Raw genomic sequence first — 57,671 nt, 5'->3', positions numbered from 1 at the left:
TTATGCATAGTAGTAGAACTTGTATCGATATTTTTTATAGCTAGTCCGGTGGATTCCATTTGTTTTCCATTTTTATTCCAATAAATGTAATTTAAAATACTTTTTTCTATTACGTAATCATATACTAAAATAGGCTGGTCTTGAACCAGTACTTGACCATTTTGAATGTCGTTTTTTGATGTAAGTAAAGCAATTAGAAGAAAAAAACTAATAAAAACAATTGAAGATTTCCGATGTATGTAATTAAAGTTTTTTGAAACTAAAAAAATAAAAAGTATCAATAATAAAAACAATCTAGGAAAAGAAAAAGGAATCGGTAATTCCAAGAAATAATGTATCGGTGTATTCGATATTAAAAAAAATAAAAATATCACGAACAACAACTTAAAGTTAGGATTTATTTCTTTTACATAGTATATAAATAGAAAGATTAACAAGATTGAAGTGTATGTGCTGCCATATGGTGATAATAAAATACTCAAGAATATCCAAAAAGAAAATGTATTTAATTCTGAAGTTTCATTTTTTGTAAAAAAATAGCTAATTACTATAAGAATTAATTTAGACAATAATAATGATATAGAAAATATAGTTGTATTAGATAAAAATAATTTCTTAAGAAACATAAATATGGATTGATATCCCAATACTACATCTCTTGAAATTTCTCCATTACTGGATTTTATTAGTACAGATTTTAAATAAAATTCCCATACTTCTGAACCGTTTATTATCAGTGAAATGCTAAGTAAGAAAATACAAGTAGAAAATAAATATATCAGAGCTCTATATTGTTTTTTAAATAATAAAAAAAACAAAAGTATTATAGGGAATATTTTTAGCATTATCGCTATTCCCCAGAAGACCCCCATTTTTATATATGATTTTCTCTTAAATGCTAAAAAACCTTCAGATAAAAGAAAAAACAATAATAGATAGATTTGACCAAAGAGAAAGTTGTTTCGAAAAGGAATCAAAAAAACAATCGGAATTAAAAATAGAAATATATGTTTTATGGCATATATTTTAAATAGCTTTTGTAAGCTGTACAGAAATAATAATAGGCTAATGAGGTTAAATATGATTTTCGCAATTTTTAGAGATACAAACGTAAATGGCATGAAAAATGTAGCTAAAAAAGGAGGGTTAGGAGCATAGCTGCAAAAAATATTTTTATATCCTAATGTTGCGATTTCTTGATTGAATTTATGAGGGAAATATAATAAGCTAGAGAAATTACCTTCTTTTAAAAATGTAGCTCCAAAATAATAATTTGCAAAATCATGGGGTTCAAAATGGACTGCATTAAAAATAAAAACAAGACCAATTAAGGTTATAAATAAATAACCTAAATGTTTTATTGAAATAGCATTAGGCCATATCATAGCTCTTTAAAAAAATTAAATTGTATACCTAATTTATTTAGGAAGAATTTAAAAAAAACGGTTAAGACTGCATATCCGAAATTTTCATCATGCTCAATAATTTGTTTTATACCTATTTTTTTTGCTACGGACACGGTTTTATCACTACTATAATCATCTGTTAAGATAATTTCATCCACAATATGATGTGGGATTTCCAAGTAAGTTTTTTCAAGTGTTCGTTCTGCATTATAAGCAGGAAGTATCACTACTGTTTTTTTAGAATTTAGCATGTCATTTTAAGTAGTTAACTTCATTATTAGATTTTTCTCTAACACTTTCGGGTACATTCATAACCTTCCATGGAGCTAGGTTATCAACATCTTTTCGATAGTATAAGTCTCCAAGAAAATCAAATTCATGATGACGATGTGTATCTAGGTGTTTTAATTTTTTTTGAACTTCTTGTAAAGAAAAGCCCCATTCATTAGCTAAATGTTCAGCAGAAGGTTCCATAAATGCTATGTAGGATATTTCCATTTCTGTATGTAGTCTTTTATTCCTAATTTGTTTGTCTTTCCAGTGCTTATCTTGATAAGATCTTAATTGTTTATTATAATAATCCAAAGTATCCTGTAGTTTTTGGTAAGAGAGATACTTTTTATGATCATTCTGTTTTCTAAACATTGGTTGAATTCCTGTTTCGTGACACCATATACATTTTGCAGGTTTTCCCGCATTAGTAACTTCCTTGTTAGCGGCATCTTTTAGATTTCCGTTTTGATCATAAATGCCAAACTTCAATTGACCATTATCCATAACTTCTACAGTTTCATATTCGTGTATTTTCTTGGAAATGGAATCGACTTCTGTTGATATATAGACCTGTTTTTTTGGAGTATTATTTTTTGAAAAAGAAATAATTCTATCTACGAGGGATATGCTAGAATTATCAATATATCCATTAATAGTATCAAAAGTATATAAAGAATTATAATCTTCTAATTTTTTAGGGATATCAACGATTTTGTAGTAATGATTGGAACTACCAATAGTTAATGTAATATATCTGCCAATATCTATGGCATTGTTTTTTTGATACTCTTCGGTTTTTTTTAGTTTAGCATTGAGTTTTTTGAGATACTTTAAAGCATTTTTATCAAACCTAAGTTGATGTATGTTTAATGCAATGGTGTTATTATTTTTAATTATGAGTCCAGTCGTCGTTGTATCCGAAGCTAAATCAGATCCTAAAAAGGACAAGCACCATTTTAAAGCTATGATATTTTTGGTAAGAGTATCTGTTGGGTAAGATTTATTCCATTTTAAATTAATTTCGTTATCTTTTTTTAAAACTGAAAAGGATAAAAATGAAGACAATAATATTGTTGCTATTAAAATAATAGAAATAAAATATTTATTTTTTTGATATTTCATAGATATAATAACTTTCTTTTGATACTATGTTTTTATTGAAACTTTTAAGGAATTGATACTCCATAGAATCATTAATATTTTTAACATTCTCTAGGTTTAAGGGTTCTAGAGATATAAAAATGACACTTTGCTCTTCGTTTTTTACTGTGTTTTCTATAGTGTTAATCAGTTTTATTTCCGAATTTGAAATTAAAGAATTTTGTCTATTCCAAATACAATAGCTCTGAAAATTGTTAGCGTTTGTAAAAAACACTGGTTTCTCTAAATAGCTACTTAATGGAGTGCCTCCACACCACTTAGTTATAATGACCTTTCCGATAAGGTTCGATTTTTTTAAATACGTAATAGTTTGTTTTGAGCCAGAGAATGGGAGAAAGAAATCAAAACTGTAGGCGGTTACTCCCGAAATCATTTGTATTCCCAAAATACTATAAAGAAGTCCTTTTTTTATCCTTTGAAGAGTTGGTCGAGAGAATGAAGAATTTAAAAGGTTTTTTTTAAAAGAATGATAATGTTCCATCCATAAGGCTGTAATTATAATAAGGAAATTCATTCCAAAATATCTAGGAGCAGATAATTGTGTAACAAAAAAGAATCCCCCAGTACCTAAAATTCCTAAATAAACATATAAAAGAATGAACTTGTTTTTAAAAAATAAAAAGCAAGGAATAGATAAACTTAATATTCCGAGAACAGCGGCAAAAGATTTGTTTAAGTTTACGATTAAATGTGAGTTCCAAAAATGAATAGTTCGAAAATCTGAGATTACGAATACACCTTTAAAAAAGGTAATGAAACTTTTAGAAATTCTTTGTAGTAATGAAAAATTTTCTGCTCTTTCGAAAAAAGAAGTGTCTGAAGGCGGAATTATCTGTAAAACTGAAAGTAAAGTACCTATTACAAAAATAGTAATTCCAATACTGATTTTTGAGTTCAGGAACCTTCCTTTTTCTTGAATACATTCTATTAGAGTAACAAAAATTAAACATGAGGTAATTACAATAAAAATAGCGTGAGTATTATTAGCAATTGCAAGAAGTATAGCAAAAAGCACAAATCGTTCCTTACGAGATTTATATACACTACAAGCAAGGAATAAAAATAATACTCCAATTGCATAGTTTCTGCTTACTAGGTTATACTCGAAAAACATAAAATACCCAAAAATGAACATGATTTTGAACAAACGAGAAAAAGGAGCATTTTTAAAGAAAATGAATACAACTGTTGAAGAAATGATGATATGTAGAAATTGCATCCAAAATGGATCTAAGGAAATCCTACTAATATAAAAGAGTATAATATTCCATAAAATTGGATGTCCCTCATATCTGGTGTTAGTTATTAAATTAGAGATAGATATGCTGTCTCTTGCTAACAACCAGTGATGCGCTTCATCCAGCCATAATTCGTGGTTTAATATTCCGATAAAACTAGCGGCAAAGAATATACCCGTAAAAATAACATAATCGTTGGAAATTAAACTTAATATATTTCTTAACAATTTGATTTTACTCATCGAACTTATCTTAACTTATAATATTTCATCAATAGCAAAGCGGCGATCGATTTCACTTTTAATTTTAATTTTTCTGTTATGTTATTTCTGTTTTTAAAGTAATTTACTTCGTTAACTATTCTTCTTACGGCAAAATCGTAGAATTTACGATGATAGGTTCTTTTAAAATCAATGTCTCTATCTGTTGAGGTATGCCAATCCGGTTGTATGGTAATATTATTTTCAATTTCATTATATAGAGAAGTACCTTTAATAGGATACGCAACGGTGATTGTAAAATGAGTAGGATTTGCCACTTTTAGATGATGTATGGTTTCTGCAATATCTTTTTCATCTTCACCAGGATATCCAACCATAATAAAAGTTCCGGTTTCGATACCTAGTTGATTTGTTTTCTGAATAGCTTCTCTAACTGTTTCTACCTTAACTCTTCGATCCATTGCATCCACTATTTTTTGTGAACCACTTTCTGCACCGATCCATATTCGATAACAACCAGCCTCTTTTAATTGTTGCAAAACTTCATCGTTTAATCGTTCTGCTCTTGTAATACATTCAAAAGGGATCACGGCATCTTGTTGTATCACTTCTTTATGAAATTCTGCTAACCATTTATGACTTACCGTAAACACATCATCTACAAACCAAATAGTATCAGGGTTATATTCTCTTTTAAGCATTGCTAATTCTTGAGCTACAAGGTTGGCAGGCCTTCTTCTATAGCTCTGTCCATAAACTGCTGTACTACACCATTTACAGGTGTAAGGGCAACCACGCTGCGTACTAATGGTCATAGAGCTTTGACCATGATTGTTTTTCCAAGTATCAAGATATTTTTGCATATCGATAGCTTCTCTATTAGGAAGTGGAAGCACAGATAGGTCTTTCATTTTTATTCTGGCAGTAGTTTTTACTACTTTGTCATTATCTAAATATGCAATTCCAGAAACCGCGCATATATCAGTTTTGATTTTAATTGCTTGATGGAGTTCATATAAAGTTTCTTCTCCTTCGCCAATTACGATATATTGAGCGCCAGATCTTAAGTAATTTTCAATATTATAGGTTACATCAGGACCACCTAGTACTATTTTGGGAAAACCATAAGTAGCTTCTGTTTTAAGAATTTTAATAAGTTTAATGACTTCTACTTTAGTCATTAGATTCGTATATATAGCTACTACATCTGGTTTTTTGGATGCTATAAAACTTAATTGTTCGTTTTTAGAGCTAAAGGTGGTGTCAAAAACATAATTTTCTAATCCGTGTTCATTTAGATATCCTGAAATATAAAGTTGTCCTAAAGGAGGGTAGGGCTTCATAATCCTTTGCTCTTTAGGATCAGTACTGAGATAATATGCATGGGTAAGAACAATGCTCATTTTTTAAATAGAGAGATTAGATAGTGATCACTATATTTTGATAGAAATGAAAAACGATTAAACAATGTATCGAGTTTTTTTAAAATTTCTAAAAGTCCTAATTTATTTTTAAAAAATGGCTCTAAATAGGAGGGGGGAATACAAAATCCAATAGGACTTACTTTATCTACAGCGAATACGTTTTTAGCTATTTTTTTTATGTTTTTAGGATCATAATACCAAGTAGTGACATCAGTTCCATCTACATTAGCGATTACGACATTATTAGTATTTCTTCTGAAGGCTTTTTTTAAATCTCCTTTTATTATGAAATAACTATTTTCCATAATACAGTGCTTAGGCATAATAACTCCGATGATTTGGCCGTTTGGTTTTAACTTTTTATACGCTGTGATAAAAAACTGAGTTAATTGATTATGAGAAAGACAATTTAATCCTCCAAAATCCGAAAATATCAAATCAAAAGAACTTTCAGGACTAAAAGCTTCTAATTTATTTATGTCTAATTGCTGGAATTCTATGTCATTATTTTTATTCTGTTGTTTTGATCGAGCAATCGAAATCATTTCTGATGATATATCGGTTGCGATAACATGATGACCTCGGTCAGCTAACCATATGGCATCATGACCTGTACCACAATTAATTTCTAAAATATCTAATTTTTGATTGTTCGGAAGTGTTTTTATTAAATGATCGTATACCAAGTTTCTTTGGAGTTTACCAATTTTGCTATGAGTAAAACTAGTATCATAGGTTATTGCCGCTATGTCAAAATTTTCATTCATTAAGATGCTCCATTCTTTTTAAAATTTGTGCATCTACATATGCACTTGGGAAATAGTATAATAAATAAGATATTCTTTTTAGTGCATTCTTAGAAACTTTGGAGGGTTTCTTGAGCGTATCCTTTAAGAATTGTAATCCCTGACTTTTTCTATATTCTTTATGTACATAACGATGTAGTTTTTTGTAATATTTAGAATTATAGGTACTCTTAAACATCATAGCTAAATCATCCGAGTCTGTCCAATTTGCTTTAAATCGGAGATCATCTTTGACTTTGTCATAGAATTTAGTGCCAGGAAGCGGGTAAGATACAGATATACCTAGATCATCAGGTACTAACTCTTTTATCATTTTTATAGTTTTTGAAATATCTTTTTTAGTCTCACCCAGATAACCAAATTGAATAAAAAATGCTACTCGTATATTTTTTTCTTTTAATAATAATGTTGCATTGTATATTTCTTCTACTTTGGTTCCTTTATCCATAGCATCAAGTATGGATTGAGAACCACTTTCTGCTCCAACCCAAACTTCTTGTAATCCAGATTCTGCAAGTGCATTGATGGTGTCTTCTTTTAATAATAAATCAACTCTACTTTGTATATAATATTTTAATGTAGTATTTGTGCTTTTTAGTTCTAGATTAAAATCCTGTACCCATCCTGGAGTTAAACCAAAAATATCGTCGCACATCCAAAAGCGTTCAACACTAAAGGTTTTCTGTAAATACTGTATATGTTTTACAATATATGCTGGAGAATGTGTATTATATCGATTCCCATAGATTGGTTTTGCACACCAATTACATTTAAACGGGCAACCTCTGGTAGTAGCAAGATTTAGAGTAAACTCTTTTCCGCCATTGGTCCATACTTTTTTATAAGAATTAATGTTTACAAGATCCCAAGCAGGCATTGGTAATTCATCTAGATTTTTTAAAACCTCTCGTTTAGGATTGGTAATCGTTTTTTCCTCTTTTACATAAACAACTCCTTTTATTTTTTCGACAGATTGTTTATTTTTTAGTGCGGATATCAGTTCTAACAGCGTGATTTCTCCTTCTCCTTGAATAATATAATCTGCACCATTGTATAAATATTTTGGATAATGATCTGTAGCGTCAGAACTATTAATTATTATAATACAATTGTGGCTTTTTCCAATTCTCATCATCTCAAAAGCGGCTTCGCGCATAGTGGTGAGACACATTTTGGTCAAATAATTAAAACCATCATCATATAATACTAGAAATTTTGGTTTCTTTTCGATGATCTCTTTTTCAATATCATATGGGTTATCTCTTAGATTGGTGTCAAAAAGATCAACTGTAAAACCCTTTTTCCTCATTAAAGAGGCTGCATAGATGGTTCCTAACGGAGGATAAGGAGTTTGATTCTTCCATTGTTTAGAGTCTAAAGGGTAGTAATAAGAATGTGAAAATAAAATATCAAGCATGCTCTTTTTCTAATTCTATATTATACTTTGATTGAAATTCATTGTATCTTTTATTTAGCTTGTCAATAACCTTTTTTTGGAAATTTCTGGGGTGATGTTTAGATACACCATCTGTCGATTTCATTGCGATATCAAAATCATTTTTAGGTAAAGTTTTAAATTTAGTATTCCATTTTTTAACTGTCATCTTTAAAAAAAGATCCTCTAAACCATTTCCAATTTTAGTATTTAATATTAATTCTACAAAATTTGTTATCAGAGGCTTGTTTTTTAAACTCTTAATAGAAGATTTGCCTATTTCTAGATTGGGTAAAAAGTTAGAAACCCATTGATTTTGATTATAAAAATTAGTAAAATCACCAGAAACCGGAATTAGTGTCAATAATTCAGTTGCTGTAAATATGTTCTTTTCAGATATTTCCAATGAATTTTCTGCTATAAAGTAATTGACGCAAAAGAACTTTCTCGAATTGAATAAGAATATTTTTTTGTAGATCATTAATAAAGTTCTGGCTACCCATAAGCGTTCTGATTTTGTAATTACAAAAAAATCAACATCACCATCTTTATCGTGATAATTTTTTGACAAAGCTCCAGAAATACCAACAGCTTTTACATAGGGAAACTTAGCAATTAAAACACCTTTTTTTATTGCTTTTTCCATGACCGATTTGGCCATTTTATTACCTTCTATACGTCTAGAAACTGATTGCGAGTTTCCGTCAAGAAAATAATAACTGTTATCATAAGAAATAACTCCTTTTTTTTTGAGATATTCTAATTCACTTTTGATCTCACTTTCATCGGAGGCTGCCGAAAATAAATAAATCTCTTCGGCCGAAAGAGGATATTTAAAAATAGAAAAATATAACAAGGTTTTAAGAGACTTCACTTAGAGTTGAGTTTTAATTAGAACATCATACTAAAAAAATAATATTATGTTTATTTAACTAATAATTATTGTGCTGGAATCTAAATATATTGATTTTATAGATAATTACATGGGTGTTGATTGGATATACAGTTAATACTTAGATAAATTTTGAATGAATTAACATTCTGGGTTTATTACCACTAATAAACTTGGTTATACTTATATATTCAACTAAAACCTATTAAAGAGGAAAAATTAAATTTAAAAAAGGAATATTTAAAGTTGAAAAAAATGAAATAATTAAAACTACTTCTTTTTTAAAATAAAATTTAATGAAACAGAAATATCATTCGCTATCTTTTTGCTAACAATACTCGGAATCTTAATATCAAATTCTTCTGGTTTCGTTATAAAAGTTGAAGTAATAGAAATTGTACCATCGCTATCTTTTTTGACAATGCCTTTTGCTTCAATCTCCTTTGCTTTTCCATGTAATGATAATGTTCCTTTAATGGTATATTCATTTTGAATATTACTATTGTCAAAGTCTACAAGTTTACCCTTAAAAGTAGCTTTAGGGTACTCGTCAGATTCAATATAGTTCTCATTAAAGTGTTCTTCCATCAAAGCATTCTTAAATCTAAAACCTTTAATTAAGGCTAACGCAGCAAACTCTCCATTATCTGTATTAAGAATAGCGGTTACAGTTGTGTTTTTTGCTTTTACTTCTTCAAAAGAAGGTACAGAAGCTTCAAAACTAATAGAGCCTTTCTTGGTAATAAATTTTCCTTGTGCCAAGAGAGATCCTGAAACAAATACTAGTAAAAATAATAAGAGGTTTTTCATGGTATAATAGTTTTTATTGTTCTAATAATCCATCGGTATTCCATTGTAAAATAATATCAATGGTGGCTTGTGGTAGTCTAGGACCTCCTGAAGGCATTAAAAAATTAGTGTCTTCTGAAGAAACTCTATCAAGCAACCTTCTATTATCTATTGCTTCTTTTACTTGATCAAAGGTTAGAAGTGGCATAGGAGCAAAATTAATTGGAGGGTCATTATGACAAGAAGTACAATTACTATCAATAATAGCTTTTACATTGTTCTGATAGGTAACAAGTGTAACGGGTTGTGTCACATCTACTAAATCATTTTCACTATCATTTTCACAACTTATACTTACTGTAACTAAGCAAAGAATCAAAAATTTAAAAAAATATACTTTCATAAATTCCTTTTTGAATTTTAATTTTGAATGGTAGAAATTAGATCAAATTTAGGTGATATGCAAAAATAAGTTTCATTAGGTGGATAATTTTCATACTTTTAAAACAAGTTTAAATGTAATATACACAATGAAAAAACTACTCATAGCAATTTTAATTTTGGGAATTGCAGCTTTTGTTGGATATAAATATATATATCAATCTCATAGAGATATTCAGGAGGAAAAGGCTGAATTTACGGTTGATGCAACTGATTTAGCAAGAGAATTTTCAGAGACCCCAGATATAACTTCTAAAAAGTACTTGAATAAGACAATTATTGTTAAAGGTGAAGTAACAGAAATAGAAGCTAATTCTTTAATGCTTAATGATGCTGCATATTGTACTTTTGATAATGATCACAATATTGCTCCATCTAGTTTACAATCAAAAAAGTATACCATAAAGGGAAGATGCATAGGTTATGATGAACTTCTAGAAGTGGTTAAGTTAGATCAAGCATCAATTATTAAATAATTTCTTTTTATCAGTATTTTAAAATCGCTTTCATGAGAAAACTCTTATTTATTCTATTTTTACTACCATACATTACACTTGCCCAGGATGATTTATTAAATGAGTTAGAGTCAGATGTTCAAGAAGATAATTATGTTACATCTACCTTTAAAGGACTTAAGGTTGTAAATTTTGAATCCACAAAATTGGTTAATAAACGAAACTTATTTTTTGTAGTTGCTCACCGTTTCGGGAGTGTAGAAAATGGTATTGATGATCTCTTCGGGTTGGATCAGGCTGTTACTCAACTTAAATTTATTTATGGTATAACTGATGGACTAAATGTTGGATTTGCGCGTAGTTCATTCCAGAAAACGTATGGGGGGCATATTAAATATAGATTAGTAAGACAGAAAAAAGGAGGATTTCCTTTTACCATTGTTGGATATAATCTAATAACTATTAATACAGGTTTGGAAAAGGATCAATTGCCTAAATTAGAATTTAATAATAGATTATCTTATGTATCTCAAATTTTGATTTCTAAAAAAGTTAGTAAAAGATTGTCATTAGAGTTAGCACCGTCTTATTTACATGAAAATTTTGTTAGGTTCGATGATCAGGATAATTCTCAGTTTATTATGGGAGTAGGAGGTCGCTATAAATTAACAAAACGTTTTAGTCTTAATGTAGATTATGGATATCACCTTAATAGAAGCAACAGTTCGACTTTTAAGAATCCATTGTCTATTGGTTTTGATATAGAAACAGGAGGGCATGTATTTCAGGTGCATTTTACAAACGCACAGCCTATGTTTGAAAATGGTTTCTTAGGTCAAGGATCTGGAGATTGGGGAGATGGTGATTTTTTCTTTGGATTTAATTTAAGTAGAGTCTTTGATCTTTAGAAAATTATTAATTTTCTGTGATAGAAAAGTCAGCAAATAATACTTCTTCATCTCTTAGATTAGATGAGTTTTTTAGACTTCTATAGATTCCCCATTTTGGCCTAACAAATTCGGCACCTGCACTCCATATTTGTAGGTTAGCACTCTGGTATTCCAAAATTATATTTCCTGTTTTTACATTGGTTATGTTTATATCGTAAGAAGTTTTACCTATGTTTCCATAAGTAACTTTTTCTGTAACTATTACCCAATTACCTCTTAATAAATCCAAATCTACTTTTTTAAGTGTATTTTGATTTTTTCCGCTAGAATGTCTAAGCTCTAATTTATCAACACTCCCTTTTCTGGCCGTGAGGGTGATAATAGGTTTTGCTTTTTCGGTTTCTCCTACAGATTTCAATTGATGGAGGTGCGTAAAGTTTTTAGATGGCTTAAAGTTTTTATCTAGTTTGAATTTCCATTTATATTCTACCGTCTCTCCAATCGTAGCTTTAAGGTTATCTGGGGATGATTTGTAACTTTTTATTTCGTTACGTTGTCTATCAAAAGTTTTGCAACGGTCATTGTCTTCTTTAAGATGGATGACAAATTTGAAAACATTCTTAGCAAGTTCATCATCATAAATTTCGCTAATGTGTTTACCATAATTAAGATGGTTGTCACAGTCTTTTTTCGTCATTCCTGGCGCTTCTATGGGATTATATCCTGGAGCTAACTTAGAAGTAATAAGCTCATAGGTATTTCCCGGGCCATCTGCAGTAAGTGAAACTTGAGCATAAGGAGATATATATGTCAAAAGAACAAATAGTATAATTACTAATTTCATAAGAGGTTGTTTTCTTGAACTAACTTTTAATCTATTTTTATAATTTTCTTTATGGAAAAGGTGTTGGTTTGTTGATCAATAATTTTTATAAAATAGATTCCATTAGAAAGATTACTGATGTCTAATTGATCAGTGGTTTTTAGTTCTTTTGATTTTTTTACAATTTTTCCTGATCCATTGAGAATAGCTATTGCGTAGCTATTTGTATTCTCGAAAAAATTAAAATTTATTACTGCTTTCGTGGGATTTGGAAATACATCAAATAGTTCTTTTTCTGACATTGTCGGAACTGATAGTATAGGGTTTTCGGTTATAGAAAAGTTAGCATATAGCACTTCTTCATTTTTTAAATCGGAAGAAGAATTTAAACTTCTATATATCCCCCATTTTGGTCTTATGAAATCTGCATTCGTTTTCCACATTCTTAGTTCAGATGAAGAATAGTTCAAGATTTCTGCTCCTGTATCTATATTGGAAATAATAATATTGTATAAAGCATTTCCAGTCTCACCATAGGTAACTGTTTCAAGAACTTCCACCCAATTTCCTTTTAATAGAGAAAGATCTACTGTAGTAAGTGTAGATTGCGAAGTAGTGGGCGCATATCTTAATTCTAATCGATCCGGACTTGCTTTTCTGGCAGTTAAAGTAATTAATGGCTGACTTTCTTCTGCAGAATCTGCTCCAACAGATTTTAATTGATGAAAATGAGTAAAACTTCCAGAAGGTTGAAAGTTTGCATCTATTTTAAATTTCCATTTATATTCTACAGTTTCTCCTATCACTCCTTTAAGATTATCGGGAGAAGGAGCATATGTTTTTATTTCATTACGTTGTCGATCTGTAGTAGAACATTTATCACGATCAATATCTTCATTGACGTGCATAATAAACCTGAATACATTAATTCCTAAGTCCGCATTGAATATCTCATCTATATGACGGTTTCCATCTGTACCAGAATATGTAGAATGATTATCACAGGTGCTACCTGTAATTCCGGGTGCTTCAATAACATCACCGCTGGTAGGAGCAAGGACACTATTAATCAACTCATAGGTATTACCAGGGCCATTCGCATCTAATGTTACCTGAGCTTGAATACCAAAACTTATAAACAAAACAGAAATTATAGTAAAATGTCTCATATTTATCATGTTTTAGATTATGTGTTTTAATAGTGATATCCTTGCAAATATATGCAAGGATATCATCTAAACTCAAATTAAAATCAAACTGTTAAAGAAATAATAATTTTACTTTTTAACTATAGCTTGTGTAATCTTAGCTCCCTCACCATATATATTCATATAGTATAACCCAGTAGAGAAAGCAGTTAAATCAATAATATCTAGGTTACTGTTTTTTTGAATTAATATTTTACCAGTTATATCTATAACTTCAATGGATGAAATAATATCACTTTTAGAATTTATGTTGATTACATTATTGGTTGGATTAGGGTAAAAAGAAAAATCATCCGTTAATTCTTGTTCTGTTATAGATAATAAAGTAGCTGTAGGGTTTAAAGCTCCATATATTTCGTCAGGAATAATATAACCTGCAAAATCAGCAGGAGATACTCTTGCAGTATTACTTGAGAATTCCCAATTAGGACCTGTTCCATCAAATGATGCAGCTATCCAATCGGATGCAGAAAAACCTGTTGAAGTTCCTTGTCTACCCCAAAAATGCACATTGCTACCTGTATTTTCTATTACAGTTGCTCCAGTATCTGTGAAAAATAATCCTGCATTCTCAGTAGCATCTCTAACGACAATTATTTGGCCATAACCGAACTCCCCAAAATCAGTACCATCATTAGGATCAACGTTACCAAGTAAATCATCTTCATCTAAAAACGAAACTGAATCGTATCTAGTCCATGCAGTATGATCTCCTGTTGCGTCTATATTTCCATCATCATCAGCATCTATATCAACACCTCCTGGGCTAGAAGGAGCCTGAACTAACATATAACTTGCACTCCAATCTTCAAAATTACCATCATAACCTATATCTGGACTAAACGAGGATACATCGCTACTAGAACTACCAGTAACATCGTCGCCTATCAATTCAATCGTAATGATTGTAGTATCAGGGTCAATTACAGCGGTATATGGGTTAGTAGTCACAGTCATTGTGTTTTCATCAGTAAAATTAGAAACAATTGCTAAAAAACCATTAGAGCCAAAAGTTCTTGTTCCATCACCTAGCTGAATAACTTCACCGACTTGACCGAAATCATTTCTGTCTCCTTCTCCATCTCCTTCAACATTGATTAGATATAAGTCAGTTGGTATCACAGCATCGGGAGTACCTCTGATCTCAATATATTCATTGGTAAGATCATCTCCATTAGGGCTAACAATTAGTTTGTTAAGATATACCCCAGATCCCGAAGGAATTTGAGCAAATGCGAAGCTCATTGTAAACATTATACAGATAAGTAGAAAATTTTTCATAGTGGTCCTATTTTGATAAATGAGTGAAATTTATATTTGGTCAACCAAATTGGTTAACCAAATATATAGATTTATTTTTATTTAACACAATTTTTATTGAAAATCATGTGATTCAATTGATTTGTTAACAATTTGTCATTGATGGCAAGCCTTTAGATAAGTATGTGTAGAAAAAGTAATTTTATCATTGTTATTTTTCTAAATCTTTAACAATCTTGATTGATCTCTTAGTCAATTCGGTAATTTTATTGTAATCAAAGTTTCCATTTTTATTTTTTACAATAAGCTTGGATCCCATTCCTACGCAGTGCACGCCTGCATTAAACCAAGCGACCAAATTATTTTCTTCTGGAGTCACCCCTCCGCTTGGCATAATACTAGTCCATGGGCAAGGAGCTTTTATACTTTTTACAAAATCAGCTCCTCCAATTTGGGCTGCAGGAAATATTTTTACTATTTCTGCTCCTAGCTCCTCAGCATAATTTATTTCTGTAAGTGTTGCACAGCCTGGAAGCCACGCAATTTTTCTACGATTACAAACTTTCGCTATTTCTGGGTTTAGAATAGGTGAAACTATAAAATTAGCTCCTTTTTGTATAAATAATGATGCTGTACCCGGATCAACGACAGATCCAATTCCTAAAATCATACCGGGTAGCTCACTTTCAATCCACTTTGATATTTCAGTAAATATGTCTTGCGCATGATCACTTCTATTAGTGAATTCGAATACCCTGGCACCTCCATCATAACTAGCTTTTATTACTTTTTTTACTATATCAATATCTTTATGATAGAATAGGGGAACAACACCTGTGTTTCCCATTATTTGCGCAACTTCAATTCGTGTATATTGTGCCATGTTATCTTTTTATTCGTCCTGATATGTTACCATCAATGATGTTTAATACATCAGCTTCTGTTACTAGATTAGCATCTCCTTCTATAGTATGCTTTAAAGCACAAGATGCGTTTGCAAATTGTAATGCTTTTACATCATCATAATACAAGAGACCTTGAATTAATCCTGCAGCATAAGCATCGCCCGTTCCAATTCGATCGACAACGTGAGTTATTTCTAATTCATTGGTTTCTGAAAACTCTTCACCATTCCACATTCTAGCTTTTATCTTATGCCAACTCGCATTAAGAGAAACTCTTGTCTTATCAAAGACTCCTTTGATATTAGAATATTTCTGTATAAGAAGTTTACTTGCTTGGGTGAAATCATCGTTGTTAAAGGAGTAATTAGTAGCTAGCAGCTCATTAATTTCATTTGGCCCCCCGATAAAAATATTAGACAACCCTACCAATTCGTTAAGCACATCTTTTGCTTTATGACCATAATTCCATAGGCCACTTCTGTATGCCGGATCTGCGGATATTGTAATTCCTTTTTTATTAGCAATTTCTAATCCCTGTTTTAATGCTTCAAAAGCATTAAGGGATAGAGCAGGGGTAATACCTGTCCAGTGGAACCAATCACAATTTTCTAGAGCTTTTTCCCAATTAATTTCATCAGGGTTAATATTACAAAAAGCGGAATTAGACCTATTATACGCTATAGTACTTGATCGCATGACTGCACCAACCTCCAGGAAATATAATCCCAGAGGATGACGCGAGTCAATAATCAAACCAGTATCTACTCCCAGTTTCTGCAAGTAGCTCTTTACTGCATCACCAACAAAATCGTTGGATACTGCTGTTATATGTTGTGTATTGTTACCGAATTGAGCGAGTGATATTGCTACGTTCGCTTCGGTTCCACCAAAGTAGTATTCTAATTGGTTAGATTGTTTTAATTTTTTGTTCCCTAAAGGAGCAATACGCATTAAAACTTCTCCAAAGGTTACTACTTTTTTCATTTTATGTTCTTCTTTATAATTAAATACCTAATGCTTGTCCACCACCAATCTGAATAGTTTCAGCAGTTATAAAAGCAGCATCATCACTTGCTAAGAAAGAAACAACAGAAGCAACATCTTCTGGTTGTCCTAACCTTCCTAACATAATGTTGTTTTTCCACGATGCAAAAACTTCAGGTTTCGTAGATTTAATTTGCGCATGAAATGGAGTGTCGATGGTACCGGGAGATACTGCATTAACTCTAATACTATATTCTGCAAGGTCCTTAGCCAATGCTCTGGTTATAGCATTAACTGCAGCTTTTGATGTTCCGTAAATTCCAGCTCCAGGGCCTCCAGCTGTCCATCCTGCATTAGATGTATAGTTAATAATAGAAGCATTATTTCCTTTTTTTAGATAAGGAATAGCGGCTCTAGAAGCAAAAAAAGTTGAATCAAGGTTTAAGGCCATTACAGATCTATAAAATTCTGTTGTCATTCCCTCAAATCTAGATCTACCACCTAATCCACCAGCATTATTTACTAGTAGGTCAATTTTGCCGTATTTTTCTCCAATAGCTTCGATGTTTGAAGTGACTGCTTCTTCATTTGTAACGTCGAATCCATAATACTCAGCAGTTATTCCTTGCGCTGCAAGCTCTTCTACTCTTTTGGCTCCTTTATCATCCTCGATGCCGTTTAAGATTACAGTATATCCATCGCTACCTAATCTTTGTGCAACTGCGAAACCAATACCGCCAGTGGCGCCAGTTATAATTGCTATTTTTCCTTTTAAACTCATTTTTTCTTTTTATTAATTATAAATTATTGATAGTTGATTAATTTTATGTCTATTTACTATTTATTGGTTGGCTTTTAGTGGTTGGATTTTAGTGGTTGGATTTTACCACATAAAACCCATACGCTTGCTAATACTATTAAGGTCAAAACGGCACCTACTATAAATGCGGGTGTGTAATTTCCTCCAGCTGTTAATGTAGAGACTAATGCGGTAAGACCTACTCCGGCAAACTTTGCCGACATTCCAGATAGACCAGCTAGTGTTCCAACTGTCTTTTTTCCAAATAAATCACTCGGTAATGTTTGTATATTACCAATAGCCGTTTGGAATCCAAAAAGAATAATTGCCATAATTATTACTGCATTAACTGGACTTCCAGGATCAGTCAGTAAATAGAAACATGGCAACATAATTAAGCAGCCTAAGGTGATAACAAACTTTCTGGTTTTATTAATATTCCAACCTGATTTAATACGATTTTGAGCTAGAAGCCCTCCAAACCAAGCACCAATCATTGCTCCAACATAGGGTACCCAGCCATAGATTCCAATGGCTTTAACATCCATACCATATACTTCTGATAAATAGATAGGAATCCAGAATACAAACAACCACCAAATCGGGTCGATTGCTGCAGATGCAAGCATTACTCCCCAGCTCTCTTTATGAGATAGCATTTTACCCGTTTCTGGGTTGTATTCATCGAGTTCGTTGTTCTCTACATCTTGACCTGCGTTGTTTGATTTGTCAAGAATATAGTTTCTTTCTTCTTCAGTAAGCCAAGGGTGTTTTCCAGGAGGAGCTTTCACAATTAACATCCAAGGGATTAACCATAGTAATCCCATAAGTCCAATGATTATGAATATCGTTTGCCAGCTAAAATGAATGGTCATAAAAGCAATTGCAGGAATTGATATGATACCTCCAATGGCGGCTCCTGAGTTGAAAATTCCTTGAGCAAAAGCACGTTCCTTAGTAGGAAACCACTCCGCGTTTCCTTTTGCGGCACCTGGCCAATTTCCTGCTTCAGCAATACCTAATATAGATCTAAAGATTGAAAAACTAAGAAAACCCTTTGCTAATGCGTGTAATGCAGTTGCAAAAGACCAGAAACCTATAGAAATTGCAAAACCTAATCGTGTTCCTATTTTGTCAAAAATCTTTCCGAAAATCGCCTGACCAAAAGCGTAAGAAAATAAGAAAATTGATGAAATCCAACCGTAGATGTCTTTTCGTTCGTCTGTGGACTTATCTGGATATAATTCTTCAGCAATATCTGGCCACAATACACTAAGTGACTGTCTATCGATATAATTAATTACGGTAGCTAAAGCAATTAAACCTATAACCCACCAGCGTAATCCTTTTATTTTTTTCATGATTTTATTTCTTCGTAAATGAAATATCTAGAAAATCTTCTCGGATTGGGCTAAATACATCGATTAATACACCTGCCTCAAGACAAATGGCTCCGTGAGGCACGTTTGGTGGAATAAAAAAACCATCACCGGTATTTAATACTTTTTTTTCTTCTCCGATAGTAACTTCAAAGCTTCCCGATTCTACATAAGTAGTTTGAGAATGAAAATGATCATGAATTTGGCCTATTGCTCCTTTTTGAAAGTCTACTTTAACCATCATGATATTTATATCATAGCCTATCATTTGACGTTTTATACCTTCAGCGGCATCTTCCCAAGGTTTTTCTTTCGTTTGAAAGAATACTTCACTCTTGATCTTAGAGTAATCCATAGTTTTAGTTGGTTTTTAAATTATAATTTCCTGTCCATTGATATTCTTGATTATCAATAGCGACTTTGTGCTGTTTATGAGGATCGTGTTCTTGATTAACAATCATTAATGTATAGTTCTCATTATTTTTGAAAGTTACCTTTACGATTGTATAGTCATCATCCGAAAAAATTAATTGAATATTTTTAACATCAGAATGAGGATTCTGAACTGATTCGAGTTTTGGATCAAAATTACCGTGAGGTTCTATAATGTTTACAAAAACGTGATCTTTTTTGTCATCTTCTCGTAGCATGTAAGAGGAATCATTTCTAAGATTAAAATTAGGATCATTAGCTCCCAATCTGGAAAAAAACATTTTACTTTCTGTGTTAATTAAACTTGAGATAGAGTAGAAGCTATTTTGATTTAACCAAGTTAAAGTAGCAAAGTTGTTACCACTTTTGCCTTCTGCAAGTTTCCATAGATGTTGATACCCGTTTTTAACTCCAAGAGGGGATAATGTATGTTCTTTTGCATATTCAAAATTAGCTTCCATTACCTGTCCTTGATACATGAAATTAAGGTCATATTGATGTGTTTCTTTAGATTTAATAGCATATACATCAATTATAAAAGGAGGCCTTTCGGTTGTTTGACTTTTAATTAAAGTTAATGTTCTTTGCATTTTCACTCCCTCATACGCATTCTCTTCTTTGGCACTAACAATTTGAAAATTAGTGTCTTTTAAGTTTGAAAAAAGCAATTGTGGGTTTACTTTACTTGATGCTTTTACATTAGCGCCAAATTGGGAAGTTTCATCTACTGTTACCGTATTGTGAGCTATCGTTTGTTTTGCCCAAGTTTTATTTTCAGGTAAATATCTTCCTCCTTGTTTAGATTCTACATTCAGAAATCTAGCAGCACCATAGTCTTGTAAAATTTCTTGTTTTCCATCATATAGAAATAGAGAAAGCCTATCAAAATGTCCGTGGCCCATCCCTTGAGAAGCAAATTTAAAAACTGTTGTTAGTTTTTTATCTTTTTTACCGTTGGAGATACGTAACAATGCTAACGCACCATCATTTCCATCCTTTCCGTCTGTAATTAATAATGGTTTTTTTTCGTACGGTTTTGGTTTAAAGCTCTGTAAAGCTTTTGCAACTTCAAGCCCAGCACCTGATATACTAACTTTTTTATGTGCTAAAGCAATAGGCAGTAGCGAGTTATCTTTGTAGTAGGCGTATGCAATATTGCTGGCAAATATCAATTCACTGGTTAAATAGTTCTTTTCTTTTAATGCATCATTAAAAGGAAAAAAAGCGCCATTTTCATCAGTTAGTTGCAATACTGTGGTTACCGCTTTACCTAACAATTGATCTCGGTATTCGAAGATTTTTAAATCAGGTTGATTTATCTGGATTGCTTGAGCGAAAAGCATAAAAGGCATCATAGCATATCGCTGGTAATAAGGACCTTCAGAATAATATCCTTCAGGAGAGAAAAGCATATCTATCTGCTTAAGAAAGCCTGTTTCTTTATCTTTATTACTTCCGTACAGAGCACGGTCAACCATATCCTGATCTTTGAGAACATATCCTGTCATACCAACGCCCGCTACTGCCCAGGTTCCATGATTATGTATTTTATTGAAGGTTTTTTTAGAATCAACACTAATAAATTCTGCTACTTTCTTAAAAACATTATCTTCTATTATTGTTTTGTCTTCTTTAGAAATTACATCACTTACTAGATTATATGCCTGTATTGAATTTACTAACCAAACGCTTTCATTTAATCCTTGCCAGAAAAGCTTCCCAGCTGGATGATTTTCTTTGCTTTTGGGATGTAGAGGTAAATTAGGATACATTTTAGCATATGCTAATAACATATTCGTTACAAATTTAGAGTATTTCGTGTCTTCAGTAATTGTATATGCAATTCCGGCAGCATACATTTCTCCATAATTACGTTTATGTTTTTCATGAGTATATCCACCACCGGGGTCTTTTGGAGTAGGCACCTCAATACCATTTAGTATTGCTTTGTCAGCTTTTTCTTTATGCTGTTCAAAGGAGACTTTTAAAACATCATTTGTGCTTAATAATTTTTTAATTTCATTAGCTTCAGAAGTAGATAATAAAAGTGTGGGTTTTTGATTTTTGATTTCTGTTTTGACTTCGGGGTGTTCTTTTTTATTACAGCCAAAACTTAAAACACTAAGGATTAGGGTTAGGCAAAGAGTGCCTAACCTTAATCTAATAGTATATAAAGGTGATTGGATCATTTATGATTTTATAAGATTTGTTATTTATCGTTTTTTAACCTTGATCTTTCCAGTTAGTCTCATCTGTAATAGAAGCTGCTGAGTAATCTACAGCTCCAAACTCTGTTAATACTCTATCTGTCACAATTATCCAATCGTAGTCGGCTGATCTAGGTATATTATCTGAAGAACTACCTGCAGTAAGACGCAAATGAAATCTAGAAAAATCTGCTGCACTATCCATAAATCCATTAAGTCTTACAGCTACTAAAACCCATTCTCCTGCCGTATCTAAAAGTGGTCCATTAGATTCTCTACGCTGAGCGCTTGAAGTTCCTAGATAAATCTTTGTTCTACAATTTGCACCATTGATTCTCATCCAAAAATGTAAAACAGGATCACCACCAAATCTACCTGCAGGATCTAATAAAGCGGCTGATTCTTCTCCCATTTCTTCGGTACCAAAATCATCACTAAAATCATAACAATAAATTGATGCTAAGGTACTAGTGGTTGCTTTTGGATAATCTAAATGTAAATATCTACTTCCGAAAGGTTCCGTCATTCCAGTGAACCTTGGTTGTTCTGATTCTTCTTCTCCAATGGATAATACAACTTCTGTAGGATCATTTTTATTATCTCTTACAGTTTGCAGAGCTTTGCTGTCAAAATCATAATATTCATAATATGGTCCATTAATATAAGGTATATTAAATACGGTTTGACGCATTTCTGTATCCGTAATGATAACTTCGGTAATACCAGTTTGGACATCTGCAGGCACCATAAAGGTTAATTCAGTGGTGGTGGTGGTAATAACTGCTTCAGTACCATCTACGGTCACAGATGTTGTGAAGTTTATATTGTTTCCAACGATTGTTACAACATTATCTCTTGTCATTATTCTAGGGACATTACTAGGTTCAGGAGTAGGAATGTTAACTAGAAAAGAAGAGCTTAACTCTTGTGAGATTTCTCCACTATTACTGTTATACGTTAGATTTACAGAAACAGGGTCTAAAGTTCCTGGGTTTGGAACTGTTACTACAATCACACCGCTTTCTTGGAAAGATATCACACCAGCAACTCCCCCAAATGTAACGCTCGATACTACACCAAGATTAGCACCTTCTATAATTAATAAGTCATTTGCCGTAGCTTCACTTGGTATTGTACTTTCTACAGAGGGTACAGGATATGATACAGTTAAACTTTCTGTTGAGGTAGCTGTAAACTCTAAGTTTTCTGCACCTTGTCTACTTAAATCATTAATAAGTACAATTTGTCCTGAAACAACAGCAGGGTCAACTCTAAGTAAAATTTGAGTATCACTAATCTTACTTTTAATTTCGGTAGGAATACCACCAATAGTTGCTCTATCTACGAATTGTAAAAACTCTCCTTCTACAAGTACATCTTCAAGTATTTCTGCACTTGGTGGAGAAAAACTAGAGATTATTGGAGTTGCGGATTCTATTTCTTCAACGGTCTGATCCACTTCTATATCCGCATCACAGGATGAGGATATTACAAATATCAACATTAAACAGAAAACCAATAGCCCAGCTAAGATTCTCTTGAAAGATGCTTCATAATTTTTCATAATTCTATGGTGTTAATTTTGTTTTATTGCTACCGACTTCAATCCGATACGTTGTGTTTTAAGTAACGGTGATTTCTCACTTGGAATGAAATTGTTTTTATCTTCCCATTTTGGGTTTTTATACATCACATCTTTAGAAGATGCTCCTTTTGTTATTTCTACTGTACCACAGTCAAAAATGACACAGTTACTAATACTATTTTTGTTTCCTTTTAGATTCACAGGATTCACAACTTTATAGCTTTTTTCAAATACTGAATTATGAATCTCAACAGATACGATACCTTTATTCCTAATTACCGTACCCTTTTCTGTATTACCTACATTGCTGAATACAGAATTATCAATTATAAGTTTTCCACCTAAAGTTGACTCATCAGTTCCACCTCGATAATAATTTACAGCCCATTGATCGATATCCTTAAAAATTGTATTATCAATATGTAATACTTGAGCACTGTATTTTCCGTTATCATCTTTTTCTTCAGATAAATTAATTCCTCTATAAGCATTTTCAATTCTGGAATTTACAATACTAACAGTGTCAGCAAAGGTTCCTTTATAGGCTTTGTATATGCTTCCACCTTTTTTGTTTTTGAAGCCATGAATATGACAATTATCAATAAATACAGAATAAGCTTCAGATATACCCTTATCAGGAGAGACTACTGCATATTTTATTGGGGTACTTAAGTCTCCTGATATTTCAAGATTATTTAATCGTAAGGTATTGCCTCTTTCAACTCTAAAGAAATAAGTCGGGTTTTTTTCTAAGCCTTCTTTTACTTTTAATAAAGGTTTTTTGTCTTTAGAGTTTCCTTGGATAGTAACACTAGACGGAATTTTTATCCCTTTTTCTAAAATGTATTCTCCTGATTTAAGTTTAAGGGTACTGCCTGAAGAAGCTTTTTTTAGTGCTTTACGTAAGGTCCCTATACCAGGTTCTACTTCAATAATTTCAGGTTCTATTATTGTTTTCTGAGGTGTTACTTTTGAATCCCAAGAAGTACCACTTTTTAAAATAAGTGCCTTGGGAAGTTTATTATTACCAGGATTATATGCTCCGGCAATAAAAGTATTTCTCTTAGCTCCAGTAATATCAAGCTTAGGTGATTTGTTTTCAGATTTAGAATTTTTGATTAACTCTTCATTAGTAACTTTGGGTATATAAAGAATGTCATCTAAAGTATCCCAGTTGACTTTTACCTTTGAAAAACCTGATTGATTAAAACTTTTTTCGGAATCAAGAATATTTCCATAGAATTTAATCCCATCTAGTTTATCATGTACTGTTGCAATATCACCATTTTCGTCATTGAAAATTAGATTGTTAGCGAAAACAGTATTTATTGGAGCTAATGATCTTTCCTTATCACTTCCAGCACAAAACTGAATAGGTGAACAATTAATAATGGTATTGTTCTGAATGTTAACATCCTTTACTCGATGATATCTGTTAGCAGGACTATTAGGTACACCATTCATGACTACAATCGGACCTCTAAAACCATCTCCAGTTAAATTCATCATCAAATTATTTCTAACAACATGACCAGCATTTATTACTCTAATGCCTCCGGTGTTTGGCTTTTGATTTCCTATGAAAACATTACTTTCTATCAAACACCTATTCCCATGTCTCAAAGTCAGTACACCTTCACTTTCTAGAAAAAGGTTGTTACGGTAAACGTTATCACAAGATTTATTAGAAATGATTTCTAATTCTCCATTACATTTTTCAAAAACATTATCCTCTACAATAGTTCTGGATGATAATAATGAATTTTTACTCGTTCCAATTCTGATTGTTTCACCACCATTAAATCCTAAAGAAGGTCTTTCTCCGAAATAATTGTGATCAATTCTATGATTATTTTGGATATGTTCTTCTCCTTTTAACCAAACTACCAGGGTAGTGCCAGAATTAGTTTTGCCTGAAAAATAATTATGATCTAATCTGTTGTTTTTGCCCCAAACGCTTACCCACTTAGAATCTGTTGCTTTAGAATCTGGATTGTAATACGTAATAGCACAATCGGTTAATCTAGAGTGTGTTGCAAATTCTTTTGAATTTACTCTAAAAGAAATCACAGACTTACCAGAAGTAAAACCATTCTTAAACCATAAACCTTTAACTATTAAATGAGATCCTGCCATTTTTAAATTGGAATCCCCGGTAATGAATACCTTACCGGATTCTTCAGCTTCAATTATAATTGGATTTTCTGAAGTTCCTTGACCTTTTATTACTAATTTGACATCTTTCCATTCTCCATTTTTTAATATGATATGATCACCAGCTTTTATAGATTTCATAGCGGTATTGAATTCATCAATATTAGCTACTTTAATCTCGTTAGCATAACCAATACATCCAATAAAAAATAGAAAGATTGATAGTATTCTAGGAATGATATGTTGTTTAGTTTTAGACATTAATAACCTATGTTTTGAGCTAAATTAGGATTGTTGTCAATTTCTCTTTGTGGTATTGGTAGTAATAATTGAAAATTAGCTATGGGTCCAGCACCGCGATCTGGATTGTCTGGATCATTATATGCAAACTCTGTATTAAAGTGTGCATTCAGTACTGCCAATGTTCTTCCAGTTCTTAATAAATCAAATAATCTATGATTTTCGAAAGCAAACTCCACACGACGTTCTTGTTCTAATGCTAGTCTAAAAGCAAATGAAGAAGGAGTGTCTGCTTCTGTTAAAGGCTCTAGGTCAGCACGTACACGAACCTTATTAAACTCTGTTAGTGCTTCCGAAATTCCTCTAGCATCAACATATGCTTCTGATAACATTAAGAGTACATCGGCATATCTTGTTACAGGAAAGTCCACGGGTCCATCTTCTACAGCGGATGCAGATGTAGGATTATATTTCAAGACATATTTATCTAATCTAAATTCATCATCTTCTGGACCATCGTCATTTTCTATGGTAAAGCCATCTGCCATAGAGCTTGCTTTTCTAACATCGCCTACCTCATAAGCATTAGACATATCTTCTGAAGGAATATTACGACCATCTCCGTCTCCAAATACTCCTAATATAGATCCAGTACTACGAACAGGAGCGAATAGATTTGGGAATATGGATCCTAAACCAATCAACCCTGTTTCATAACGAACAGAAAATATAACCTCTTCATTGATTTCATTGTTCTCATCAAATAATAGATCATAATTATTGACTAAATCTCGATCACTTTGGTCTCTTACATACTCTAATTGTGTAATGGCTGCTTCTAGATCTCTTTCTGGCGATGTTAAATATACTTTACCTAGTATCGTTCTTGCAGCAATACTAGTAGCTCTTCCAAACTCTGATTCATCATAGGAATCTGGTAAAAACGCTACAGCATCTAATAGATCTTGTATGATAAAGTCATATACCTCGGTTTGTGCCTGTCTAGCTAATAGTAGTCCTTCTTCTCCAATAACAATTTGATCAGAAATAATAATACTACCATACAATCGAGTAAGATTGAAGTGTAATAAAGCTCTTATGAATTTAGCTTCGCCCTCATATTGGTTTCGCAAACTTTCATCTTCTGCAACATCTAGGTTTGCAATAACTCTATTGGCTAGGGCTATTGCCTTATAAGAAGCAGCATAATATTCTTGGTTTAGTGTATTATTTGTTTCTACCTGATATCTGTCAAGCGTAAAGTTTTGAAAATTAGATTCAGGAGAAGCATCAGGATCAGTAAATGTATTGTCACTGCGTTGTTCGGTAACACTCCATTCTGCTTCTAGCACTTCGTATAGCCCTGAATACGTAGCTATTACTCCTCGGTTTAATTCATCCTGATTAGCATAGAAATTAGAATCAGTTCTAAAAGAAATCACTTCTTCATCTAAGTCACAAGATAACGTAAACAATGTAATAGTAAACAGCACGCAAATCTTAAGATTTATGTTTCTATTTCGGAATTTAAAAATATGTTTCATTGTATATATGTGTTGTTCTAAAAGTCAATTACATAAAGAATTTTATCTTAGTTAATTGATTTAAAAATTACTTTATTAAAAGTTTATATCTACACCCATTGCAAATTGCCTTTGTATAGGTGTTACACCTCTTTGATATCCTCTTATTAGTACATTATTTCGATTTGTGATACCTTCTGGATTATTTCCTAAATAGTCATTAGCAGCGCTGTACCATAAATTTTGGCCAGAAAAATAGATTCTCATTTTTTCTAAACCTATTTTTTGTATTGCTGTATTAGGAATAGAGTATCCTAGTACTACTTCTCTTAAAGAAATATATGAGGCATCTTGAACAGCAAAATCAGTTGATAAATATTCGATACCAGTTCTTATACCTGGATTGGTTGCGTCAATATTTTCATTAAAAAATTGACCTTCGGCATAAACCCTGCTATATCGTTGTATTTCGTTATAGAAAGCTTCTCCCCAAACTACTTCACCTCCTTGAGATCCTTGAAAAGAAAAATTTAGGTCTAAGTTACCATAGGTAATATTATTTGTGAACCCATATATGAAATCTGGGAATGGATCACCAATTACCGTTCTATCATCTGCATCAATAACTCCATCACCGTTAACATCAATTCTCTTAAGACCACCTACAACATCGGCATTACCTGTAGGACTGTTATCTAGTTCTTCTTGGTTATTAAAAATTCCATCAGTTCTGAATCCAAAAAATTGAATATAAGGGTCTCCTACACGAGTAATGTACTGATCTGTACGTTCTCCATTAGTAATAACTTGCTCAGATCCACCAAATGAAATTAATTTATTCTCATTTACGGAAATGTTCGCACTGGATGTCCATTTTACTTTTCCTCTTCCAATATTTGTAGAAATATCAAGTTCCCAACCTTTATTTTCGATTTTACCAATATTGTTCCATTGTTCATCAAAACCAGTAGCGTTAGATATCTGTTGTCTCAATAGTAACTTTTCTGATAACTTATAATAGTAATCAGCTGTAATACTAAGGGCACCACTAAAGAATCCAATATCAATACCATTATTGAATTCTGTATTGGTCTCCCAAGTAATATCTGGATTTCCTTGTAATATACCAACTTCTCCTTGTCCGGTAGTAACTCCGCCATTACCTAAACTATAATTTCCAAAATCTACTAAGGTTTGTGATAAAAAATCAAATAATGGAGGCGCAGCACCAGAAATACCCCAACTTGATCTTAATTTCAAATTGTTAACAGTATTACCAATACTATTTTTCCAGAAATTTTCATTGGCTACATTCCATCCTATTGATATCGATGGGAAATATCCATATTTATTATTGTTACCAAATTTATTAAAACCGTCTGCTCTTCCTGCTAATGAAATTAAATAGCGATCTTTATAGGCATAATTTATTCTTGCTAAATACGAAGATAAAATAGTTTCATCTTTTAATGTTTGGGTTTGATCAAGATCTATAATAGACCCTCCATTAAGCGTAGTAATGTTTTCATCGTCAAAATTAAATACCGTAATATCAGTTAAGCGTTCAGAGGTGTTTTCATAAGTGATACCAGCTAATAAACCTATGTCATGACCATTAAAATTTCTATTATAACTCAAGGTATTTTCATTAATATACTTTACCGTAAGCTGATCAGCCAATACACCTTCAGTTTCCCCGTCTCGATCGCCGTCAGATCCAAAAAATTCTTCAGCTGTTCTGTATCTTACATACCCGCCAATTGATGATTTAAGAGTAAGTCCTTTAGCAATTTTCCATTTAACAGAACCATTAGCTAGCATTCTATATTCAAAACGATTTCTTCTTGCAGATTCTTGTCTAGAAATAGGATTAAAATTCCCAGAAGACCAAAGATTTTCTAAGTTCCCAGTATTTCTTACCTCTCCAGTATTACGGTCGATAAAATCGAAATTTAAATTGGTAAAGTGAATGGCATGTGCATAACTTCCCACAGGCTCTCCCGTTAAATTAGAAGTATAATCATTATGTCTAACAGGAATCCAAGACTCATATCTTCCAGTATCGGTAAAGTTAATGGCCGATCTTCTTGTAAGCGTATACGAAGGATTTATTTTTAAATCAAAACTTAGGTTATCAGATAATTTCGATTTAATTCTAGCTGATAAATTTAATCTTTCTAAATCGTTATCTTTTCTCAATCCTTCATCTAAAATATAATTACCAGAAATTAAATAATTTGTTTTTGCACCTCCACCATAAACATTTAATGAATAATTACTTATTCTAGCAGCATTTCTTAATGCTTCATCGGTCCAGTTTGTTGGGCCACCGATATTTTGAGCAATTGTTCTTTTACCTACTTCAGTACCTGTATAATTAATTAAAAGAGGGTCTCTTCCATCGCGAGCAGCAATAAAGTTTTCTACTAGTTGATCTCTATCTCTATCTAAATCAGAATATTCTATAGCATCTATTAAATCAATTTCTAAAGCAGCTTGTTTGAAACCGGTCAAGGTTTTAAATTCATACGAAGTTTTTTGTGATTTACCTTCTTTAGTAGTTACAAGTATCACTCCGTTTGCACCTCTGGATCCATAAATAGCAGTAGAACTTGCATCTTTTAATACTTCAATAGATTCTATTGTACTAGGATTTATAAATTGTAATCCATCATCAAACGCAAATCCATCAACGACTACTAATGGGGCAGAACTAAGACTGATAGAACCAATACCTCTAATAATTATTTCTTCTTCTTCCCCTACATTTCCTGAAGTATTTCTTATTTGAACTCCAGCAATTTTTCCTTTAATGCTATTGGCTACATCAGAATATGGTAATTCATCAAGGTTTTTGTTTTCTAACCTAGAGACAGAAGCTGTTAAACTAGATTTTTTCTGAACCCCATAACCAATAACTACGACCTGTTCAAGTTCAGAAGCTTCTTCTTCAAGAGCAACATCAATTTTGGTTTGATTGTCAATAGCTATGGTTATTGTTTTCTTTCCAGTAAATGAAAACGAAACAATATCGCCTTTATTTACGTTAAGTTGGTAACGTCCATCAAAGTCAGTAGTAGTTCCAGAATTTGACTTTAATATCAACACATTTACCCCTGGTATAGGTATTCCATCTTCCTGAGAAGTAACTATCCCTTCTAATGTAATGCTATCTTGAGCAAGCATTGTACAATGATATAGAACAATCAGGATGATCGTTATAATCTTTTTAAAATACATAAGTAATTATTTTTGTTTTTAAATGCTTTAGTTTAAACAACTAATTGATCATTTTTTGATATTAAAAAGCAAAACTTAAATTATGTAATTACCTATTTCAAAACAAATCATTAAAAATTGATAAATCGAAGAACGTTTATCTATTTTTTATATCTTTGTTTTAATCTATCTATAAGTAATTATAGTAATGATTTTACTTTTTAAACTAAGTAAAATTTCGAAAATAAAGGGATTAGTGTGGTAGCTGTCCCTTTTTTTTATTTTTGTGATTTGTTACATATTTGATTTGTGTTAGAATTATTTCCCTTCTTTGATATTCTTAATCATAACAAAATCTGTAAAGATCTTTAAAATGTTCTTCAAGTTTTGTAACAGCTCTATCGGGGTCTTTGTCGATTATAGCATCAATAATTGATTGGTGTTCTTTTATTAATAAATGGTTTTCATCTTTATCACAAACTTTATTAGCTACAAAGCGAGTAATAATTTCTGGTGTGATTACTAACATTAAGGAGTTAATCACACTATTGCCGCTTGCCTCTGATAGTTTAAGATGAAACATTAAATCTTCTTCTACCGCATTCAAGCCGTTGATAGCTTTTTCACTATAAGCCTCATGTGCGGCTTGTATTTGACGTATATGTTCATCTGATCTCCTTGTCGCTGCTAATCTTACAGCATTTGTTTCTAGTATCAATCTTGTTTCTACTAAAGATTTAAAATCAGGTTCCTGTAATTGTAAAATATCGGTCATCATTCCATTAAGTGCGGTCACACCTATATTTGATACTCTTGTTCCACTTTGAGGGTATTTTTTAACCAATCCATAGAATTCTAACCTTTGAATAGCTTGACGTAATTGATTTCTGCTTACTCCTAAGTTTTCAGCCAGAATTCGTTCCGCGGGAAGCTTATCACCAGGTTCAAGTTGCTTGGAAACAATTAATTCCCTAATTTTAGAGATAATTACTTCTTCGGAACCTTTTTTAGGACTGGATATAACCTCCACATCCTTTTCTATTTTCACACTCATATACTGGGTTTGATTTTAACTGGTTGACCAATCTGGTTAACCAAAAGTATAGTTTTTTTTTATTTTCACAAAATTTATATGTTAAAAAGATTAAGAAAGTTCAAAAAAGTTATATTTTTTTAATCAAATACACATCTTACATCTTTTAGGTACTATAAAAAGTGATTCATGAAAAGAGTGTTTTTTAAAGTGTAATTATGATATATTAACTGTATGAATGATAATAATATGACTTAATTTTTTGCTAGTTATTCTTTTTACAGTTAAATATAGCGAAAAACATTATTTCATATACATTGCTAACTTGGTTTTTAATTAATTAAATATAATTTTTATATCATTTATTTAAGTATTTTATTAAATTGTAGTTTGGTTTTTACGAAAGTCATAATTTTACAAGATTGTTTGTCTTTAGTTTATATGTAAAGACTTTTTTTATGTAATATTGTACTATCTAGTTAACGAAAGGGGCCAAGGCCGACGATTTAGAGTTACTATTATGAAAACGGCAAATTTTATTTTTACAGAGGTTAAAGTTCAATTATTGAACAGATTAGGTAATAACATTATATCTACACGCTGCTTTCGTCGCCCCTTGGGGGTTTAAAATTATTCTGAAATAGGTGCGTCCTGTTTCCCTAAAAAATATTCCATTCTTGATTTAGTTGCAATTATTTTCAAAAGTATATTTCTATATCCATTGATTTTTAATGTAACTAAGCTTGAATCTTTCTAGGAATAACGCCATTAAATTTTTAATTATTTAAACTTTTTGATAAACGAAATTCATGCACAATGGATCAGTGTTTATAGTCAATAAGTTTAGCTTAATAAATAACATCGGATCCTGAATAAGGTAACAGAAATGAACTGATGAAACAGATAGAAATTGTTATAGCTACAAAAGAACATCTTGCATATGCTAGAGAAATATGTATGGTTATATCGGACTCTGCAAAAGTAAGAGGAACTGGTATAGCTAAGCGTACTCCTGAATATATAAAGACCAAAATTAGAAATGGGAATGCAATTATAGCATTATATAATGGAGCGTTTGCAGGTTTCTGTTATATAGAAGTTTGGGGTCATGAAAAATATGTAGCCCATTCTGGTCTTATAGTGCATCCGGATTATAGAAATCAAGGATTAGCCAAAAGAATTAAAGAGTTTACTTTTAATTACTCTTTAAAAAAGTATCCCGATTCTAAAGTTTTCGGAATTACTACAGGGTTGGCTGTAATGAAAATAAATTCAGATTTAGGGTATAAGCCAGTTACGTTTTCAGAATTAACAGATGATCCTAAGTTTTGGGCAGGATGTAAAACGTGTACAAATTATGACATTTTAAAATCTAAAGAACATAAAATGTGTTTATGTACTGGTATGTTGTATGATCCTTCAACTGAAATTAGGAAAAAAGAAAAGTGGTACGATAAAAAAGTATTGAAAAGATTAAAAAAAATAAAACAAACAATGCTAACAAGCAATAAACAATTGTTGTTATGGAAAAAGTAGTAGTAGCATATAGTGGAGGTTTGGATACCTCATATTGTGTAAAATATTTAATTCACGAAAAGGAATTGGAAGTTCATACTATATTGATAAATACAGGTGGATTTTCTGATGAAGAATTAGTAGAAACAGAAAAAAGAGCTTATGAATTGGGAAGTAGTTCTCATGTGAATAAAACAATATTAAATGAATTTTATCAGAAAGCGATTAAATATCTAATTTTTGGTAATGTCTTAAAGAATAATACATATCCATTATCTGTAAGTGCAGAAAGAATCTTTCAGGCTATAGAGGTAATTAATTATGCTAAAAAGGTTGGAGCAAAATATATCGCACACGGAAGTACTGGTGCAGGTAATGATCAAATTAGATTTGATGTGATTTTCCAAACGTTGGCTCCCGAAATTGAAATTATTACTCCAATAAGAGATTTAAAATTATCTAGACAAGCAGAAGTTGAGTTTCTTAAAAAACATGGAGTGGATTACAGTTGGGAAAAAGCACAATATTCTATTAATAAAGGTATTTGGGGGACGAGTGTAGGGGGAAAAGAAACTTTAACATCGCATAATGCTTTGCCAGAAGATGCCTATCCAAGCCAACTTCAAAAAGAGAAGGAAGAAACAATTACATTGAATTTTGAACAAGGCGAGTTAATTGGTTTAGATGGAATCAAGGACACTCCTGTAAAAAACATTCAGAAATTGGAAGAACTGGCAAGCTCCTTTGCTATCGGTAGAGATATTCATGTAGGAGATACTATTATAGGAATAAAAGGAAGAGTTGGATTTGAAGCAGCAGCACCTTTAGTAATTATAAAAGCTCACCATTTATTAGAAAAACATGTGTTAACTAAGTGGCAACAATATTGGAAAGAGCAATTAGCAAATTGGTACGGTATGCTGTTGCATGAAGGTAATTATCTGGATCCTGTGATGAGAAATATCGAGGTATTCCTAGACGATTCTCAAAAATCAGTAACAGGTGATGTAATGGTAAAGTTGAAACCATATCATTTTACATTGGTAGGAATCGAATCAGAATTCGATATGATGAAATCAGATTTCGGTCAATACGGCGAAATGAACAATTCATGGACTTCGGATGATGCTAAAGGTTTTATCAAAATTTATGGTAATGCAAATAAGATATATCATAATGTAAACCCAAGCGAATTATGATAAAAGCAGGAATCATAGGTGGCTCGGGATATACAGCTGGAGAATTATTAAGGTTATTAGTTAATCATCCACAAGTAGAGTTAGATTTTGTATACAGTACTACGAATGCAGGTGTTGCTATTAGTAAGCAACATGTTGATTTGTTGGGAGACATAAACCTTTCGTTTACAGATATGATTAATCCAGATGTAGATGTTCTGTTTTTATGTCTAGGACATGGTAGATCAAAAGCATTTTTAGAAACAAACACTTTCTCAAAGACTACTAAAATTATAGACTTAGGAAATGATTTTAGATTAGAGAATGATCATAAATTTAAAGGAAGAGATTTTATATATGGTTTACCAGAATTACAAAAGGAAAAGATTAAGTCTGCTCAACATATTGCTAATCCAGGATGTTTCGCAACGGCAATTCAGTTAGGATTATTGCCATTAGCATCTTCGAAAATGTTGATAGATACAGTTCATGTGAATGCAACTACAGGAAGTACTGGAGCAGGAGTAATGCCTGGTGGTACAACACACTTTAGTTGGAGAGATAATAATTTCTCTAGTTATAAGGTTTTTACACATCAGCATCTGGATGAAATTCATCAGAGTGTAAAAGAATTACAAACCAGTTTCAAATCTCCTATTTTCTTTATTCCTAATAGAGGGAATTTTAGTAAAGGAATTTATGCTACAATGTATACTAAGTACAATGGTTCTGAAGAAGAGGCAAAAGAACTTTATATATCGTATTATAAAGATGCAAAATTCACAATAGTATCAGATTCCGAAATTCATCTGAAACAAGTGATAAATACAAATAAATGTATTCTTCATATTACTAAAAAAGACGGTATGTTATTAATTACATCGGTAATTGATAATTTAATAAAAGGAGCTTCTGGTCAAGCTATTCATAATATGAATTTGATGTTTGGATTAGAAGAAAAAATAGGATTAGAATTAAAAGCAAGCGCATTTTAAGATGAACAAAATTACAATCATAGGAGGAGGTAACTTAGGGAAATCCATAATATCTGGATTGGCTGATAGTGATCTATTTGAAGCAGAAAATATTACTGTAGTAGATAAATCTAAATATAATTTAAAAGAAGTAGAACAGAATTTGGGAGTATCTACTTCCCAAGATATTATAACATCCATAAAAGATGTGAAATGGGTAATTCTTTGTGTGCAACCTAGGCAGTTGGACGCGGTTCTGCAAGAGATTAAAGATGTAGTGACTAACGATCAAATATTAATCTCTACGGTTACAGGAACTTCTATCGCAGAAATTAATGAGGTAGTTCCTAATAATAAAGTAGTACGTGTAATGCCTAATACCGGAGCTGCAAAAAAATTATCTATGACTTGTATTGCAGCTAATGATGATGTTAAGGAGGAACTGTCTATAGTAGAAAAAATGTTCGATACTATTGGAGAAACTTTAGTGATTGAAGAAAGATTAATGCAGGCAGCTACTGTTTTGGGAGCTAGTGGAATAGCATTCTTTTTAAGGTTTCTTAGAGCTATGATACAAGGAGGAATCCAAATGGGGTTTCATCCGCATGAAGCTCAGATTATAGCAGTACAAACTGCTATAGGAGCAGCAACACTTGTAGCAGAAAATGGAACACATCCAGAGCGTGAAATTGATAAAGTAACTACACCTCAAGGATGCACGATCGAAGGATTAAATGAAATGGAGCATCAAGGATTAAGTTCCTCAGTTATAAAAGGAGTAATGGCTTCTTATGAAAAAATTAATACAATTAAATAAAAATCTATGAAACTATTCGATGTATATCCTTTATACGATGTAGAGCCTGTTAATGCCTATGATAGTATTGTGGTAGATAAAGATGGAACTGAATATTTAGATTTATATGGAGGCCATGCTGTAATATCTGTAGGTCATGGACATCCACATTATGTAAAAAAAGTAAAAGAACAAATAGAAAAAATAGGGTTTTATTCTAATGCCGTTCAGAATAGTTTACAATCCGAGTTAGCAGATAAATTAGGCAAAATGTCTGGGTACAATGAATACCAGTTATTCTTATGTAATTCTGGAGCAGAAGCAAATGAAAATGCTTTAAAACTAGCCTCTTTTTATACGGGTAAATCTAGGGTTATTTCATTTGAGAATGCCTTCCATGGTAGAACCTCTGCGGCGGTTGCAGCTACAGATAATACTAAGATTAATTCACCCTTGAATATGCAACAAAATGTCACCTTTTTGCCATTAAATAATTTAGATTTAGTCCAAAAAGAATTAAAAAAAGGAGATGTATGTGCTGTAATTATTGAACCAATTCAAGGAGTTGGAGGTTTAGATGAAGGAACAACCGAGTTTTTTAAGAGATTAGAAAAATTATGCAAAGAAAATAGTGTAGTATTAATTTTGGATGAGATACAGGCCGGATTTGGTAGAACTGGGAAGTTTTTTGCACATCAATATCACGGGATTACACCAGATATTATTTCTATTGCTAAAGGAATGGGTAATGGTTTCCCAATTGGAGGCATTATGATTGCACCGCACATCGAACCTAGTTATGGAATGCTGGGTACAACCTTTGGAGGAAATCACTTAGCTTGTGTTGCAGCTTTATCAGTTTTGGAAATATTAGAAATGGAGAATTTGATTGATAATGCAAAACTAACAGGAGATTATTTTATGTCTGAAGCGATTCGACTTCCTGGAGTAAAGAAAGTGAAAGGAAAGGGATTGATGCTAGGGTTAGAATTTGATTTTGAAGTTAGTGATCTTCGAAAAAAACTAATTTATGATGAGCATATTTTTACTGGAGGTGCAATGAACAAAAAGTTACTACGGATACTTCCGCCTTTAACAATAGGTAAATCTGAAATAGATCAGTTCATTAAGGCATTGCAAAAAGTTTTAGTACCAAAAAAGATATAAATATGAGTATTACATTAGATATATCACAGAAAAACTCAGTGTTACGAAAGATGGCTGTACTGGTAGATGAACATAGAGACAGTATACTTAAAGCAAACTTAAAAGATCTTGCATCCTATACAGGAGATGATTTGGCAATGCGGGATCGATTAGAAGTAGATGAAAGTAAAATCGAGACTATGATTGCGGCACTTACACAATTAAGCAATCAAGAAGATCCAATAGGAGTGGAACGTTTTCGATTTACTCATGATAATGGTATGCAGGTATTTAATAAAACTGCTCCGTTTGGGACAGTGTTAATTATCTATGAATCTAGACCGGATGTAACTATAGAAGCAGCAGGAATTGCATTTAAATCGGGAAATAAAATTTTGTTAAAAGGAGGAAAAGAGTCTTTATATTCTAATCTGGGAATTGTAAAACTATGGCATCAAGCTTTGTTTGACAATAATATTTCAACCGATTGGGTAGAGTATCTCAATTATAATAGATCAGAAACCCAAGCATTCTTAGAAAAACCAACTCAAAATGTGGATTTAATTGTTCCTAGAGGAGGAGAAAAACTGATAGCATTTGTAAAAGAACATGCTACGTGTCCTGTGATCGTCAGTGGAAGAGGTAATAACTTTGTCTACGTTCATAATGAGGCTGATAGAGCATTGGCTTTGGATAATATTATTAATGGAAAGACAGATAAAATTTCTGCTTGTAATGCTGTGGATAAGGTTTTAATAGATAAAAATCTTCCTAATAAGGAAGATTTTATAAGAAACCTCATCACAACGCTTAAAAATTTTAATGTAGAAATAATAGGTGATCCGTCATTGTCGAAATATGTAGATGTAAATCCAATTTCTGATGATAATATATGGCAAGAAGAATTTTTAGATTATAAAATTGTTATTGGAGAAACAGAAAACGCTCCAGAAGCAATTTCGAAGATCAATAAATATAGTGGTGGACATTCTGCGGCCATCATTACTAGAAATCAAAAAGAAGCTGAGGTTTTTATGGCAAACGTAGATTGCGCAGCAGTATATCATAATGCCTCCACTAGATTTACAGATGGTTTTCAATTAGGTTTAGGAGGAGAGTTAGCGATAAGTACGGATAAGTTGCACCAAAGGGGGCCAATTGGCTTACAACATTTGGTTACAAATAAATGGTATATACATGGAAATGGGCAGATCAGATAAGAAGAGAATAGTATTGAAGATAGGGTCTAATGTCTTAACCAAAGAAACAGATCATATATCTAGAGGTAAGATAGAAGATATTGGTAAACAAATTGTCGCCTTACAAGATGCATATGAATTTGTGCTTGTTAGTTCGGGTGCGATTGCTGTGGCTAAGCAATTTGTAAACTTAGAAAGTAATGGCAAAGAAATTAATGTAAAGCAAGCATTAGCATCTATAGGACAACCTCATTTAATGCGAATTTTTCAGGAGAGTTTTAGAGATTTGGGATTACTAACATCCCAATGTTTACTGTCTTACTCTGATTTTGAAAGAGAACAATCTAAAGAGAATATAGTAAATACAATAAATGTATTAGTGGCTAATAATTACATCCCCATCATTAATGAAAATGATACCGTTGCTACTGATGAAATTCAATTTGGAGACAATGATAAGTTAGCAGCATTGACGGCTTGTTTGTTAGAAGCAGATTTATTGGTGATAGCAACAAATACAAATGGTATTTGCACTAAAGAATCTGTAGAAAATAAAACCTATGTAACGATCGATGAAGTATTTGATATAGAATCATTAACAAACGAAATTGTTTCTTCTATATCTACACATGGTACTGGAGGAATGCAATCCAAAGTACAAGCCGCAGGTATTACTCAAAATGAAGGTATAGATACATGGATCGTAAATGGTTTAGAAGATAATTTTATGGTAGATGTAATTGATGAGAAAATTTCTTTTACCAAAATAGTTAAAGCAGTATATAATGAATAATTACTTTTCGATAAAAGATATCGATTCACTTGATACATGGGTGAATGAAGCGATTGAAATGAAACAAAATCCTTTGTCTAATAAGACTTTAGGTACAGATAAAACAATAGGCTTATTATTTTTTAATCCTAGTTTACGTACACGACTAAGTACGCAGAAGGCTGCTTTGAATCTAGGAATGAATGTAATCGTAATGAATTTTACAGGAGAAGGTTGGTCATTGGAGTATGGCGATGGAACAGTAATGAATCAAGGTAATTCAGAGCATGTAAAAGAAGCAGCGCAGGTAGTTTCGCAATATTGTGATGTGCTAGCGATTAGAGCTTTTGCAAAACTAGAAAATAGAGAAGACGATTACAGTGAGAACGTCCTAAAAAGTTTTATCAAATATGCTACAATCCCTGTAGTTAATATGGAAAGTGCTATAGGACATCCATTGCAGGCACTTACAGACGCAATAACCATAACCGAGTATAAACCAATACATAACAAACCAAAGATTGTACTATCATGGGCGCCGCATCCTAAAGCCTTACCGCAGGCAGTTGCTAATTCTTTTGTAGAAATGACAAAGCGAATGGAAGCAGATTTTGTAATTACCCATCCAGTGGGATTTGAGTTAGCCAGTCATATTACTAATGAGGTGCCCATTGAGTACAATCAAGAAAAGGCGTTTAAAGATGCAGACTTCATTTACGTGAAAAACTGGAGTTCCTACACACACTATGGAAAAACATCTCAAGAAGAAAGTTGGAAAATAACAGAAGAAAAAATGAAGCTAACAAACAATGCAAAATTTATGCACTGTTTGCCAGTCAGAAGAAATGTGGTTGTAGATGATGCGGTGATAGATAGTGACAATTCGATTGTAATAGAACAGGCTAATAACAGAACGTATGCCGCTCAATTGGTTCTAAAGAAAATTTTGGAAAAAACTAAGGGATGAAAAAACAAAAGTTATTAGTAGCAAAAATAGGAGGTAACATCATTGAAGATGAAAGAGCCTTAGATTCATTTCTAAAAGATTTTGCTAAAATTGACGACCCAAAAATTCTAATCCACGGAGGAGGGAAATCAGCGACTAAGCTAGCTTCAAAATTAGGAGTAAAAACCGAAATGATAGACGGAAGAAGAATTACTTCAGCAGAGAATTTGGAGATTGTAGTAATGACATATGCTGGTTTATTAAATAAGACTATTGTTTCTGGTTTACAGAGATATAATTGCAATGCTTTGGGATTAACAGGAGCAGATGCTAATGTTATAGTTGCTGATAAAAGACCAGCACAGTTCGTTGATTATGGATATGTTGGAGATGTAACTACAGTAAACGGAAATATTATCAGAAGTTTTTTAGACATGCAGATAACACCCATATTCTGCGCTGTTACTCATGACGGTAATGGACAATTATTTAATACCAATGCGGATACTATTGCTTCAGAAATAGCATCGGCAATGGGAATACATTATGATGTTTCGCTTTTTTATTGTTTCGAGCTAAAAGGAGTTTTAGAAAACATAGAAGATAAAGATTCTGTAATTGAATATATTGATTTAGAAAAATATACAGAATTAAGAGATGCTGAAGCAATTTCAGACGGAATGCTGCCAAAATTGAAAAACTGTTTTGATGCATTACAGAAAGATGTAAGCAAAGTACATATTGCTAATGCAGATTTTATAAAAGATAATACTATAAAGCACACTACTTTGAGTCTATAATAATGATACAAGAATTAACAAACAAAAGCATTGAGCTTTTACATAAATTGATCGAAACCCAATCTTTTTCTTCAGAAGAAGAGGGAACGGCTAAGTTGATAGAGGATTGGTTTTTTCAATATAATATTCCTTTCGAAAGAGAGAATAATAATATTTGGGCCTACAATAAATATTTTGATGAAACGAAGCCAACGATTTTATTAAACTCTCATCATGACACTGTAAAACCTAATGGTAATTATACCAATGACCCTTTTAAAGCATTTGTAGAAGATGAAAAACTATATGGATTAGGAAGCAATGATGCTGGAGGATGTTTAGTCTCATTAATTACCACATTTACCTATTTCTACAATAGAGATAATTTGAAGTATAATTTCGTAATAGCAGCTTCAGCAGAAGAGGAGAGTAGTGGACCTTTAGGATTAAAAAGTATTTTAAAATATCTAAAAAATGTTGAATTTGCGATTGTTGGTGAACCAACATTGATGCAATTGGCAATTGCAGAAAAAGGCTTGTTGGTCTTAGATGTTTCCGTAAAAGGAACTGCCAGTCACGCGGCACATCCTAATGATGATAATGCGATCTATAATACGCTGAAAGTAATTGAATGGTTTAAGAATTATAAATTCAAAAAAAGTTCTGAAACTTTAGGAGATGTGAAAATGACGGTCACCCAGATAAATGCAGGAAATCAACATAATGTAGTTCCTTCTCATTGCAATCTGGTAATCGACATTAGAGTAAATGATGCATATAAAAATGAAGAAGTTTTAGAAATAGTAAAAGATGCTATGCCTAAGAATGTTGAGGTAAAACCAAGATCATTACATTTAGGATCTTCATCGATACCAAAGGATCACGCTATTGTGAAATCTGGAATCAATTTAGGAAGGACTACTTATGGTTCACCTACACTTTCGGATCAATCTGTATTAAGTTGTCCATCTTTAAAATTGGGACCAGGAGATTCTACAAGATCTCATTCTGCTAATGAATTTATTTATGTGGATGAAATTAAAGAAGGTGTAGCGCTATATATTAAAATTTTAGAAGGAATAGTATGAAACTTTGGGATAAAGGATTACCAACTGACCAAAAAATAGATATGTTTACTGTCGGTAATGACAGACAACTTGATTTGGTAATTGCTAAATATGATGTACAAGCGACATTAGCACACGCTAAGATGCTGCATAAGATTAAGTTACTTTCTGATCAGGATATTTCCGCAATTGAAAGAGAGCTAAATGTATTGGCAAAGCAGGTTGAAGAAGGAACTTTTGTAATAGAAGATCAATTTGAAGATGTACATTCTAAAATTGAATTCGAACTCACAAAAAAAATCGGTGATGCTGGAAAGAAAATTCATACCGCTAGATCTAGAAATGATCAAGTTTTGGTAGCGATGCATATGTATCTAAAAAATGAATTATTACAGATAAAATCTCAGGTCAAAGAATTATCAGAAAACTTATTAAGTTCTGCAGAAAAATATAGAGAAGTTCTACTGCCAGGATATACACATCTTCAGATTGCAATGCCATCCTCATTTGGCTTATGGTTTTCGGCATATGCAGAGAGTTTTGTGGATGATTTATATTTTGTGAATGCAGCATTAAAAGTTGTAGATCAAAATCCATTAGGTAGTGCTGCTGGATATGGAAGTTCATTTCCCATTGATCGAGAATTTACTACGAAAGAATTAGGTTTCGAAACGTTAAAATATAACGTGGTAGCTGCACAAATGAGTAGAGGTAAATCCGAAAAATCTACCGCTTTTGCTATGAGTAGTGTGGCGGGAACACTTTCTAAACTAGCTATGGATGTCTGTTTATATATGAGTCAGAATTTTGACTTTATGAGTATACCATCAGAGTTGACTACGGGTTCTAGTATTATGCCTCATAAAAAGAATCCTGATGTATTTGAATTGATCAGAGGGAAATGTAATAAAATTCAGGCATTGCCTTATGAATTGAGTTTGTTGACTAATAACTTACCAAGTGGATATCATAGAGATTTACAATTACTAAAAGAAGGAATTGTACCGGCTATTCAGGATTTAAAAGCGTGTTTAGAAATGGCAATTTACGCGTTAAAAAATGTGACGGTCAATGAAAACATATTGGATGATAATAAATATGATTATTTATTTAGTGTAGATACTTTAAATGAATTAGTAATGAAAGGAATGTCTTTTAGAGATGCGTATGTGAAAATTGGATTGGATATCGAAGACGGAAATTATAAACCAGAAAAGAATACTAAGCATAGTCATATAGGCAGCATTAATAAGCTGTGTTTAGATGAGATTAAAGAAAAATTGAAATTAGTTTAGAAAAAAAACATTATTTCAGTCTGTCATATAAAACTTTTTGTATATCGTCTGAAATCTATAAAAAGGAAATATTAAAATATGTAAGAGAAGTTGAAGCTGTTAATTGAGTGTAAGTTGAGTTAGTTTAATTTTTTAGGCTTCAACCTAGATCCTCAACGGAGTAGTTAACCGTTGAGGATTGTTTTTTTGTGCTAAACGTGTAATAATTGATATCTTAGATAAAATTTATAAATCATGAAAATAGGTTGTTTCGGAGAAGTACTTTGGGATATATTTCCGCGTCACAAAAAAATAGGAGGTGCACCACTTAATGTTGCTTTACGATTAAAAACTATGGGTATTGATGCGTCTATTATTACCAAAGTTGGCGTTGATGATTTAGGACATGATATTATACAATATATAGACAAACAAGGATTGTCTTTAGAAACCATCCAAAAGGATCATAATCATCATACAGGTGAGGTCTTGGTTACTTTAGATGATGAAGGAACCGCTTCTTATGAGATCAGTCGTCCTGTTGCTTGGGATTTTATAGAAAACATTAAACAAGCTAATGAAGAGGTGCTTATTTCTGATGCATTTATTTTTGGTAGTCTAGCAGCTAGAAATGATGTTTCAAGAAATACCTTATTCGAACTACTAAATAAAGCTAAGTTTAAAATTTTAGATGTTAATCTTCGGCCTCCTCATTATGATGCTCAATTACTTTCTGAGTTAATGAAAAGAGCTGATTTTATTAAGTTAAACGACGAAGAACTTGATGAAGTTTGCAATCATTTTGAGATAAATAAAATCACCCTTGAGGATCAAATAAAGGCTATTTCTGCATATTCTAACACTTCTCAGATTTGTATTACTAAAGGAGGAAAAGGAGCTACTTTATATCATAATAAATCTTTTTATCATAATACTGGATATACGATTAAAGTAGTGGATACGGTTGGGGCAGGAGATTCTTTTTTAGCAACATTAATTTCTAAGTTACTACAAGGGAATGAACCTCAGTTATCTATAGATTATGCCTGTGCTATTGGAGCTATGGTAGCAGGTAGCGAAGGTGCAAATCCTGTTTTTTCTGATAAAGAGGTTGAGGGTTTTATAAAAAATCAATAATTAATTTAATTTTCTAATCCAGATGTTCCTGTAATTTACTGGATTACTATGGTCTTGTAGTTTTATCGGTCCTTTCCCATGTGGTTCATTTTTAGGAGGACCAATGTATTCTGTGCTACCTAAAATTTCTACATGATCTTGTACTAGAACACCATTATGGATTACTGTAAATGATCCTGATTTTACTTTCTTACCATCAGCAAATTTTGGTTGATGAAATATGATGTCGTAGGTCTGCCATTCATTATTAGGTTTGGTTGCGTTTACTAGTGGTATATGTTGTTTGTAAACAGAAGTAGCTTGGCCGTTAGCATATGTCCTATTTTGATAACTATCAAGAATTTGTACCTCATATTTATTCTGAAAGAAAACCCCGCTATTTCCTCTCCCTTGTCCTTCTCCTTTAACTACGTCTGGAGCTTTCCATTCTAGGTGTAATTGCACACTTCCAAAAACATTTTTAGTCTGGATATCACCTGTGCCAGGTTTTACCGTCATGGTTTTATCAGGATTGATAGTCCAAGCAGCTGCTGTAGAATCTTTGGTTGAGATCCATTGTTCTAAGTCATTTCCATTAAAAAGTTGGATAGCATCCGAAGGCACATTCCCATCATTAAAAGAAATTACTTTAGGTTCTGGGTTCCAAACTTCAGTTTCCTTAGGATCTGTAATTACTTTTTCGGGTGTTGGGACTGGTTTTTCTTTTATAGTATTAAGAGGAGGTGTATCATTCATTTCTTTTTTTTGCTCATTGCAAGAAAAGATTATACTTATCGTAAGAAATAGATATATTATTTTTTTCATTGTGGTGTTTTGTTGGTTATAATCCGAGTATTCTTTTTAGCTGTTCTTTGTCAATTTCTGCTCCTGCAAAATCATCGAAAGCTTTTTCTGTGGCTTCTATAATATGCTTTTGGATGAAAGAAGCACCTTCTTTGGCACCTTGTTCAGGAGATTTAATACAACATTCCCATTCCATTACAGCCCAAACATCACATCCGTATTGTGTGAGTTTAGAGAAAATCGATTTAAAATCGATTTGCCCATCTCCTAGAGAACGATAACGTCCCGCGCGATCTACCCAGTCACTATATCCACCAAAAACTCCTTTTTTTCCTGTTGGATTAAATTCAGAGTCTTTTACATGAAAAGCTTTGATGAACTCATGATAATGATCTATGTATTCTAGATAATCTAATTGCTGCAATACGAAATGACTTGGATCATATAAGATATTAACTCTTTTATGATTTCCTGTTGCTTCAAGAAACCTTTCAAATGTAATACCATCATGTAGATCTTCACCGGGGTGAATTTCATAACAAACATCTACACCTTGTTCGTCAAAATGATTAAGAATAGGTAACCATCGTTTTGCTAATTCCTCAAACCCCATTTCGACTAATCCTGCAGGACGTTGTGGCCATGGATGCATGGTATGCCACAATAAAGCTCCAGAAAATGTACCGTGTGCTTTGATTCCTAGTCGATTACTAGCGGTTGCCGCGTTTTTTACTTGATTAACAGCCCATTCTGTTCTCTTTTTAGGATTGTTTTTACATTCATCGGGAGCAAAATTATCAAACATTAAATCATAAGCAGGATGTACTGCTACTAATTGCCCTTGCAAATGTGATGCTAATTCTGTTATTTCCAGACCATAATCGGCAACTTTACCTTTGAGTTCATCACAATAGGTTTCGCTTTCTGCAGCTTTATCCAAGTCGATTAGTTTTGTTTCCCAAGTTGGAATTTGAATTCCTTTGTAGCCGAGGTCTGATGCCCACTTACATAATCCATCTAGTGAATTAAAAGGTTCATTATCATCAATGAACTGCGCAAGAAATACTGCCGGTCCTTTTATAGTTTTCATGTATTCAAATGTTTTTTGAGATTTTAGCAGTGGAATTATTAAGTGTTATTTTTAATTCTAATATATATCAGAACTCCAATATTCACCTTTCCAATACTCATCACTTTTATATTTTAGTCCAGTTCGAGTTGTTTTTACTACTTTCTACAGCTGCATAAATAAATTTCATTCCACGCACGCCATCAGCTACCGTAGGGAAATCAGGATTTATAGAAATAACATTCTCATTTTTTACGTGTATTAATTCCTGAGCAAAACTTCTATAAATGGTTGCAAAACCTTCTAAATACCCTTCGGGATGTCCTGCTGGAATTCTCACGTATTCTGATGATTCAGGGTAGGTTCCATTTCCTCCTGGTGTATATATTTGTTTAGGTTGATCCAACCATTTTACAATAAGTTGATTTGGATTTTCTTGATACCACTCTACACTGCCTTTGGTACCATAGATTTTTACACCGAGATTATTTTCTTCTCCTGTTGCTATTTGTGAAAATGACATAATCCCTTTAGCTCCATTTTCAAAACGAAGTAAAATATTGCCGTCATCATCAAGGCTACGTCCATCTCCAAAAGCTGTAAGATCAGCTGCTATAGTATCTATTTGGATTCCTGTAATATACTCAACAAGATTTTCGGCGTGAGTACCAATATCTCCCAAAGCTCCACCAATTCCAGAACGTTTGGGATCTACTCTCCAGGTAGCTTGTTTTTGACCGGTTTTTTCTACTGCAGTAGCAAGCCAACCTTGTAGATAGTGTACGTTGATTTTTCTAATGCTCCCTAAGTCACCTTTGGCAATCATAGCTTTTGCCTGTTTTACCATAGGATACCCTGTATAATTGTGAGTCAATGCAAATACTTTCCCTGAAGAAGCAACTACTTTTTCTAATTCAATAGCTTCATCTAATGTTAATGAAAGAGGTTTGTCACAAATCACATGAAACCCATGTTCTAAAGCCATTTTTGTTGGAGGAAAGTGCATATGATTGGGAGTAACAATGGCTACAAAATCCATACGTTCATTTTCAGGAAGTTTAGCTTCTTCGACAATCATTTCTTCAAAACTTCCATATACTCTGCTATCCGGTATGTTTAGTTCTTTTCCCGAAGCAAGACTTTTTTCTTTACTAGAAGAAAATGCTCCACAAACTAATTTAATCATTCCGTCTATACTGGCAGCTTTACGGTGTACATCTCCTATGAAAGAACCTGTACCGCCACCGACCATTCCCATTTTAAGTGTGGACATAATTAACTTTCTTTATATTCTATTTTTTCATTTTTGAAGAAGATAGCAAATAATATCATTACAGCAGCTGCAAAAATAGCTGGGAATACCCAAATGTTATTCCAATTATGTTGTCCTTCAGATACTAGGTTTAAGTCTGTTATTTTTCCAGCAACATAAAACCCTACCAGCATTCCTAATCCATAGGTAGCTAAAGTAATCAGACCTTGTGCTGCACTTTTGAACTTTTCTCCAGCTTTAGAATCGGTATAGATCTGACCAGAAACAAAAAAGAAATCATAACAGATACCGTGCAATGCAATCCCAACGATAAGCATAAAGATAAGTTCTCCCGAATTACCATAAGCAAATAGAAGATATCTAGCTGCCCAGGCAAGCATTCCAACTAATATCGTTTTTTTAAACCCGAATTTTTTAAAGAAAAAGGGTAGGAGTAACATAAAAGCTACTTCAGATATTTGGCCAATTGTCATTTTTGCTGCAGGATTGGCGACACCGATTTCACCTAAAAACTGTCCGGCGTGCTGATAATAAAAGGCAAGTGGAATACATATTAATATGGAAGCCAAGAAAAACATTAAAAAGTTTCTATCTTTTAAAAGCCTTATTGCATCTAATCCTAAAATATCTGATATAGTTACTTTTTGATCTTTATTTACTTTAGGAGGTGTTTTTGGTAAGGTAAAACTAAATATCCCTAAGACCGCTGAAGCTATAGCTGTCATTAAAAAAGTGTTTTTCAACATTCCATTAGCGACTCCTTCTTCAGAATCCCAATGAAAAGCATAACTAATTACTAATCCCGCAGCTATCCATCCGATAGTTCCAAATACTCTTACAAAAGAGAACTGTTTTGCAGGATCATTCATCTGATTAAAAGAAACAGAATTCACTAATGCTAATGTTGGCATATAGGTAATCATATACCCTAAAACAAAAGGATAGAAGGCTGAAAAATCAGTCGCATTTGCCATTTGATACATTAGTAAAGCTCCGATAAGATGCAGTATTCCTAAGATACGTTCTGCATTAAAAAACCTATCGGCGATAAGACCAATGATAAAAGGAGCTATAATTGCTCCCCAAGATTGAGTAGAGTAGGCCATGGCAATTTCTCCACCACTAGTTTTTAAAGAATTTGGCAGGTAAATCCCCATAGTTACAAACCAGCCACCCCAAATAAAGAATTCTAAGAACATCATTAAGGACAACTGAAACTGAATGAATTTCTTCATAATAAATAGTTGGTTAGTTTAGTTGTTTAGAAAGGTTGATCAATAAATCTCTTGTTGCTATAATACCTTCGATTTCGCCTAGTCGTTCTCCTTCGTATTCTACTCCAATATAACCTTGATATCCAGATGCTTTTACAATTTCTAACATCTTTTTATAATCAATAGTAGTTTCGTTTCCTTCTGTATCAAAATCATAAGATTTAGCGCTCACGCCTTTAGCAAATGGCATCAGTTCTTGTATTCCCTTATATTTTGGGTATTCTTTGACACATTTAGTACCCCATCGTTCACCATCTTCGCGTTCTAAACAGAAGTTGCCAAAATCAGGGAGTGTGCCACAATTAGGCTTATTTACATTTTGCATTACTTTTGCAAGCAAGGCCGCATCAGAAGATAAGTACCCATGATTTTCTACAATTACATTAATACTTTTGGTAGCGGCATATTCGGATAATTTGCTAAGTCCATCAGTTGCAACCGCTACCCATTTTTCTGGATCATTTGTTCCGAATAAGTTAACACGTATAGAGTGACAACCTAAAAACTGCGCTGCATCTACCCATTTTTTATGATTTTCTACAGTTTGATTTCTTTCTTTTTCATCAATAACAGCCAAATCTCCTTCTCCATCTACCATGATTAATAAATTCTGGACGTTATGTTCGTTGCTTTTAGATTTTAAAGTTTCTAAAAGTTGTTGTAATGCTTTATCAGGATTTTTAGCATCTTTATAACTATATAGTTGACTTACATATTCTACACCTGTAAACCCTAGTTCTTTTGCTTTTTTAGCAAAATCTATAGGATCTAATTTACCAGATTGTATTTCTTTATGAAGCGACCATTGTGCCAGTGATAATTCAAAAAAAGGTTGAGTTTCTTCAGGTTGTTCTATAGTATTTTCTTCTTCCACGATTATTGTGTTTTCAGATGTTTTCTTTTTGCAAGAACTAACAATTAGTATACAGATAAGCCCTTTAAAAATGATTTTATGCATTGTTTTAAGTTTAGTTGTTGATTAATTTTATAAAGCCCAGTCTTTTCCTCCGGTTAGGTTTTGAACAGAATCACAACCAACATACTCTCCGGGAACCGGTAAATAGTTAAGTACATTTTCGGCAATTTCTTTTGATGTTTTGAAACCATAAATAGCTATATCTCTTACAGAAGAAAGAAATACAAAAGAGATCACTTCTTGAGAAGTTTTTTCTAAATCTTCGGGAGTTTTTACTTCAGACATCTCTTCCCAATATTTTTTTTGTGTTTCTTTCGGGAGTTTTAGATATTTATTTAGCAATGCATCATATTCCTCTACAGTAACATCATCAATATCTTTTTCTTCATTGATACCAAGTTCTGTTAAAATAACTCCTGCTCCGTATTTGAACATTTGTACTTCTTCAACCTTATCAATACCGTTATTGATAAATTTGTCAATAAACATAGGTACATGTAATGATTTTGCACCTGGTATATCAGTTTCTGGAATGATAAGGTCTACAATTTGCTCCAAAGCTTTCCCTTCATCTATTGATAAAAGTTCAGGTGTCCAGTCTAATATATATTCTTTTTGGCAACTTTGTAAAATACTAAATATTGCAGGAGTAGCAGCGATATATCCAGCTGATAATCCTATGTTTTTTAATGCTTCTCTTCTGTTCATAGTATGGAGATTAAGCGTTTTTTTGTAGTTGTTTTGCAGCGTGTTCTGCAGCTCTGGCAGTAAAAGCCATATAGGTTAATGAAGGGTTTACACAACTCGCTGAGGTCATAAAAGCTCCATCTGTAACATATACATTAGGTACAGCATGTATTTGGTTATTACCATTAAGTACGGAGGTTTTAGGATCTTTACCCATTCTAGCAGTACCCATTTCATGAATTCCTAAACCAGGAGCTCCAATATCATCCCAAGGTTGAACATCATTAAAACCAGCTTGTTTTAGCATGTTCATTGCTTCCTTGATCATATCTTTACGCATTTCTAGCTCATTTTTTTTAAATTCTGCATCAAAAGTTACTGTTGGTAGTCCCCATTCATCCGGTTTATTGTAATCCAGTGTCATTTTATTTTCGTGGTAAGGCAGACATTCTCCAAATCCCATGAGCCCCACTCTCCATCCTCCAGGTTCTAAAATCTTTTCTTTTAATTCTGCTCCATATCCTAATTCTGCAATAGTTTCTTCCCAATTGGAACGGCTAGCACCTCCTTGATATCCATATCCACGGTTAAAATTATCTTGATCAGTATCACCTCCTATATTTCTAAAACGAGGAATATATATGCCGTTCGGTCTTCGTCCTTTAAAATATTTATCCGTAAACCCATCATGTTTGGCAAAGGCACCAGCTTTAAAATGATGATCCATAATATTATGCCCTAATTCTCCAGAATCGTTCCCCATTCCATTAGGAAAACGCTCTGATTTTGATTGCATTAATATACTTGCAGATGCTATCGCAGAAGCACATAAGAATATTACTTTAGCAGTGAATTGTGTTTTTTCTTTGGTTAATGTGTCAATTACTTCTACCCCAGTAGCTTTTCCTGTTTTGTCATCATATAGTACTTGATTAACAATAGAATTAGCTCTAAGTGTCATATTGCCGGTTCTTTCCGCAGCCGGAAGGGTAGAGGAGTTGCTACTGAAATATGCTCCAAAAGGGCAACCTCTCATGCAGCGATTACGATATTGGCAATTCATTCTTCCCTCGAAGGTTTTGGTTCCAGTAATATGAGCAGTTCTACCAATTGTAAGGAGTCGATCCTTGTAGTTTTGAGCTATATTCTTTTTTAAATGATCTTCCACACAATTTAATTCCATAGGAGGTAAAAATTGTCCGTCAGGTAATTGCTCTAAACCTAGCTTTTCTCCACTAACACCAATAAAATCTTCTACTTTGTCATACCAGGGAGCAATGTCTTTATATCTTACAGGCCAATCCACAGCTATTCCTTCTTTTTTATTAGCCTCAAAATCAAAATCACATAATCTATAACTTTGTCTTCCCCACATAAGAGAACGACCACCTACGTGGTATCCTCTAATCCAATCAAAACGTTTTGTTTCGTTATAAGGATGCTTTAAGTCATTGACAAAGAAATGGCGATGTGCTTTGTCGGTGACATAACCAGTACGATGTTGTTTAGGTTGTTCTGCAATTTCTTCTTTAGACGGTTCGCCTTTTAGGTCATAATCCCAAGGATCATCATTAGCAGTAGTATAATCATCAATATGAGTGACCATACGTCCGCGTTCTAATACCAATGTTTTAAGCCCTTTTTCACAAAGTTCTTTGGCAGCCCAGCCGCCACTAATTCCCGTTCCTACGACAATTGCGTCATATTGAGGTTCTTGTTCCATATGTGTTGATGTTTACAGACAATTTATAGTCGATGTAGACGAGAAATTTTTCGTCTTATTCTATTAATTAATACAACTTGTTTCTAATAGGCTTTAAGGCACTATTAGTAAGCTCTGATAGTAGTTTTTGTTTGTCTGTTTTTCTTCTTGTTCTGGAAGAAAGGTATTGTCGCTAAAACTTGTTATAATTTATAGCTGTAAAATTCGTAATTATCAAATTCTGGTTCTAATATAAGAAGTTTGTTTGTGTTTTAACAATACAATTAACAAATCATTAATTAAATTAGTAATTCATTAAAAAATAAGAAGAGTGCTATGTCAAAAGTAGATCGAAGAAAAGCCATTAAAAATTTATCTCTAGGTATCGGTGCGATAGGTTTAGGAAGTACAGTGATAGCCCAATCAGCAGCTGAAAGTATTTCGAATACATTTCAAGATACATTAAAAGGTAATATCAATCATTCTGTATGCAGGTGGTGTTATCAGAACATTCCCTTGGATGAATTTGCAAGAAAATCAAAAGATATAGGAATTAAAGCAATAGACCTATTAAAACCAGAAGAATGGGAAATCGTTGCCAAACAAGGTTTAAGCTGCTCTTTGGCAACAGATACTTTTGCCAGTATTACGAATGGGTTTAATGATCAAGAAAATCACTCAGAGTTACAAACTAAATATCAAAATCTAATTTCTCAAGCATCTAGTTCCGGAATAAAGCAGGTTATTGTTTTTTCTGGTAACCGAAATGGTATTTCTAATGCTCAAGGATTGGAAAATTGTGCTAAAGGATTAGAACCTTTAGTTAAACATGCAGAAAAGAATAATGTTTCTTTAATCATGGAATTACTTAATAGTAAAGTAGATCATAAAGATTATCAATGTGATCATACTCCTTGGGGAGTCCAATTAGTGGATAAGATAGGGTCTGATAGTTTTAAATTACTATATGATATTTACCATATGCAAATTATGGAGGGGGATATTATAGCTACCATTAATAAATATAATAGTTACATTACTCATTACCATACAGGCGGTGTTCCCGGAAGAAATGAGATTAATGCTACTCAAGAATTGAATTATCCTGCTATTATGAAAGCCATTGTAGCGAATGGATTTACAGGATATGTAGCTCAGGAATTTATTCCAACTTATGATGATAGTTTGAAAGCACTAAAAGAAGGAATTACAATATGTGATGTTTAGGAGAAATATAATTGAACTTTACTATGGTTCATCATATAATTTCTCTTCTAAGGAAATACTTTTTTAAGTTATCTTCTTTTCAAGGAAGGGTGGTATTGTGTAAGGATGTCCTTTAATTAAGGGATCATCGTTTTAAGGTCTTGAACTACATTGATATTATGTCTTGTATATGCGAAAAGGATAAAAAGGATAATGATCGCAACAATAAACCCTAATAGATTTCCATTTTTACTGCTAGAGACTTTTTTTGATGTCTTTAGGTAAACTTTAGATAATTTCTTAGTGTATTTAGAAACAAGAGCAAAAGCTGGTGCAAAAATTAAAATCACGATTAGCATATCTATAGCTACCAATAGATATCCTTGTTCGTGAATATGTTTCTTTACATATTTAATAACAAATTCATTAATAAGAGCCGCGCAGAGTACGGCAATAGCATAGATTGCAAATTTGGTGAGTTGTTTGTTATTCATTGGGGCTACTAATTTTATATACATTGTATACAGTTCACAAGATACTAAAAAGCTTTAATTTTAAGAATGCCTATTCCATTAATATAAACTGACTCGATTATTTTATGATAAAATGCATTGCCATAACACTTTATTTTTATTAGAGTTCTACATATTAAAATGCACTACTAAAGTAACGTTAATCAGCATGTTTTTAGGGGGCACCTCTGTAGTATACCTTAGTGAGCTTACTTCGGAGATAGTATTGTCTATAAAGCGAAGACATAATCCTTGAATATTTTTAAATGATCAAGGCCTAAATTATTTTAATAAAATTTACTCTTATGAAAAACCTAAAAGAAATTGGAAAAACGTTAAGTGAATTAGATTAAAAATCCATTAATGGAGGCCATTCTGGGACTAGATTTGTTTGTATTGAGAATTTTTATTTTACCTATGATGTGCTGGAAGGACAGTTATGCAATGATGGTAGTTTGTCGCTTTGTGCATAAATTAAGAAAGAGTTATTAAACATTTTAAAACCCAGATTTATGATTCTTATATCTGGGTTTTATGTATATTTTTAAGTTATTACTTTTACATTTCAGAAACATGTTGCATCCTAATGTGAAAAGTTTTCAATGTTTGATGAACTCAATTATAATGGAATATTACCATGTTTTCGTTTAGGTCTATCAATTTTTTTCTTTTCCAACATGCTAAATCCTTTAATCAGTTTTCTTCGGGTATCTTCTGGTAAGATAACTTCGTCTATAAAGCCACGTTGAGCTGCTCGATATGGATTAGCAAACTTATCAGCATATTCAGCTTCCTTTTCTGCAAGTTTGGCTGCAGGATCATCAGATGCTTTAATCTCTTTTCTGAAAATTATTTCACTTGCACCTTTAGCACCCATCACTGCAATTTCTGCAGTCGGCCAAGCAAAATTAAGATCTGCACCGATATGTTTAGAATTCATTACATCATACGCACCACCATATGCTTTACGAGTAATCACTGTCACTTTTGGAACAGTGGCTTCACTTAAAGCATATAATAATTTAGCACCGTGAACTATAATTCCATTCCACTCTTGATCCGTACCTGGTAGGAATCCGGGAACATCTACTAATACTAACAACGGAATATTAAAACAATCGCAGAAACGTGTAAAACGAGCTGCTTTTTTAGAACTGTTTACATCTAGAACACCTGCCAAAAACATCGGTTGATTGGCCACAATACCAATACTTCTTCCTCCAATTCTAGCAAAACCTACTATAATATTCTCTGCATAGTTTTTGTGAATCTCATAAAATGAATCAGTGTCAATTATACCACCGATAACCTCGTGCATATCGTATGGTTTATTGGGGTTGTCAGGAATAATATCCGAAAGAACATCTCTTTTTTCATCAGTTAATGGATATGATATACTTTTAGGTATTTCCTGATTGTTTTGTGGTAGATAGCTCAGTAATTTCTTTACATCCTCTAGGCATTCAATGTCATTAGATGAAGTGATATGGGCGACTCCTGATTTAGATGAATGTGTACTTGCTCCTCCTAACTCTTCTGACGTTACTTCTTCATTAGTAACGGTTTTAACAACATTCGGTCCAGTTACAAACATATAACTAGTGTCTTCTACCATAATAGTAAAATCTGTGATAGCCGGAGAATAAACAGCTCCACCAGCGCAAGGTCCCATAATGGCAGAAATCTGAGGGATGACACCCGAGGCTTGAACATTTTTATGAAAAATATCTGCGTACCCGCCTAGTGACCGTACCCCTTCTTGTATTCTGGCTCCACCGGAATCATTTAATCCAATAATGGGCGCACCAACATTAACGGCAAGATCCATTACTTTACAAATTTTCTCTGCATGAGTTTCTGATAATGCACCTCCAAAAACAGTAAAATCTTGTGCGAAAATATATACTAACCTTCCGTTAACTGTTCCATATCCAGTAATAACACCATCACCATAATAGATTTCTTTTTCCATTCCGAAATCTGTTGTTCTATGAGTTACTAGAATACCTATTTCTTCAAAAGATCCTTCATCTAGAAAATAAGCTACACGTTCTCGAGCGGTTAGTTTTTTCTTTTGATGTTGTTTTTCAATGCGCTGTTTACCACCACCTAAATACGCTTGATCTATTTTTTCTTGTAGAGCTTTTATTTTTGGATTCATATACTAGTACGTTGGTATTCTTAGTGTTTGTTGATCTTCTTGATATTGTTTCAATGCAATTAATGCAGCGATTCTGGCTTCAGTTTCCATTTCGGATTTTAATACTTTAGGAGTATAATGCTTTTTAACAAAATGCGTGTCAAAATTACCAGTTCTAAAAGCTTCGTGTTCACATACAAACTTTCCAAAAGATAAAGTAGTTTGCACTCCTTCTACAATGTAGTTATCAATAGCTTTTATCATTAACTGGATCGCTTCTTCTCGAGTTTTTCCATAAGTAATTAATTTTGATAGCATAGGATCATAATAAATCGGTATATCCATTCCTTCTTCAAAACCGTTATCTACTCTAATACCATTACCAAATGGTATTTTATATGTATCTAAATGTCCTACACTAGGTAAGAAATTATTTAGTGGATCTTCTGCATATACTCTTAATTCTAATGCATGTCCTTTGATCTTTAGCTCTTCTTGTTTAATAGAAAGTTTTTCGCCTCTTGCTACTTTTATCTGGAGTTCTACCAAATCAGTTCCTGTAATCAATTCGGTTACGGGATGTTCTACTTGCAGACGAGTATTCATTTCCAAAAAGTAGAAATTATGATTTTCATCTAATAAAAACTCTACGGTTCCTGCACCGACATAATCACATGCTTTCGCAACTTTTACGGCTGCTTCTCCCATTTCAGATCGCAATGAAGGTGTTAACACAGCAGAGGGAGCTTCTTCTACAACCTTTTGATGTCTTCGCTGTACGCTACATTCTCTTTCAAAAAGGTGAATAACATTACCATGAGTATCTGCCATTACTTGAATCTCGATATGTCTTGGAGAAGCCACATACTTTTCAATAAATACAGACCCATCTCCAAAAGCAGAAATAGCTTCACTAATGGCGCGCTGCATCTGGGATTCCAGATCACTTTCTTTTTCTACTACGCGCATTCCTTTTCCACCGCCACCTGCAGAGGCTTTTATTAAAATAGGAAAACCAATTTCTTGAGCAATTTTTTTTGCTTTGACAACATCGGTTATCGCTTCGTCTATTCCTGGAACCATAGGAATGTCATATGCTTTTACAGCTTCTTTGGCAGCTAATTTACTACCCATGACTTTAATCGCTTTAGATTTTGGGCCAATAAATACGAGATTGTTTTTTTCTACTTCCTCAGCAAATTCTGCATTTTCACTTAAGAAGCCATAGCCAGGGTGTATGGCATCAACATTTAATTCTTTGGCAATTTTAATAATTTTAGATCCTAATAAATAAGATTCGCTAGAAGGAGCTTCACCTACACAAACAGCTTCATCAGCAAATTTTACGTGCGGAGCATTTCTGTCTACTGTAGAATAGATAGCAACAGTTTTAATCCCCATTTTATGAGCTGTTTGCATAACTCTAATGGCAATTTCTCCTCTATTGGCAACTAATATTTTTTTCATAGTATACTAGAAATTATGATATGTCTTTTGATTTTATCTGGGATAAGATTTTATTCGAATTCGATTAATAATTTTCCTTTATCGACGGCATCTCCTTTTGAAACTGAAATGGATTTAATAATTCCTTCTCTTGGTGAAGTAATGATGTTTTCCATTTTCATGGCTTCCAAAACTAATAAGTAATCATCTTCTTTTACCGTTTGACCAACAGTTACCTGAATATCTATAATAAGACCTGGCATTGGAGATTTTATAGAATTTACTTGTTTTGAAGCTCCAATAGAAAAACCCATTTCAGAAATCATCATATCCAAAGGGTTAGATATGGCTACTTCGTAGGTATTGGAATTGACTTTGACGGTATATTTTTTATCATTAAAATCAGATTTTATTATTTCTGTATGATAAGATTGATTACCCTCAATAATATGAAATTTTGAGTTAGAAGTTTTAATAACATCGGTTTGCAAAATAGCATCTTCGGATATCGTAGTTTCAAAATCCTTATTTATTTTTACTTTATAATGTGCACTCATAAATAAACCATTCAATTGGTGGATAAATATAAGTATTTATATTTATCGTGAATGTTTGTTAAGAATATTTTAAAATATGTTTGGCTAAAGCGGTATTTTTTGTGATTTTTTCAATTAAAGGGTGAGCTTACTATTTAGAAA

General features: G+C 32.6%; 50 protein-coding genes (1 of these 50 running past the window's edge). 15 read left to right on the top strand and 35 right to left on the bottom strand.

What is annotated here, in order from left to right:
* The 10 genes from Q0921_RS10505 to Q0921_RS10460 form a co-directional block, all read right to left on the bottom strand.
* A protein-coding gene (locus tag Q0921_RS10505; RefSeq protein ID WP_299256527.1) for a glycosyltransferase family 87 protein crosses the window boundary here: on the bottom strand, positions 1-1,385 show its 5' portion. Its footprint begins 157 nt before the window's first position; the window shows 1,385 of its 1,542 coding nt (coding positions 1-1,385); the start codon lies at positions 1,383-1,385; its stop codon lies beyond the left edge, outside the window.
* Positions 1,382-1,657, bottom strand: a complete 276-nt coding sequence (locus Q0921_RS10500) for a glycosyltransferase (RefSeq protein WP_299256525.1) — start codon at positions 1,655-1,657, stop codon at positions 1,382-1,384. Before Q0921_RS10500 ends, Q0921_RS10505 begins: the two co-directional genes overlap by 4 nt.
* Before the next feature lies 1 nt (position 1,658).
* Positions 1,659-2,801, bottom strand: a complete 1,143-nt coding sequence (locus Q0921_RS10495) for a hypothetical protein (protein WP_299256522.1) — start codon at positions 2,799-2,801, stop codon at positions 1,659-1,661.
* The gene (locus Q0921_RS10490; RefSeq protein ID WP_299256520.1) at positions 2,782-4,320 is read right to left on the bottom strand and encodes a hypothetical protein; all 1,539 of its coding nucleotides are present in this window, start codon (positions 4,318-4,320) and stop codon (positions 2,782-2,784) included. Before Q0921_RS10490 ends, Q0921_RS10495 begins: the two co-directional genes overlap by 20 nt.
* Before the next feature lie 5 nt (positions 4,321-4,325).
* Positions 4,326-5,702: a radical SAM protein gene (locus Q0921_RS10485; RefSeq protein ID WP_299256518.1), complete on the bottom strand. Its 1,377-nt coding sequence runs from the start codon at positions 5,700-5,702 to the stop codon at positions 4,326-4,328.
* Positions 5,699-6,490 carry a class I SAM-dependent methyltransferase gene (locus tag Q0921_RS10480; RefSeq protein ID WP_299256515.1) on the bottom strand — a complete coding sequence of 264 codons (792 nt, stop codon included), beginning with the start codon at positions 6,488-6,490 and terminating at the stop codon, positions 5,699-5,701. Before Q0921_RS10480 ends, Q0921_RS10485 begins: the two co-directional genes overlap by 4 nt.
* Complete coding sequence (locus Q0921_RS10475; protein WP_299256513.1) at positions 6,483-7,946, bottom strand: radical SAM protein; 1,464 nt, start codon at positions 7,944-7,946, stop codon at positions 6,483-6,485. Before Q0921_RS10475 ends, Q0921_RS10480 begins: the two co-directional genes overlap by 8 nt.
* Positions 7,939-8,838 (bottom strand): nucleotidyltransferase domain-containing protein, encoded by a 900-nt coding sequence (locus tag Q0921_RS10470; RefSeq protein ID WP_299256511.1) that lies wholly within the window; start codon positions 8,836-8,838, stop codon positions 7,939-7,941. Before Q0921_RS10470 ends, Q0921_RS10475 begins: the two co-directional genes overlap by 8 nt.
* Positions 8,839-9,126: 288 nt before the next feature.
* Positions 9,127-9,666 (bottom strand): YceI family protein, encoded by a 540-nt coding sequence (locus Q0921_RS10465; RefSeq protein ID WP_299256509.1) that lies wholly within the window; start codon positions 9,664-9,666, stop codon positions 9,127-9,129.
* Between the two features lie 13 nt (positions 9,667-9,679).
* Positions 9,680-10,048, bottom strand: coding sequence for a hypothetical protein (locus tag Q0921_RS10460; protein ID WP_299256507.1), 369 nt, complete (start codon positions 10,046-10,048; stop codon positions 9,680-9,682).
* A 127-nt stretch (positions 10,049-10,175) separates the two neighbouring features.
* Here Q0921_RS10460 and Q0921_RS10455 point away from each other — a divergent pair, with 127 nt between their 5' ends.
* Together Q0921_RS10455 and Q0921_RS10450 are read left to right on the top strand one after the other, a co-directional pair.
* Positions 10,176-10,562, top strand: a complete 387-nt coding sequence (locus Q0921_RS10455; RefSeq protein ID WP_299256505.1) for a hypothetical protein — start codon at positions 10,176-10,178, stop codon at positions 10,560-10,562.
* A 32-nt stretch (positions 10,563-10,594) separates the two neighbouring features.
* Positions 10,595-11,449 carry a DUF5777 family beta-barrel protein gene (locus Q0921_RS10450; RefSeq protein ID WP_299256503.1) on the top strand — a complete coding sequence of 285 codons (855 nt, stop codon included), beginning with the start codon at positions 10,595-10,597 and terminating at the stop codon, positions 11,447-11,449.
* Between the two features lie 7 nt (positions 11,450-11,456).
* Here the strand turns inward: Q0921_RS10450 and Q0921_RS10445 are convergent, their stop codons facing one another.
* From Q0921_RS10445 to Q0921_RS10380, 14 genes are all read right to left on the bottom strand, one after another.
* Positions 11,457-12,275: a heparin lyase I family protein gene (locus tag Q0921_RS10445; RefSeq protein ID WP_299256501.1), complete on the bottom strand. Its 819-nt coding sequence runs from the start codon at positions 12,273-12,275 to the stop codon at positions 11,457-11,459.
* A gap of 26 nt (positions 12,276-12,301) precedes the next feature.
* Positions 12,302-13,423 carry a T9SS type A sorting domain-containing protein gene (locus Q0921_RS10440; protein WP_299256499.1) on the bottom strand — a complete coding sequence of 374 codons (1,122 nt, stop codon included), beginning with the start codon at positions 13,421-13,423 and terminating at the stop codon, positions 12,302-12,304.
* A 108-nt stretch (positions 13,424-13,531) separates the two neighbouring features.
* The gene (locus tag Q0921_RS10435; RefSeq protein ID WP_299256497.1) at positions 13,532-14,743 is read right to left on the bottom strand and encodes a T9SS type A sorting domain-containing protein; all 1,212 of its coding nucleotides are present in this window, start codon (positions 14,741-14,743) and stop codon (positions 13,532-13,534) included.
* 190 nt (positions 14,744-14,933) lie between these two features.
* Entirely contained in the window at positions 14,934-15,605 is a 672-nt protein-coding gene (locus tag Q0921_RS10430; protein WP_299256495.1) for a bifunctional 4-hydroxy-2-oxoglutarate aldolase/2-dehydro-3-deoxy-phosphogluconate aldolase, read from the bottom strand.
* 1 nt (position 15,606) lies between these two features.
* Positions 15,607-16,611, bottom strand: a complete 1,005-nt coding sequence (locus tag Q0921_RS10425) for a sugar kinase (RefSeq protein WP_299256493.1) — start codon at positions 16,609-16,611, stop codon at positions 15,607-15,609.
* A gap of 19 nt (positions 16,612-16,630) precedes the next feature.
* Complete coding sequence (locus tag Q0921_RS10420; protein ID WP_299256491.1) at positions 16,631-17,392, bottom strand: SDR family NAD(P)-dependent oxidoreductase; 762 nt, start codon at positions 17,390-17,392, stop codon at positions 16,631-16,633.
* A 74-nt stretch (positions 17,393-17,466) separates the two neighbouring features.
* Complete coding sequence (locus Q0921_RS10415; protein WP_299256489.1) at positions 17,467-18,771, bottom strand: MFS transporter; 1,305 nt, start codon at positions 18,769-18,771, stop codon at positions 17,467-17,469.
* Positions 18,772-18,775: 4 nt separating this feature from the next.
* Positions 18,776-19,144, bottom strand: a complete 369-nt coding sequence (locus tag Q0921_RS10410; RefSeq protein WP_299256487.1) for a cupin domain-containing protein — start codon at positions 19,142-19,144, stop codon at positions 18,776-18,778.
* Between the two features lie 4 nt (positions 19,145-19,148).
* The gene (locus Q0921_RS10405) at positions 19,149-21,410 is read right to left on the bottom strand and encodes a heparinase II/III family protein (protein ID WP_299256485.1); all 2,262 of its coding nucleotides are present in this window, start codon (positions 21,408-21,410) and stop codon (positions 19,149-19,151) included.
* Between the two features lie 34 nt (positions 21,411-21,444).
* The gene (locus Q0921_RS10400; RefSeq protein WP_299256483.1) at positions 21,445-22,992 is read right to left on the bottom strand and encodes an IPT/TIG domain-containing protein; all 1,548 of its coding nucleotides are present in this window, start codon (positions 22,990-22,992) and stop codon (positions 21,445-21,447) included.
* A gap of 12 nt (positions 22,993-23,004) precedes the next feature.
* Positions 23,005-25,428: a polysaccharide lyase 6 family protein gene (locus Q0921_RS10395; protein ID WP_299256481.1), complete on the bottom strand. Its 2,424-nt coding sequence runs from the start codon at positions 25,426-25,428 to the stop codon at positions 23,005-23,007.
* Complete coding sequence (locus Q0921_RS10390; RefSeq protein ID WP_299256479.1) at positions 25,428-26,951, bottom strand: RagB/SusD family nutrient uptake outer membrane protein; 1,524 nt, start codon at positions 26,949-26,951, stop codon at positions 25,428-25,430. Before Q0921_RS10390 ends, Q0921_RS10395 begins: the two co-directional genes overlap by 1 nt.
* A gap of 75 nt (positions 26,952-27,026) precedes the next feature.
* Complete coding sequence (locus tag Q0921_RS10385) at positions 27,027-30,170, bottom strand: SusC/RagA family TonB-linked outer membrane protein (RefSeq protein ID WP_299256477.1); 3,144 nt, start codon at positions 30,168-30,170, stop codon at positions 27,027-27,029.
* A 319-nt stretch (positions 30,171-30,489) separates the two neighbouring features.
* Positions 30,490-31,179, bottom strand: coding sequence for a FadR/GntR family transcriptional regulator (locus Q0921_RS10380; protein ID WP_299256475.1), 690 nt, complete (start codon positions 31,177-31,179; stop codon positions 30,490-30,492).
* A gap of 897 nt (positions 31,180-32,076) precedes the next feature.
* Here Q0921_RS10380 and Q0921_RS10375 point away from each other — a divergent pair.
* The 12 genes from Q0921_RS10375 to Q0921_RS10320 all read left to right on the top strand — a co-directional run bounded on the left by Q0921_RS10375 (position 32,077) and on the right by Q0921_RS10320 (position 43,965).
* A complete protein-coding gene (locus Q0921_RS10375) occupies positions 32,077-32,718 on the top strand; it encodes a GNAT family N-acetyltransferase (RefSeq protein ID WP_299256473.1) in 642 nt (213 codons plus the stop codon).
* The gene (locus Q0921_RS10370) at positions 32,706-33,896 is read left to right on the top strand and encodes an argininosuccinate synthase domain-containing protein (RefSeq protein WP_299256471.1); all 1,191 of its coding nucleotides are present in this window, start codon (positions 32,706-32,708) and stop codon (positions 33,894-33,896) included. The genes Q0921_RS10375 and Q0921_RS10370 overlap by 13 nt, the downstream gene beginning before the upstream one ends.
* Positions 33,893-34,870 carry an N-acetyl-gamma-glutamyl-phosphate reductase gene (argC, locus tag Q0921_RS10365; RefSeq protein ID WP_299256469.1) on the top strand — a complete coding sequence of 326 codons (978 nt, stop codon included), beginning with the start codon at positions 33,893-33,895 and terminating at the stop codon, positions 34,868-34,870. The genes Q0921_RS10370 and argC overlap by 4 nt, the downstream gene beginning before the upstream one ends.
* Position 34,871: 1 nt before the next feature.
* Positions 34,872-35,666 carry a pyrroline-5-carboxylate reductase gene (gene proC, locus Q0921_RS10360; protein WP_299256467.1) on the top strand — a complete coding sequence of 265 codons (795 nt, stop codon included), beginning with the start codon at positions 34,872-34,874 and terminating at the stop codon, positions 35,664-35,666.
* A 6-nt stretch (positions 35,667-35,672) separates the two neighbouring features.
* Positions 35,673-36,812, top strand: coding sequence for an aminotransferase class III-fold pyridoxal phosphate-dependent enzyme (locus Q0921_RS10355; protein WP_299256465.1), 1,140 nt, complete (start codon positions 35,673-35,675; stop codon positions 36,810-36,812).
* A gap of 2 nt (positions 36,813-36,814) precedes the next feature.
* Complete coding sequence (locus Q0921_RS10350) at positions 36,815-38,011, top strand: glutamate-5-semialdehyde dehydrogenase (protein WP_299256463.1); 1,197 nt, start codon at positions 36,815-36,817, stop codon at positions 38,009-38,011.
* A complete protein-coding gene (gene proB / locus Q0921_RS10345) occupies positions 37,989-38,783 on the top strand; it encodes a glutamate 5-kinase (RefSeq protein WP_299256461.1) in 795 nt (264 codons plus the stop codon). The genes Q0921_RS10350 and proB overlap by 23 nt, the downstream gene beginning before the upstream one ends.
* Positions 38,776-39,729, top strand: a complete 954-nt coding sequence (locus tag Q0921_RS10340) for an N-acetylornithine carbamoyltransferase (protein WP_299256459.1) — start codon at positions 38,776-38,778, stop codon at positions 39,727-39,729. Before proB ends, Q0921_RS10340 begins: the two co-directional genes overlap by 8 nt.
* Positions 39,726-40,508 (top strand): acetylglutamate kinase, encoded by a 783-nt coding sequence (gene argB, locus Q0921_RS10335; RefSeq protein WP_299256457.1) that lies wholly within the window; start codon positions 39,726-39,728, stop codon positions 40,506-40,508. The genes Q0921_RS10340 and argB overlap by 4 nt, the downstream gene beginning before the upstream one ends.
* A 2-nt stretch (positions 40,509-40,510) precedes the next feature.
* A complete protein-coding gene (locus tag Q0921_RS10330; RefSeq protein ID WP_299256455.1) occupies positions 40,511-41,575 on the top strand; it encodes a M20 family metallo-hydrolase in 1,065 nt (354 codons plus the stop codon).
* A complete protein-coding gene (gene argH, locus Q0921_RS10325) occupies positions 41,572-42,849 on the top strand; it encodes an argininosuccinate lyase (protein WP_299256453.1) in 1,278 nt (425 codons plus the stop codon). The genes Q0921_RS10330 and argH overlap by 4 nt, the downstream gene beginning before the upstream one ends.
* Positions 42,850-43,083: 234 nt before the next feature.
* Complete coding sequence (locus Q0921_RS10320) at positions 43,084-43,965, top strand: carbohydrate kinase (protein WP_367183338.1); 882 nt, start codon at positions 43,084-43,086, stop codon at positions 43,963-43,965.
* Here Q0921_RS10320 and Q0921_RS10315 read toward each other — a convergent pair whose 3' ends face one another.
* From Q0921_RS10315 to Q0921_RS10285, 7 genes are all read right to left on the bottom strand, one after another.
* Positions 43,966-44,769: a DUF1080 domain-containing protein gene (locus tag Q0921_RS10315; RefSeq protein ID WP_299256451.1), complete on the bottom strand. Its 804-nt coding sequence runs from the start codon at positions 44,767-44,769 to the stop codon at positions 43,966-43,968. It abuts the gene before it with no gap.
* A gap of 16 nt (positions 44,770-44,785) precedes the next feature.
* Positions 44,786-45,838 (bottom strand): sugar phosphate isomerase/epimerase, encoded by a 1,053-nt coding sequence (locus Q0921_RS10310; RefSeq protein WP_299256449.1) that lies wholly within the window; start codon positions 45,836-45,838, stop codon positions 44,786-44,788.
* Between the two features lie 106 nt (positions 45,839-45,944).
* Positions 45,945-47,090, bottom strand: coding sequence for a Gfo/Idh/MocA family oxidoreductase (locus Q0921_RS10305; RefSeq protein WP_299256447.1), 1,146 nt, complete (start codon positions 47,088-47,090; stop codon positions 45,945-45,947).
* Positions 47,091-47,092: 2 nt separating this feature from the next.
* Positions 47,093-48,325, bottom strand: coding sequence for a nucleoside permease (locus tag Q0921_RS10300; RefSeq protein ID WP_299256445.1), 1,233 nt, complete (start codon positions 48,323-48,325; stop codon positions 47,093-47,095).
* Positions 48,326-48,338: 13 nt separating this feature from the next.
* Positions 48,339-49,322, bottom strand: coding sequence for a sugar phosphate isomerase/epimerase (locus Q0921_RS10295; protein WP_299256444.1), 984 nt, complete (start codon positions 49,320-49,322; stop codon positions 48,339-48,341).
* Between the two features lie 27 nt (positions 49,323-49,349).
* The gene (locus tag Q0921_RS10290) at positions 49,350-49,988 is read right to left on the bottom strand and encodes a gluconate 2-dehydrogenase subunit 3 family protein (protein WP_299256443.1); all 639 of its coding nucleotides are present in this window, start codon (positions 49,986-49,988) and stop codon (positions 49,350-49,352) included.
* 10 nt (positions 49,989-49,998) lie between these two features.
* Positions 49,999-51,690 carry a GMC family oxidoreductase gene (locus tag Q0921_RS10285; RefSeq protein ID WP_299256442.1) on the bottom strand — a complete coding sequence of 564 codons (1,692 nt, stop codon included), beginning with the start codon at positions 51,688-51,690 and terminating at the stop codon, positions 49,999-50,001.
* A gap of 315 nt (positions 51,691-52,005) precedes the next feature.
* Between Q0921_RS10285 and Q0921_RS10280 the strand changes: the two genes are divergently transcribed.
* Positions 52,006-52,896, top strand: a complete 891-nt coding sequence (locus Q0921_RS10280) for a TIM barrel protein (protein ID WP_299256440.1) — start codon at positions 52,006-52,008, stop codon at positions 52,894-52,896.
* A 116-nt stretch (positions 52,897-53,012) separates the two neighbouring features.
* Here the strand turns inward: Q0921_RS10280 and Q0921_RS10275 are convergent, their stop codons facing one another.
* From Q0921_RS10275 to Q0921_RS10260, 4 genes are all read right to left on the bottom strand, one after another.
* A complete protein-coding gene (locus tag Q0921_RS10275; RefSeq protein ID WP_299256439.1) occupies positions 53,013-53,369 on the bottom strand; it encodes a hypothetical protein in 357 nt (118 codons plus the stop codon).
* 637 nt (positions 53,370-54,006) lie between these two features.
* A complete protein-coding gene (locus Q0921_RS10270; RefSeq protein ID WP_299256437.1) occupies positions 54,007-55,548 on the bottom strand; it encodes an acyl-CoA carboxylase subunit beta in 1,542 nt (513 codons plus the stop codon).
* A 3-nt stretch (positions 55,549-55,551) separates the two neighbouring features.
* Entirely contained in the window at positions 55,552-56,994 is a 1,443-nt protein-coding gene (gene accC / locus Q0921_RS10265; protein ID WP_299256435.1) for an acetyl-CoA carboxylase biotin carboxylase subunit, read from the bottom strand.
* A gap of 50 nt (positions 56,995-57,044) precedes the next feature.
* The gene (locus Q0921_RS10260; protein WP_299256433.1) at positions 57,045-57,530 is read right to left on the bottom strand and encodes an acetyl-CoA carboxylase biotin carboxyl carrier protein subunit; all 486 of its coding nucleotides are present in this window, start codon (positions 57,528-57,530) and stop codon (positions 57,045-57,047) included.
* Positions 57,531-57,671 lie beyond the last annotated feature (141 nt).

It is taken from the genome of uncultured Aquimarina sp. (assembly GCF_947496855.1).
Taxonomy (GTDB): Bacteria; Bacteroidota; Bacteroidia; order Flavobacteriales; family Flavobacteriaceae; genus Aquimarina.
The sequence above is the reverse complement of the archived record's forward strand: the minus strand, read 5'-3'. Positions and strand labels throughout refer to the sequence as shown.

Excerpts from the sequence above, each read along its gene's own strand:
- Q0921_RS10500 (WP_299256525.1), bottom strand. The coding sequence starts at position 1,657 with ATGCTAAATTCTAAAAAAACAGTAGTGATACTTCCTGCTTATAATGCA.
- Q0921_RS10495 (WP_299256522.1), bottom strand. The coding sequence starts at position 2,801 with ATGAAATATCAAAAAAATAAATATTTTATTTCTATTATTTTAATAGCA.
- Q0921_RS10490 (WP_299256520.1), bottom strand. The coding sequence starts at position 4,320 with ATGAGTAAAATCAAATTGTTAAGAAATATATTAAGTTTAATTTCCAAC.
- Q0921_RS10485 (WP_299256518.1), bottom strand. The coding sequence starts at position 5,702 with ATGAGCATTGTTCTTACCCATGCATATTATCTCAGTACTGATCCTAAA.
- Q0921_RS10480 (WP_299256515.1), bottom strand. The coding sequence starts at position 6,490 with ATGAATGAAAATTTTGACATAGCGGCAATAACCTATGATACTAGTTTT.
- Q0921_RS10475 (WP_299256513.1), bottom strand. The coding sequence starts at position 7,946 with ATGCTTGATATTTTATTTTCACATTCTTATTACTACCCTTTAGACTCT.
- Q0921_RS10465 (WP_299256509.1), bottom strand. The coding sequence starts at position 9,666 with ATGAAAAACCTCTTATTATTTTTACTAGTATTTGTTTCAGGATCTCTC.
- Q0921_RS10460 (WP_299256507.1), bottom strand. The coding sequence starts at position 10,048 with ATGAAAGTATATTTTTTTAAATTTTTGATTCTTTGCTTAGTTACAGTA.
- Q0921_RS10455 (WP_299256505.1), top strand. The coding sequence starts at position 10,176 with ATGAAAAAACTACTCATAGCAATTTTAATTTTGGGAATTGCAGCTTTT.
- Q0921_RS10450 (WP_299256503.1), top strand. The coding sequence starts at position 10,595 with ATGAGAAAACTCTTATTTATTCTATTTTTACTACCATACATTACACTT.
- Q0921_RS10445 (WP_299256501.1), bottom strand. The coding sequence starts at position 12,275 with ATGAAATTAGTAATTATACTATTTGTTCTTTTGACATATATATCTCCT.
- Q0921_RS10440 (WP_299256499.1), bottom strand. The coding sequence starts at position 13,423 with ATGAGACATTTTACTATAATTTCTGTTTTGTTTATAAGTTTTGGTATT.
- Q0921_RS10435 (WP_299256497.1), bottom strand. The coding sequence starts at position 14,743 with ATGAAAAATTTTCTACTTATCTGTATAATGTTTACAATGAGCTTCGCA.
- Q0921_RS10430 (WP_299256495.1), bottom strand. The coding sequence starts at position 15,605 with ATGGCACAATATACACGAATTGAAGTTGCGCAAATAATGGGAAACACA.
- Q0921_RS10425 (WP_299256493.1), bottom strand. The coding sequence starts at position 16,611 with ATGAAAAAAGTAGTAACCTTTGGAGAAGTTTTAATGCGTATTGCTCCT.
- Q0921_RS10420 (WP_299256491.1), bottom strand. The coding sequence starts at position 17,392 with ATGAGTTTAAAAGGAAAAATAGCAATTATAACTGGCGCCACTGGCGGT.
- Q0921_RS10415 (WP_299256489.1), bottom strand. The coding sequence starts at position 18,771 with ATGAAAAAAATAAAAGGATTACGCTGGTGGGTTATAGGTTTAATTGCT.
- Q0921_RS10410 (WP_299256487.1), bottom strand. The coding sequence starts at position 19,144 with ATGGATTACTCTAAGATCAAGAGTGAAGTATTCTTTCAAACGAAAGAA.
- Q0921_RS10405 (WP_299256485.1), bottom strand. The coding sequence starts at position 21,410 with ATGATCCAATCACCTTTATATACTATTAGATTAAGGTTAGGCACTCTT.
- Q0921_RS10400 (WP_299256483.1), bottom strand. The coding sequence starts at position 22,992 with ATGAAAAATTATGAAGCATCTTTCAAGAGAATCTTAGCTGGGCTATTG.
- Q0921_RS10395 (WP_299256481.1), bottom strand. The coding sequence starts at position 25,428 with ATGTCTAAAACTAAACAACATATCATTCCTAGAATACTATCAATCTTT.
- Q0921_RS10390 (WP_299256479.1), bottom strand. The coding sequence starts at position 26,951 with ATGAAACATATTTTTAAATTCCGAAATAGAAACATAAATCTTAAGATT.
- Q0921_RS10385 (WP_299256477.1), bottom strand. The coding sequence starts at position 30,170 with ATGTATTTTAAAAAGATTATAACGATCATCCTGATTGTTCTATATCAT.
- Q0921_RS10375 (WP_299256473.1), top strand. The coding sequence starts at position 32,077 with ATGAAACAGATAGAAATTGTTATAGCTACAAAAGAACATCTTGCATAT.
- Q0921_RS10370 (WP_299256471.1), top strand. The coding sequence starts at position 32,706 with ATGGAAAAAGTAGTAGTAGCATATAGTGGAGGTTTGGATACCTCATAT.
- argC (WP_299256469.1), top strand. The coding sequence starts at position 33,893 with ATGATAAAAGCAGGAATCATAGGTGGCTCGGGATATACAGCTGGAGAA.
- proC (WP_299256467.1), top strand. The coding sequence starts at position 34,872 with ATGAACAAAATTACAATCATAGGAGGAGGTAACTTAGGGAAATCCATA.
- Q0921_RS10355 (WP_299256465.1), top strand. The coding sequence starts at position 35,673 with ATGAAACTATTCGATGTATATCCTTTATACGATGTAGAGCCTGTTAAT.
- Q0921_RS10350 (WP_299256463.1), top strand. The coding sequence starts at position 36,815 with ATGAGTATTACATTAGATATATCACAGAAAAACTCAGTGTTACGAAAG.
- proB (WP_299256461.1), top strand. The coding sequence starts at position 37,989 with ATGGAAATGGGCAGATCAGATAAGAAGAGAATAGTATTGAAGATAGGG.
- Q0921_RS10340 (WP_299256459.1), top strand. The coding sequence starts at position 38,776 with ATGAATAATTACTTTTCGATAAAAGATATCGATTCACTTGATACATGG.
- argB (WP_299256457.1), top strand. The coding sequence starts at position 39,726 with ATGAAAAAACAAAAGTTATTAGTAGCAAAAATAGGAGGTAACATCATT.
- Q0921_RS10330 (WP_299256455.1), top strand. The coding sequence starts at position 40,511 with ATGATACAAGAATTAACAAACAAAAGCATTGAGCTTTTACATAAATTG.
- argH (WP_299256453.1), top strand. The coding sequence starts at position 41,572 with ATGAAACTTTGGGATAAAGGATTACCAACTGACCAAAAAATAGATATG.
- Q0921_RS10320 (WP_367183338.1), top strand. The coding sequence starts at position 43,084 with ATGAAAATAGGTTGTTTCGGAGAAGTACTTTGGGATATATTTCCGCGT.
- Q0921_RS10315 (WP_299256451.1), bottom strand. The coding sequence starts at position 44,769 with ATGAAAAAAATAATATATCTATTTCTTACGATAAGTATAATCTTTTCT.
- Q0921_RS10310 (WP_299256449.1), bottom strand. The coding sequence starts at position 45,838 with ATGAAAACTATAAAAGGACCGGCAGTATTTCTTGCGCAGTTCATTGAT.
- Q0921_RS10305 (WP_299256447.1), bottom strand. The coding sequence starts at position 47,090 with ATGTCCACACTTAAAATGGGAATGGTCGGTGGCGGTACAGGTTCTTTC.
- Q0921_RS10300 (WP_299256445.1), bottom strand. The coding sequence starts at position 48,325 with ATGAAGAAATTCATTCAGTTTCAGTTGTCCTTAATGATGTTCTTAGAA.
- Q0921_RS10295 (WP_299256444.1), bottom strand. The coding sequence starts at position 49,322 with ATGCATAAAATCATTTTTAAAGGGCTTATCTGTATACTAATTGTTAGT.
- Q0921_RS10290 (WP_299256443.1), bottom strand. The coding sequence starts at position 49,988 with ATGAACAGAAGAGAAGCATTAAAAAACATAGGATTATCAGCTGGATAT.
- Q0921_RS10285 (WP_299256442.1), bottom strand. The coding sequence starts at position 51,690 with ATGGAACAAGAACCTCAATATGACGCAATTGTCGTAGGAACGGGAATT.
- Q0921_RS10280 (WP_299256440.1), top strand. The coding sequence starts at position 52,006 with ATGTCAAAAGTAGATCGAAGAAAAGCCATTAAAAATTTATCTCTAGGT.
- Q0921_RS10275 (WP_299256439.1), bottom strand. The coding sequence starts at position 53,369 with ATGAATAACAAACAACTCACCAAATTTGCAATCTATGCTATTGCCGTA.
- Q0921_RS10270 (WP_299256437.1), bottom strand. The coding sequence starts at position 55,548 with ATGAATCCAAAAATAAAAGCTCTACAAGAAAAAATAGATCAAGCGTAT.
- accC (WP_299256435.1), bottom strand. The coding sequence starts at position 56,994 with ATGAAAAAAATATTAGTTGCCAATAGAGGAGAAATTGCCATTAGAGTT.
- Q0921_RS10260 (WP_299256433.1), bottom strand. The coding sequence starts at position 57,530 with ATGAGTGCACATTATAAAGTAAAAATAAATAAGGATTTTGAAACTACG.